Here is a 56,428-nt window from a genome sequence, read left to right on the forward strand (position 1 = left end):
GACCTCCACCTCGCCGGGTGCCAGCCCCTTCTCCACCGTCTCCGCCGCGGCCAGGAAGGCCAGCAGCCCGGTGAGGGTGGCCGAGGGGTTACGGGCGTACCCCGCCACGGCGTCCGCGAACGCGTCGAGGTGTTCGCGACCGGCCCCGCCGGCGCCGGACCAGCTCAGCCGGGCCTGCGCCTCGATGCCGATGCCGAGGACCCGCTCGACCTCCGAGACCAGCTCGGTGAGCGGCTGCCCGATCCGCTCACGCAGCGACGCCAGTTCCCCGGCGAGCGCGCCGATCCGGGCGTAGCCGCACTTCGAATAGCGTTGAGCGCCACCGGGGTCCGCGATCGCGTCGGCCAGACCCGCGGTCTCCGCCTGCTCCCCCGGCAGTGCCGCCTCGAGCGCCTGGTCCAGGCTTGCGGCGTCGGTGACCGTGCCGCCGGTGCCGCGGGAGGCGCCGATCGCCAGTTCGCGTGCCCGCCGCCAGAGGGCCGCGAGGTCGGCCGCACCGAGCTGCCAGCGCGCCCCGGTCAGGACCCGCATCGCGGCGCTGCCGGCCAGGGGGTCGGCCACCACCCGGAGCATCGCGATGACGTCGGCGACCTCCGGGGTGTGCAGCAGTCCGCCGAGTCCCACCACTTCGACGGGCAGGCCCCGTCTGCGCAGCGCGGCGGCCACCGGTGCCGCGTCGGCATTGCGGCGGATCAGCACCGCGGCGGTCGGCGGCGGCTCCCCCGCTGCGCGCGCGGCCGCGTACTCCCCCGCGATCCGCTCGGCGACCCAGTCTCGTTCGCGGTCGACGTCCTCGGCGAGCAGCAACCGGATGTCACCGGCCACGGCCCCGGGACGGGGGCGCAGCTGCTGCACGGGGACACCCCGTTCCCGCAACGGGGCCGAGGCCGCGTTGGCCAGGGTGAGCGCCTCCGGCGGGTTGCGCCAGCTGGTGAGCAGCTCGAGCCGCGGCGCGGGTCGACCGTCGGGCAGCGGGAAGTCGGTGGCGAACCGCGGCAGGTTGGCGGCCGACGCGCCCCGCCAGCCGTAGATGGACTGCATCGGGTCGCCGACCGCGGTCAGCGCGAGTCCGCCGTCCTCGCCCCCGCCGAACAGCGACGACAGCAGCACTCGCTGCGCGTGCCCGGTGTCCTGGTACTCGTCGAGGAGCACCACCCGGAACCGGTGCCGCTCGGCGCGGCCGACCTCGGGATGCTCCGCCGCGACGCGTGCGGCGAGCGACATCTGACTGCCGAAGTCCAGGGCGCCCTCCCGGCGGAGCGCCTCGGCCACCCGCCGCACCAACGGCAGCAGCGCGACCCGCTCGTGCTGGGTGTCGAGCAGCGCCAGCAACTCCTTCTTCGGGCCGCCGCGTTGACGGGGGCCGGCGGGCAGCGTGTGCACCAGCTTGTCCAGCTCGGTGTGCGCCTCGCGCAGGTCCTCCGGCTCCACCAGGTGCTCGGCCAGCTGACCCGACAGGGCGAGCACCGCCTCGGTCAACGAGGTGGGGTTGCGGTCGGTGTCGAGGTCACCGTCCCAGGAGCTGACCACGCGGTGCGCGAGCTGCCACAGCGCCGTCTCCGAGAGCAGCTCGGCGGACGGTTCCATCGGCAGCAGCAGTCCGTGCTCGGTGAGCAGCCGGCCCGCGTACGAGTGGTAGGTGCTCACCTCCGGTTCGCCGGCGAGGATCCGGCCGCGCAGGCCGCCGCTGGGGTCGAGCGAACGCAGCAGGTCCGAACCGGCCAGCCGCGCGAGGCGCTGCCGGATTCGGCTGGTGAGTTGCTGGGCGGCCTTGCGGGTGAAGGTGAGTCCGAGGACCTGCTCGGGGTCGACCATGCCGTTCGCGACGAGCCAGACCACCCGGGCGGCCATCGTCTCGGTCTTGCCGGCGCCCGCGCCGGCGACCACCAACGTCGGGCCGATCGGCGCCGCGATCACCGCCGCCTGCTCCTCGGTGGGCGGGTGCTGGCCGAGGGCGAGTGCGAGCTGGGCGGGGCTGACCCGGGGTCCGCCCGGATACCGGGCGGTCATTCTTCGGTCACCTGTCGTCCGGTCTCCTGGGCGGGGCAGCTCGAGAACACCGGGCAGTGCCGGCAGCCCTCGTTGGGGCGGGCCCAGAAGTGCGGGCCCTGGGTGGCGGCCGCGGCGCCGTGCACGACGTCCAGCCACTGCGCCTGCGACTCCTCGTCGAGCGGCGGTTGCAGCCGCTGCGCCGCACCCTCCTTCTGGTGCGGTGCGGCCACGAACACCAACCGGCCACCGCCCGGCGCGGTCGCCGGCTCGCCGTCGATCGCGCCCGCCAGCACCGCCAGCTGGTAGGTCGCGAGCTGCGCGTGCTGCTGCGCGGCCTCCCTGCTCACCGGGGCTCGCGCCGTCTTGACGTCGACGATGACGGGCCGGCCGTCGGCGTCACGCTCGAGCCGGTCGATCCGGCCGCGCAGGTGGATCGACGGCTCGCCCTCGGCGCGCGGCTCGAGCACCCCGTCGACCGCGACCTCGACGCCGATCTCGGTGAGTTCACGACGCGAGAGCCGCAGCCACTCGGAGAAGGAGTCGAGCATCTGGCCGGTGCGGTCCATCTCGCGCCGCGAGTACCACTGCGACCCGAGATCCACCGCGTCCCACGCGGTCGCCAGCGCCCGGCGCACCTGGTCCGGAGGCAGGTTGCCGGCCAACGCCTGCACCAGGGTGTGCACCAGGGTGCCCGCCACCGCAGTGGTGTTCTCCCCGTCGGTGCCGCCGTGCCGCTCGAGGACCCATCGCAGCGGGCAGGCGTCGAGCTGTTCGATGGTCGAGGGCGAGAGGGGAACCGGGCCGTCCTCGACGTCCCAGAGGGCGGCCTCGGTACTGACGCCGGCCACGCCGTACCAGTGGTCCGGGTGCGCGCCGCGGACCCCGGCACGGGCCAGTCGGGCCAGCTGCCGGGCGGCCCTGGCCTGCATCTGCGGGTCGCTCTCGGCCAGTTCGGGGTCACACACCACGCGCCGCAACTCGGCGACTAGCGCGGGCAGCGCCAGCACCCGTCCGGCCGGCAGCGGTGCGGGCAGCAACGTGGAGTCGGCGGGCTCGCCGTCGACCACCCCGCCGCCGAGGAGTTCGTCGACGAAGCGGGAGGGCACCAGGTCGGTGTCGCCGGTGGCGGAGTTCACCGCGGTGACCAGGAGCGAGCGCCGGGCCCGACTGCAGGCCAACAGGAACAGCCGTCGCTCCTCGGCCAGCAGCGGCGCGGTGCGCGAGAGCCGAGCCTCACTGCCCGGCGTGGCATCGCCGACACCGGCGGTGAGGTCGACGAGCGCCTCGGTGCCGAGGAGGGTCCCGCGGGACCGCAGGCCCGGCCACAAACCCTCCTGCACGCCGGCGACCACCACGACGTCCCACTCCCGGCCGACCGCCGAGTGCGCGCTGAGCACCGACACCGACTCCCCCGGCACCGCCGCCGCGGAGCGTGGGTCGCTCGGGATCTCCTGTTCGGAAAGGTATTCCACGAAACCGGTGAGGCTCGCCCGCGGCAACCGGTCCACGTAGTTGGCGGCCCGGTCGAACAGCGCCACCACCGCGTCGAGGTCCCGGTCCGCCTGCGCGCCGATCGGGCCGCCGCGGGCCGACGCCGCCGCCCACCGCTTCTCCAGCCCGGTGGCGCGCCAGCAGGTCCACAGCACGGTCTCCACCCCACGGCCCTGCCGGTGCGCGGCCCGAGCCTGGCCGAGGATCTTGAGCACCCGTCGCAGCGCGGCGAACTCGACGTCGGTGAGGGCGGCGGTCAGGTCGCGGTGTTCGTCCTCCCCGTCCACGATCAGCTGCCGCAGCAGTTCGGCGGAGTCGCGTTCGCCGCCCGCGGCCAGCTCGACGCGGCGCAGTCCGCGGCGCAGCCGCCGCAGCGTCACCGGATCCGCGCCGCCGACGGGGCCGGACACCAGTGCCAGCGCGTCCTCTCCCGTGAACTCGCCGCCCGCCACGGCCCGCATCGCGAGGAGCAGACCGCCGACCGCGTGCTGGCGGGCGAGCGGCAGTTCGGACGCCGCGGTGGTCACCGGCACCCCGGCCGCCAGCAGCGCGCGGCGCAGCGGGGCCAGTGCCCGCGGCACCGACCGGACGACGACCGCCATCTTCGACCACGGCACCTCGTCGTGCAGGTGCGCCCGGCGCAGGGTGTCCGCGATCAACGCGGACTCCTTGCCCTGGGTGGCGAGCACCTCCACGTGTACCCGGCCCGGATCCGCGCCGGGGACGGTGGAAGCGCCGCGGTGCGGGGGCAGTCCGGGCAGCCGGCCTGCGACCGAACCCACCAGTTCCCCGATCCGTGCGGCGTTGCGGTACGCGGTGTCGAGCACCACCTGCCGGTCCGACCCGTTCTCGGCGAGGTCCATCAGGAACCGCGAGTCCGCGCCACGGAAGCCGAACACCGCCTGGTCCGGGTCCCCGGCGACCACGGCCGACTCGGCACCGGTGCCGAGCAGCCGGACCAGTTCGGCCGCCTGCGGGTCGAGGTGCTGGGCGTCGTCCACGTACAGGTGCCGGATGCGGTGGCGCTCCCGCTGGAGCAGGTCCGGGTCGGTGGCGAAGGCCGTCAGCGCGGCGCCGACCAGTTCGGCGGCGTCGAGCGCGGGCGCGGTCGCCTCCGGCGCCTCCACCCCGACGGCACCGCGCAGCAGCATCACCTGCTCGTACCGGGTGGCGAACTGCCCGGCCGCCACCCACTCCGGCCGCGAGTGGGCGTGGCCCAGCTCGATCAGGTCCTCGGGCCCGAGGCCGCGTTCACCGGCCCGCAGCATCAGGTCCCGCAACTCGACCGCGAAGCCGGTCATCGGCAGCGCGGGCCGGAGCCGCTCCGGCCAGTACTCGGCGCCGTCGGTGACGTCGCCACGCAGCATCTCCCGCAGCACCGCGTCCTGCTCGGCGCCGGTGATCAGCCGCGGCGGCGGGTTGGCGTGCGCCGCGGCCTGCAGCCGCAGCACCGCGAAGGCGTAGGAGTGCACCGTCCGCACCAGCGGTTCGCGGGTGGCGCGGGCAGGTCCCGCACCGAACAGCCCCGCGGTGATCGCCTCGCGCACCGCGGTGGCGGCCTTGCGCGAATGTGTCAGCACCAGAACCGATTCCGGGCTCCCGCCGGGGCCGCTGATCCGGGCCGCCGCGAGGTCAACCAGCAGTGAGGTCTTCCCGGTGCCCGGTCCGCCGAGCACCTGCCACGGCCGCCAGCCGTAGCCGTGCTCACGCGGGCCGGGCCCGTCCTGGGCCAGCAGCCGCTGGACCTGCGGACCCCACTCCCGCGTCGGGGCTGCGTCGGGGGCACGGCGGACCAGCGTCGCGAGCGAACGCTCCGCCCTGTCCCGTCCACCCCTGCTCGTCATGACAGGAATTCCATCACGGGCCACCGACAGCCCCGCCGCCCGCTCGGGAACGTCGGTGGGATCCGGCAGGATGGCACCCGTGAGCGATCTCGAGATCCACCGGTACGGGCCCGCGGACGGCCCGGTCGTACTCGGCCTGCACGGGATGACCGGGCATGGGCAACGCTGGCAGCACCTGGCCGAGCGGTACCTCCCGCAGGCCCGGGTGATCGCGCCCGACCTCCGGGGGCACGGCCGCTCCACCTGGGCGCCGCCGTGGGGCATCGCGGATCAGGTCGACAGCCTCGTCGCCCTGCTCGAGACGGAAGCGAGCGGGCCCGTGGTGGTGGCCGGGCACTCGTACGGCGGCGCGATCGCCATACATCTCGCGTGCCGGGTACCGGAGCGGGTGCGGGCGCTCGTCCTGCTCGATCCCGCGCTCGGCATGAACCCCGCCCAGATGCTCGAGATCGCGGACCTGACGGTGCGCTACCCCGACTACACGGACGCGGCGGAGGCCCGCTCGGAGAAGGTGCACGGAGCCTGGGCGGGCGTCGACACCGAGGTGCTCGACGCGGAGATGGACGAGCACCTCGTCGAACTCGAGGGCGGCCGCGTCGGCTGGCGCTACTCCGTACCCGCCGTGGTGGCGTCGTGGGGTGAACTGGCCCGCCCCGCCGTGTTGCCTCCCGCGGACCTGCCGACGGTGCTGGTGCCCGCGATGCGGGTGCAGCCGCCGTACCTGTCACCCGACTACCGTGCGGAACTCGCCGCCCACCTCGGCGACCGACTGACCGTCGTGGAGATGGATGTCGACCACATGGTGGCCCAGTCCCGGCCGGGCGAGGTTGCCGCCCTGATCGAGAAGCTGCTCTAGCCGTGGCGGCCACCACCGAGGAACAGATCGAGCGGGTCCGCGCCCTCGTCGCCGCGATCCCGTCGGGCAAGGTGGCGACCTACGGCGACATCGCGGCCGCGGCCGGGTTGTCGAGCGCCCGCACAGTGGGCTGGATCATGCGGACCGACGCCGCCGACCTGCCGTGGCACCGGGTGCTCGGCGCCTCCGGCCGGCCGGCCGCACACCTCGTGCACCGGCAGATCTCCAAACTGGCACTGGAAGGTGTCCCGATCAACGACGGCCGGGTTGACCTGCGCACGGCCCGGCACCACTTCTGATCGGATTCACTCGCCGACGTCCTCCGCTCACGTCGATGCCGTGAGCCCGTCGACGCCGTGAGCAGGTTGTGCGCCAACGAGACTCGTGGGGGGGGGGGGGGGGGGCGCCTCGGGTACGGCGCAGCGAGCGGGAACCCAGAGGTCCGCCGACACCCCGGCCCGGTCCGCGACGCCCTCGACCTCGAGGGCGCCACTGGGCACGTCGGCGCGGATCGCAGTCAGCTCGCCGGGGACCGCGCGCGGGTAGGCCCGGCTCAGGATGGCGCGGATGGGGCTGTCCGCCGGGAAACTCTCGAACTCGCCGAACTCTCCGGCCTGGCACCAGTCCGGACGGTTCTCGCGATGCTGCACGTTGTGCGGGTCACCGCACGCCTGCTTCCACTGCCACCAGGTGCCACCGACCAGGTACGCGTCCTCCTGCGCGGCGTACCGGGCGACCTTCTCCGGGTTGCTCGCGTCGTCACCGAAGTAGCCCCACTCGCCCGAGAAGAACGGTGTTCCGCCGTAGCCTTCCGCCGCCTTCGCGGCAGCGGCAAAGCCCGACTCGATACTGCCGACCGCGAGCGGCAGCGACTCGTTGTAGATGTGCGGCGCGTAGACCAGGTTGGGATCCGAGGTGAACCTGGGTTCGCCCGACGAACCGGCCGAGCCCGTCGCCGGACCCGGTGTCGGGAGCAGGCTGGAGGCCACCGACGGCTCGAAGTACGCGGTGTGGCTGAAACCGCCCGGCACCGATGCCTCGGCGGCCCGGATGGCCGGAATCAGGCGGTCGTACATCGCGCCGAGTCGCAGGTAGTCGTTGATGCCCACCGACAGGCCGGGGCTGGGCTCGTTGAGCAGGTCGTATCCGACCACGGTCGGGTCCGCGGCGAAGCGCCGGACCACGAACTCCCACGACTTGACGAACTCGCCCTGGATGCCGTTGACGTCGTTGTAGAAGTTCTCGAACGACTGCTGCACCACCACCGACACCTCGCGCGAGTCAGGGAGTCGGCAGGTCGCCAGACCGCCCATCGTCGCGGTGGCCCACGCCGGGGCACCGTCCCAGCCGACCGAGGTCGCCAGCGGCGCAGGGCAGCTCACGCCGTCCGGCGTGGCGACCGCGGGACCCCAGGCGTCCTGGTGCATGTCCAGGATGACGCCGATGTCGTGCGCCTTCGCCCATTCCGTCGCCTGCGCGATCTTGTCGAGGTACGAGTGGTCGAAGACGCCCCGCTGCGGCTCGATCAGCGACCAGCTCATGATCAGCCGGACGACGTTGAAGCCCTGGGTCGCGATGCCCGCGAAGTCCGCCTCGGTGAGCGGCATCGTCGGGTCGAGGTCGGGGAACTCCTGGTAGTACTCGCCGAGTCCGTTGACGTTGATCCCGCGTAGGAGGACCGTCCGACCGAGGTCGTCGACGATGCGCGGTGCCCCGGAGGTGCTGGTCGACAACCGGCCGTCGCCCGGTTCGGCCGGCGCCGCGACCGCTGTCGCCCCGCCCGCTGCCATCGTCGCCGCACACAGCAGCGCCGTCACAGCCGTCGTCAATCGGAATTTGGACCACATACGTCGGGCACTCACCTTCTTCTCGAGGCATCGCGCGGCCAGACACACCACGCCTGCCGGAACATTATTGGTCACTTGTTCAGTTCGCGTTCACATTTCGCCCAAATCGCCCCGCGCACAGCACTGATGGCAGGCTCGAGCCATGACCGGCGAACGCAACCTCGACGTCCTGCTCGCCACCGTGGATCCGGTCGGCCGCGAGGGCACCTTCGTGTTCGTCTTCCTCGCAGACCCGAGCGGGGCCGACGGCGTGACGGCGGCCGCCACGGTCGCCGAGGAGAACGGACTCTCGCTGGTCGTCACCAAGCGCGACGCCGACATCCGCGGCTGGACCTACGACTTCGAGGCCGGCTGGATCACCCTGCGGGTGCACTCCGCACTCGGCGCGGTGGGGTTGACCGCCGCGGCGAGTGGGCGGCTCGCCGACATCGGGATCAGCTGCAACGTGATCGCCGGCCGTCACCACGACCATCTGCTGGTACCCGTCGGTGACGTGCCGCGGGCGCTCGACGCGCTGAGGGCGCTCGCGATCGAGCACCGGGACCGCCACGACGACGTCCCGGACGCGACCGACGATGCCGCCGCCACCGAGGACCCACCGGCCCGGTGACTCGACCTGGAGACCACGGCGGCAAGCGGCGATGCGCTGGCATCACATCGGGTGAGAACAGTAATGTTGCTGGCATGCAACAGTTTCCAAAACGTTCTGTCGTACTTGGCGCGGGCGGTGTCGTCGGTACCGCCTGGATGGCCGGCATGGCTAGCGGATTGCGACGTCTTGGAGTGGACCTGGCGGACTCCGATCTGATCGTCGGAACGTCGGCAGGCGCGATCGTGGCCGCTGTGCTCGCCACCGGGCGAGACCCAGCCGAGCTGGCCCAACCCCCACGACCGGCTCCTGCCGACGTGCAACTGCCACCTGTCGACCCCCGTTTGACGGGCAGAGTCTTCGCGGTATTCGGGGACAAGGAACTTGAACCGGACGTCGCGCGACGACGTGTGGGACAGATCGCGCTCGAGATGAGCGCAGAGCATGAGCCGGTGCATGTCGAGCGGATGCACAGGATGATCGGATCATCGCAATGGCCAGACACATCGCTCCTGGTTGTGGCCGTCGATGCTCTCTCGGGCAAGCGTGAAGTCTTCGACAGACTCGGAGAGGCTTCCCTGGCCGACGCCGTCGTCGCAAGCCGTGCCACGCCAGGCTTCTATCCACCGATGACCATCGGCGGTCGCCGCTTCATGGATGGTGGGATGCACTCGTCGACCAATGCCGACTTGGCAGCCGGAGCGCAGCTTCTGGTTGCCGTACACCCGCTCGCTCACCTCTTTCCAGCGACGGAACTCGAGTCCGAACTCCGGGTGGCACAGCCGGGAAGATCGGTTCTGATTTGCCCCGACGAGCTGTCGATCGGGGCGTTCGGCGGCGATCTGGCCAGCCGTGCGAATTGGATACCGGCCTTTGAAGCAGGAACGCTGCAGGCGAGAGCTGAGGCCGAACGGCTCAAGCAGGCCTGGGAGGCCGCGGCGTGCTGAACAGTTGACGACAGTTGACGACAGTTGACGACAGTTGACGACAGTTGACGACAGTTGACGCTCGATAAATCCAGTGCACGAGCAGCAGGTACGTGCTCTGTCGCTCCAGGCATCGCGACAGGGTCAGGTGCTCAAACCCGGACATGCCCGCAATGATCGCCTTGGCATCCGCAAAGGCAGCCTCGAAGGCGGCTTCCTCACCAGGCCTGACTGTGGCGATTTTTGTCGGCGCCGGCAGCCTCGACGGGGCGGTGCTGGCGGCGTAGGCAGCTTCACGGGAACGTGCAGGAACATTTTCGATTCGCACACCTTTGACCAGCATTAATACACTAGAAATCGAATGCACGTGCGAGTAGAATTCAATGTATGAAACTCGACGCCATGCTCGCCGACCCCGCCGGGGTCGTGGCATGGCGACTCGACGAAACCGAGATCCTCGCCGCGGTGCCGGAGCTGGTTCAGGACATGCGTAGGCGGGAGGCGCTACTGGTCCGGTTGGTCCGCGAGGCCGACCAAAGATGCCTGCCCGAACACGCCGGTGCCGCGGACACCGCCGCCTGGCTCGCCGGCGCCACCCGGATGCACCCCGCCCACGCCTCGCAGATCGTCCGCCTCTCCCGCGAGCTGCCGTTGCACCCGCAGATGGCCGGGGCGTTGGACGAAGGACGGATCGAACTGGGCCACGTGCAGGTGATCGTCAACTTCCTCGGCCGCCTCGCCAAGCTCACCCGCGACTTCGACATCGACCCGGCACCCGACGGGACCGACTGGGAGCACCCCGACCCCGACAGCGGACGGGCCGACGACTGCGAGGCCTACCTGCTCATCGCCGCCCGCGCCGAGGACCCCGCACAGCTGCGCAAGCGGGCCCGCGAGATGGAGATCTATTTCGAACGCGACAGCGATCTCCCCTCCGACGGCGAGAACCCCGAACTGAACGAATTCTTCGCCTCCAGCACCCTGGGTGGGCGGGTGCTCGTGAAGGGCAGCTTCGACGCCGAAACCGGCGAGGCCCTGCAGACCGCGTTGTCAGGCCTGTCGAAGCCGCACCCGACCACCGACGACGACGGTCACCCGATCCGCGACCCTCGCACCGCCTCCAAACGCCGCGCCGACGCCCTCGGACAGATCATCCGCGGCCACCTCGACAACGCACGCGGACCGATGGAAGGAGGGGAACGACCACACGTCACCGTCACCATCGACGTCGACGCACTACGGGATGCGGTCGCCGCGACCGCGCCGATACCCGCGACCGGGGCATGGGTCGGAACAGGCTGGGACTACCACTCCGACAATGCAACCGGACCCGTCGGCGAGCACGAGGGTTGCACCAGCCCCGCCGGTTTCAGGCCACCCCGCCGGTACCGCCGCGGCCGGCACGCCAGCATGCCCTGGGCTGGCCCGATCTCCGCCGCCATCGCCGCCCGCATCTCCTGCGACGCCCAGGTCACCGCGATCTTCGTGGACCGCAATGGCAACCCACTCGACGTGGGCCGCACCACCCGCGTCATCTCCCCGAAACTCCGCAAAGCCCTGGTGGCCAGGGACTGCGGCTGCGCATTCCCCGGGTGCGGACGTCCCGCCGCCTGGACCGACGCCCACCATATTCGGCACTGGTCCAGCGGCGGTCCGACCGCGCTGGCGAACCTGGTGCTGCTCTGCAAGAAGCACCACACGATCATCCACAGGAACCACTGGGCAGTGCAGATCGAACCGGACGGGTTCCCGTGGTTCATCCCACCCGCCTGGGTGGACCCGGCGCGAAGACCACGGCCGGCTCACAACCGGCGCGAGATCCACGGAGTCTGACCAGACACAGGCCTGAACACTCACCCACAACCGGACCGGTTGCGGCCGAGACACACTCGGCCGCAGCCGGCTGCATCAAGGGTGGAGCCTGTCGGCATGCCTGGCCGCAATCCTCGGCTTACCCGAAATCAGAGTTCCAGCCCCGACGCGGTGGCAATTTCCTGCAACTGGTCCAGTGTCAATACCGTCGCCGGCGCCGCGTCGTCGAGGCTGACCTGGACCCGAGTCCCGGACGGCCGGGTGACGGTGACGATGCCGGGCTCGGTTCGGGTGAGCACCGAGCCGTCCGGCAGGGCGGTGAAGGCGGTGCGGCGCCGGTCACTCGGCTCCCCCTGCGGCTCGACGGGAAGCTGGTGACCACCAGTGATCGAGACCAGGAGTCGGCCGGATCCATCCGGGCCGCTCACACCCAATTCCTCGCAGACGCTGGACCGGTCGTAGGTGGACAGCTGCAGCGACCCGAGCCGGCGGTCGAGGCTCACCCCCGTCGGAGCGTGCTCCCGCCACACCTCGTCGAGCGCGGCGTTCAGTCGCTGCACGGTCTCTCGGCTCAGTGGCGTGCCGCCGTCGATACCAACGCGGCACTCCGTGGGCGGCTGCGCCGTGCCGACCGGGACGGCCGTGGTGACCCGCAGTCCAGGCGTAGTGGCGAGGGCGGTGAGCTCGTCGACGGTCAGCGGCACAGTTCCGCTGTTCCGCCTGGCCTGCACCGGCTCCGCCCAGTTCTCGTCGCTGGCCGACGCCTCGACAAATGTGCCGTCGGGCAGGTGCGCGGTCACCCGGCGGACCAGGTTCCGGTTGCCTCCGTACTCGTTCCAGGTGTCCTGTGAGTCCACCACGGCGCCGTCCGGAAACGTGGTCCGGCGGTCAAGTTGGCCGGCAACGCATTCCGGTATCTCCCGAGTCGACTGGCGCACCCGGACATCGAGCATCCCGGCGGCGGCGCCACGGGTGAGCCGTCCCTGCGCCGACGTCGAGCCGCCGATGTCCTCCGCTCTCACTCCCTCGGGCAGTTCGGAGGTGAACACCGGGATCGGCTGGAACCACAACGACTCGCTCGGGCCCGCAAACTCGAGTCGGACGGTGTCGGGCAGCGCGGACCGCAGGGCGTCGGACATGGCGGTGGCCTTCGGCCCGTTGAACCACGGGTAGCTCGGGTTGTCGTAGCTCTGCTCGCCCGCGTACCCCACCATGAAGCCCTTGCCGTCCGACGGCGGCTCCACCCGCTCGCAGCCCGGAATCTCGACGGGATAGACGACGGTCGGGGTCACCCTCGACCCCGGCGACGCCTCGTCCTCCGCCGAGGACGACGCACCCGGATCGTGCAGCAGACCGGCGACGGTCACGCCGACTGCCACCACCCCGACCACCACCAGCCCGTCCGCCCAGCCGACCCGCCTAGCATTGCCGTCCAGCTCACCCATCAGTCCCCCGCTCCTCGCGCCCCCGGCCCGTGAGCCCTGGCGTCAGAGTCCCTTTCGCCGGATTCTCGAGCGGCGTTACGCGTAACACGCCCCGACCCGGCGCCGACACACCCCACGAGGGCCGCTCGCGGTTCGCGACAGGCCCGTTCGCCCGCGAACCCGCCATCGCTACTACCTCCCGAGGGGCGTGCATGAGAACACCGACAGTGACTGCCGTTGTCTGCGCGGCGCTGATCGCCGCGGCAGCCACCGCCTGCGGAGGCGACACCGAGCCACCCACGCCGACCGCCCAAACCTCGGCGGCGCAGGCCCCAGCACAACCGTCCGAGACACAGTCGTCCGCGACACAGGCGATCGAGTCGGAGCCCTCGACAACACAATCCACCCCCACAACCGAGAACACCGAAACCGAGGACACCGACGCCGCCACGACGAACCAGCCCACCGCCGACACCATCAGTGGACAGGGCCGCTGCCTGGACCCGAACTCGACGGGGGTACATGACGCCGTCGCCGGCCTGGACCAGACGCCTTACGGCTGGATCGTCGGCGCCGCGTCCGAGGACCCGCTGGGCTCCTGCCCCGACCTGTTGTGGGCGGTGGCGGACGTGGAGGCCGGCACCGCCAGCTCACCCCGCCACGTCCTGTTCTTCCACGCCGGCCGCTACCTCGGCACAGCGACCGCCGAGCCGTACGCCTTCACCCACGTCGCGGGCACGGCCGGCGACACCGTCACGGTCGAGTACCGGTGGCTTGCCGAGGACGAACCGAACTGCTGTCCCGCCGGTGGGCCGGCCGCCATCGACTACACCTGGGACGGGTCCCGGGTGGTGATGGAGCAGCCGCTGCCGCAGGCGATGCTCGACTCCTACCACCGCTGAGCCTCCCCAGGCGCTCCCGCAGTCGAGCGGACCTCCGGCGCACCCGGCTTCCTACACTCGTCCCATGCCGACGCCGTCGCCCCACACCGATGCAGCCATCCAGATCCGGTGGGTCCAGGGCCCGAGTGCCTTGCGGTCCGCGCCGCCGACCACTGCCGAGGAGGCCGTCGCGCTGCTCGAACGGGGCAGCGCGGCCTTTTCCCGGGTGGGCGCGGAATCGATCGAACTTCACGTCGACCGAGAGGCTTTCGGCATCGCGCACGACGACATGGACGGCATCCTGACCCAGCGTCCGTTCGCTGCCGTGCTGAGCTGCTCGGACGCCCGGGTGCCGATCGAGCTGACCCTCGGTCGCGCGGCCAACGACCTGTTCGTGGTGCGGGTCGCGGGCAACGTCCCCGGGTCCGACAGCCGGGGCAGCCTGCACTACGCGGCCGAACACCTGCCGAGCGTGCAACTGTTCACGGTCATCGGGCACTCGCAGTGCGGGGCCGTGCCGGCGGCGGTCGACGCGATGCTCGAGCCGCATCGGTACCTGCAGATCGCCTCGGACGCGCCCCTGCGCGGGATCATCGACTCCCTGCTCGCCGGCGTGCATTTCGCCGACCGTGCGCTCACCCACGTGCACGGCACCCGGGTCCGGGACTCCGAGCACTACCGCACCCGGATGATCACCCTGGCCACCCTCGCCAACACCGCCCTCACCGCGGCCGTCCTGCGACAGGACCTGAGCCGACCGACCGCCTTCGGCGTCTACAAGCTCGCCACCCGCAACGTCGGGGTCCGCCGCGCCGAGGGCTGGGTGCCCACGCTCGCGATGGCGCCGCAGGACGACAGCGAGCTCACCGCGATCGTGGAGAACGCGGCCCGGTCCCTGACGGTGTGATCCGCCCCGACGTCCTACCGGGTGTCCGCACTCCCCGCGTGCGAGCATGGACCGATGACCGACGGCCAGGCGAGATTTGACGCGATCGTCCTAGCGGGCGGCTCCGGCACCCGGATGGGCGGCGTCGACAAGCCCTCGATCGAGGTCGCCGGGCGGTCCATGCTCGACACCGCCCTGGCCGCCGTGGCCGCCGCGAGCGCCGTGGTGGTGGTCGGCCCGCACCGCGCCGGCCTCGCCCCCACCGTCCGGCAGACGCAGGAGTCGCCGCCGGGGTCCGGCCCGGTCGCGGCGGTCGCCGCGGGCCTGGCCGAACTCGGTGATGCCGAGCTGGTGGTCGTCCTGGCCGCCGACCTCCCTTTCATCACCCCCGCGGCGATCGCCACCCTCGCCGCCGCCCTGGTCTCGGACCCCGCCACGGACGCCGCGTTCGCCGTGGACGAGTCCGGCCGGGTGCAGTTCCTGCTGGGGCTCTGGCGCGTGGACGCGCTGGCCGCCCGACTGCGTGCCCTCGGCGCCGACGGGCCCGCCAACCAGCCGATGAAGGTATTGGTCCCCAAAAACCATGTGACGGTGCTCATGTCGGGCATCTCCGACTGCGACACCGACGCGGACCTGGCCCGGGCGCGGGCTCGCAGCGCCGGCCCCCAGGCGAGCGGTTCCGCCACCGCGCTGAGCCTCGACGAGGCCCGCGCTCGCGTGCACCGCGGGGTCGACACGCTGACCGTGCGCATGCTCGCTCCGGTACGGGCGCTGGGCGGCGCGCTCGCCCGACCCCTGACCGCGGCCGCTCCGCTCCCCCGCCTCGGCCTCTCCGCCATGGACGGTTACGCCGTATCCGGTTCCGGGCCTTGGCAACTCGACCCGATGATCCGGTTCGCCGGATCCGAGGACGAGCTCGAGCTGCCGGACGGACACGCGGTACGCATCGCCACCGGCGCCCACCTGCCGACCGGCGCCGACGCGGTGCTGCGCGACGAGCACGCCGACGCCACCGGCACCACCTTGCGCCGCAGGCCCGGCGCCCCGGTCCGCGACGACACCCGCCGAAGGGGCGAGGACTGGCACGAGGGTGACGAGCTGGCCCCGGCCGGCACGCCGGTCACCCCCGCGCTGGCCTCGGTGGCCCTGAGCGCCGAGGTCGGCGAGCTCGCGGTTCGCGGTCCGGTGCGGGCACGAATTGTGGTCAGCGGGGACGAGATCCGCCGCGACGGCCCGCTGCATCCAGGGCAGACCCGGGACTCGCTCGGCCCGCTGATGCCGCACTTCCTGTCCTGGTGCGGGGTACACACCGCCACCGAGGCCCACCTGCGTGACACCGCCGGCGGCTTCGACGAACTGCTGGCCCCGCCGACCGGGCCCGACACCGCCGAGCACCTGGTGGTGATCGTCGGCGCGACCGGGGGCGGCGCCGCCGACCACCTGCGTCTGGCCCTGGACCGACGGGGCGCCCGCACGCTGGTGGGCCGGGTGCGCTGCCGTCCCGGTGGGTCGCAGGTGGTGGCGACGCTGCCCGACGGCCGGGTGGTGCTGGGCCTGCCCGGCAACCCCTACGCGGCCGTCGTGACGCTGCTGGCAATGACGCCGACCCTGGTCGCCGCGCTGACCGGCGTGCCGCGTCCGCCCGTGGTCACCGGGGCGGTGGTCAACGCGACGGAGGTCGGCGCGGACGTCGCCCGCCTGGTGCCGGTCACCCGGCTGGCGGACGGCCGCTGGCGAGCCGTCGCCGGCGTCCGGACCGCGCACCTCGCCGGCCTGATCGGGGCCGACGCCCTCGCGGTCATCGAACCGGGAACACCCGACGCCGGTCACGCCGAACTGCTGCCGCTGCCCCGCTGAACCGGCCTTCGTCCGTCGACTGCGCGGCCCCGCGGTAGCGGTCGACGAGCAGGCGCACCAGGTCCGGGTGCACCCCGAGCGGCTGCGCCACGCCGTCGGCGCCGGCGTCACCCAGCCGCCGGTGAAAGAGCCCGTCCGCCAACAGGTACGACGCCACGAACACCCGCCGATGGCCGCCGGCCCGCAGCCGCCGCACCACCTCCGGTACCCGCGGCTGCGCCGTCGCGACGTAGCCGATGTGTACGCGGTCCTCGATCAGCTCGGCCAGCAGCGCGGCGCCGCGGCGCACGTCCGCGAGCGCGCGCGGGTCCGAGGAGCCCGCGGCGGCAAGCACCACCGCGTCGCCCGGCCGCCAGCCCGCCTCGCGGAGCCGTTGGCGGAGCACCCGCGCCAGCACCGGGTCGGGACCCAGCGCGGCGGTGACCCGGACGTCGGGGTGCCCGGAGTCCGCTACCTCGCGCGGCACGTCGGTGTGCACGTGGTAGCCGGACGCCAGGAACGCCGGCACCACGACGGCGGGCCCGTCGAGGCCCCGCAGCACCTCCGCGGGCGACGGGCCGAGCACGTCCACGAACGCGACGCGGGTGGTCCCCACCGCGGACGACACCTCGTCCGCGAGCGCGGCGACCATGTCGACACCGCGGGTACTGCGGGTGCCGTGCGCCACCAGCACGAGCGACGGCGCGCTCACGCCTGCGGCCCGTCGTCGTTCCCGCCCGCCTCGTCGCAGGGGTCCGCGTGGGCACAGTCGGTGGTGTCCAGCGCCAGCCGGTAGCCGCGTTTGACTATGGTCTGCACCATCTTCGGGGCACCGAGCCCGGCCCGCAGTCGCGCGATCGCCGTCTCCACCGCGTGGGTGTCCTCGCCGCCACCGGGCAGCACGGACAGCAGTTCCTCCCGGGTGACCACCCGACCGGGGACCCGGGTCAGGGTGCGGGTCAGGGCCATCGCCGCGGGCGGCAGCGGCCGGACCTCGCCGTCGACCAGGACGCAGCCGCCGCGCACCGCCAACGAGTGACCTGCCGCCTGGAGCGTCACCGACCGACGCGGCAGTTCCTCGGCGATGTGCCGGGCCAGCGACCCCAGTCGGGCCCGGCTCGGCATCGTCGTGGAGACACCGAGGGCCTCGAGCGGCGCCGCCGTGACCGGTCCGACGCAGACCGCCAGCACCGGACCGCCGAACGCCTGGAGCAACGGGTTGATCAGGCCGATCTCCTTGGCGCGCATCAGCATCGACGCCACCGCGGGTGCGCTGGTGAAGCTGACCGCGTCGAGTCCCCCGGCCGCCGTCAGCTCGATCAGCCGGTCCATCGCGGTCTGGTCGTCGGGCGGGGTCCACCGGTACACCGGCACCGGCACCACGTGGGCGCCGGCGATCCGGAGCACCTCGCACAGGTCCGGCAGCGGCTCCCACTCGGTGGCGGCGCCGTGCATCTGCACCGCGATCCGACGGCCCTCGATTCCCTCCGCGAGCAGGTGGTCGATGACCTCGGCCGAGGACTCGGAGGCCGGCGACCACTCCTCCCGCAGGCCGGCGGCCCGGATCGCGCCCGTCGCCTTCGGCCCCCTGGCCAGCAGCCGCGACGAGGACAGCGCGCCGCGCAGGTCCTCCGCGCTGCCCCAGCCCTCCGCTGCCTCCATCCATCCGCGGAACCCGATCCCGGTGGTGGCGATCGCGATTTCCGGCGGGTTGTCGATCAGGTCCTGCGTGACGCGCTCGAGTTCCGCGTCGTCGACGAGCGGGATGATCCGGATCGCGGGGGCGAGCACCACGTTCGCCCCGCGTCGGGTCAACAGGGTGGTGAACTCCTCGGAACGCCGGGCTGCGGTCACCCCGATCGTGAACCCGCGCAGCGGATCACCGGTGTTCGCAACGCTCACGCCGGGCCCGCCCCGGACACCAGGACGCCGGGTGCATGTAGGGAGCCGTCTGCGTGCAGCGAGCTGTGCACCTGCACCACCCCTGCCCAGACCCGCACGTCGTAGACCGGCAACCGCACCGACGGCTCGTCCAGGCAGCGGCCGTCCACCAGCGAGAACGCCTGCTTGAGCAGCGGCGAGACCACGATCGGTTCGCCGGCCCGGTCCCCGACCAGGCCTCGCGACATCACCGCGGCCCGGCCGTACGGATCGATGTTCCCCACCGCGTGCAGGCTGCCGTCCTCGAGCAGGAACAGCGCCACCTGCTCGCGGCCGCGCAGCAGCACGGCGACCCCGAGTCCGGGGATCAGCCGACTCAACGGACAGGCCGAGGTCCACTCGAGCCGGCCGTCGCGCACGCTCTCGCGTCCGGCGCCGGTCATGCGGTGGGTGTTGATGTCGATCTCGGTCATGACGGTCCTCCCTTGTCCCGGCCCTATTTCTAGTTGGGGGGTGTTTCCTCGGCGTTAAGTCGGCATTCCCGCTCCGTAAGGAGTGCCCGGCACCACTTCGTTGGGGTGCCGGACACAGCTGAGGGGCCTACAGCTCGACGGGCACGGCCGGCGCAGGCGCCGGGACCGCGGGCATCCCGATCAGCACCGGGACCTTCCGGGCGCCGGAGTCGTCGAACGCGACCGTGGGGTCCGCCTCGTCCGGCGCGTTGACGAAGGACACGAACCGGGAGAGCTTCTCCGGGTCGTCGAGCACCCCCGCCCACTCGTCCCGGTAGCCGTCGACGTGCTTGGCCATGGCCGCCTCGAGCTCCGCGGCGATCCCGAGGCTGTCCTCGCACACGACGGCCTTGAGGTGGTCGAGGCCGCCGTCGAGGGCCTCGACCCACGGCGCGGTGCGCTGGAGCCGGTCGGCGGTTCGGATGTAGAACATGAGGTACCGGTCGATGTAGCGGACCAGGGTCTCGTCGTCGAGCCCGCCGGCGAGCAACTGGGCGTGCTTCGGGGACTGGCCGCCGTTGCCGCCGACGTAGAGGTTCCAGCCGTTCTCGGTGGCGATGACGCCGACGTCCTTGCCCCGCGCCTCAGCGCACTCGCGGGCACAGCCCGACACCCCGAACTTCAGCTTGTGCGGCGACCGCAGACCGCGGTAGCGGTTCTCCAGGTTCACCGCCATCCCGACCGAGTCCTGCACGCCGTACCGGCACCAGGTGGACCCGACGCAGCTCTTCACGGTGCGCAGCGACTTGCCGTACGCCTGACCGGACTCCATGCCGGCGTCCACCAAGCGCTTCCAGATCGCCGGCAGCTGCTCGACGCGGGCGCCGAACAGGTCGATCCGCTGGCCGCCGGTGACCTTGGTGTACAGCCCGAAGTCACGGGCCACCTCGCCGATCACGATCAGCTGCTCCGGCGTGCACTCGCCGCCCGGCATCCGCGGCACCACCGAGTAGGTGCCGTTGCGCTGGATGTTGGCCAGGAAGTGGTCGTTGGTGTCCTGCAACGACGCCTGACTACGGTGCAGGATGTGGTCGGAGTCGGTGGAGGCAAGGATCGACGCCACCACCGGCTTGCAGATGTCGCAGCCGGACCCCTTGCCGTACTTGGCGATCAACGCGGAGAAGGTGCGGGTTCCGGTGGCCTGGACGATCTGGAACAGCTCGGCCCGGGACTGCTCGAAGTGCTCGCAGAGTGCCTTCGACATCACCACCCCGGACGACGCCAGCAGTGCCTTCACCGTCGGCAGGCAGCCGCCGCAGGTGGTGCCGGCGTTGGTGCAGGCCTTCACCGCCGCGATGTCGCAGGCGCCGTCGGCGATCGCACCGCAGATCGTGCCCTTCGCGACGCCGTTGCACGAGCACACCTCGGCGTCGTCGGGAAGCGCTCCGGCACCGGGCTTCTCGCCGGCCGGCGAGATCAGGGCGGCCGGATCGCCGGGCAGTTCCCGGCCGACCAGTGGCCGCAGCGACGAGTACGCGGACGCGTCGCCGACCAGGATGCCGCCGAGCAGTGTCTTGGCGTCGTCGGAGACCACCAGCTTGGCGTAGGTCCCCTTGGCCGCGTCGCTGAGCACCACCGCGAGCGCGCCGGGCGTCTGCCCGTGCGCATCACCGAAGCTGGCGACGTCGACGCCCATCAGCTTGAGCTTGGTGGACAGGTCCGCCCCCGGGAACTCGGCCGCGCCGCCGAGCAGGCGGTCGGCGACGATCTCGGCGGTGGTGTAGCCCGGCGCCACCAGCCCGTAGCAGCGTCCCTCGACAGCGGCGCACTCACCGATCGCGTACACGTCCGGGTCGGAGGTGCGGCAGCCGAGGTCGGCGAGGATGCCGCCGCGTTCGGCGACGTCCAGTCCGGCCTCGCGGGCCAGCTGGTCGCGGGGGCGGACCCCCGCCGAGAACACCAGCACGGCCGCCTCGAGTACCGAGCCGTCGGACAGTTCGACCGAGATCCCCTCGGGCCCTTCGGTGATCGACGAGGTCGACACGCCGGTGTGCACGACCAGGCCGAGGGCGGTGACCAGCCGTTCGAGCAGCGCGCCGCCGCCCTCGTCCACCTGGGCCGGCATCAGTCGCGGGTTGTACTCGACCACGTGCGGGGTCATCCCCATCAGCTTGAGCGCATTGGCGGCCTCCAGCCCCAGCAGGCCACCGCCGACCACGACTCCCACCGCGCCCGGGCCGCCCTGCTCGGCCCGCTCCCGGATGCCGTCGAGGTCGTCCAGGGTGCGGTAGACGAAGCAGCCGTCCAGATCGTGTCCGGGGACCGGCGGCACGAAGGGGTAGGAGCCGGTGGCCATCACCAGCGAGTCGTAGGCGAGCACCTCGCCCGCCGTGGTGGTGACCGTGCGCGCGGCCCTGTCGATCGATGCCGCGGACTCGCCGACCCGCAGGTCGACCAGGGCGTCGCCCGGGTAGTCGTTGCCGGCGAGCGCGAGTTCCTTTGCGTCCCAGGACCCGACGTAGGACGAGAGCCCCACCCGGTCGTAGGCGGGCAGGCGCTCCTCGCACAGGACGGTCACCCGCCACTGCCCCGCGTCGTCCCGAGCACGGAGCGCCTCGACGAACCGGTGCCCCACCATTCCGTGCCCGACCACCACTACCGACTTGCTGTTCATGCCGCGTCCTCCCGGTCGATCGAATGCTGTGCTGTGTGCCCGGTGCCCGCCGGGTCTGCCATGGTCACGGCCGCTCCTGCTCAGACCAGGACCGCGGCGCGGTCGTCCTCGGCGGCGTCCGCGGCCCGACTCTGGCGGCGCAGGAACACCGCCCAGGTGACGGCCAGGCACACCACGTAGAAGCCGAGGAACACCCAGAACGCCATGGTCGCGGACTTCGCCGGGCTGTTGTAGGACGCCCGCAGCACCAGGTTGATGCCGACGCCGCCGAGTCCGCCGATCGCGCCGGCGAAGCCGATCAGCGCGCCGGACATGGTGCGCGACCAGGCCGCCCGGCCCGCCTTGTCGAGGTCGCCGCGCGACTGCGCCTTGGCCTCGAAGATCGAGGGGATCATCTTGTACACCGAGCCGTTGCCCAGCCCCGACAGCAGGAACAGGGCGATGAAACCGAGCACCAGCGTCACCATCACCGGCCCGCTGGCTGCACCGGCGGTCGCGTCGTCGACGGTGCCCGCCGCGACCAGTACCGAGGCCGCCAGTGCCATCGCACCGAAGGTGTAGAGGGTGATCTTGCCTCCGCCGATGCGGTCGGCGAGGGCGCCGCCGAGGGGCCGGGCGATCGAACCGAGCAGCGGGCCGATGAACGCGATCTGCGCGGCGTGCAGGGCGGCCTGCGCCGGGGTGTCCCCGCCGGCGAGGAAGTTGATCTGCAGCACCTGGCCGAAGGCGAAGGAGAACCCGATGAACGACCCGAACGTGCCGATGTAGAGGAACGAGATGATCCACGAGTCCCGGAACTTCAGGGCCCGTCCCATGGCCCGCAGGTCCGCTGTCTGACCGCCGAGGTTGTCCATGTACAGCGCGGCACCGACGGCCGCGACACCGCAGAACACCAGGTAGATGGCGCACACGATCCACGGGGCGGTGTTGCCGACGGTCGCGATGACGAGCAGACCGATCAGCTGGATCACCGGCACCCCGATGTTGCCGCCGCCCGCGTTGAGCCCGAGTGCCCAGCCCTTGAGCCGCTGCGGGTAGAAGGCGTTGATGTTGGTCATCGAGGAGGCGAAGTTACCGCCGCCGACCCCCGCCAGCGCCGCGACCAGCAGGAACACGGTGTATGAGTAGCCCGGGTTGAGCATCAGGTAGAGGGTGGCGAGCAGCGGGACGAGGAGCACCAGCGCACTGAAGACCGTCCAGTTGCGACCACCGAACCGAGCCGTCGCGACGGTGTACGGGATCCGCATCAGCGAACCGACCAGGGTCGGGACGGCCACCAGGAAGAATTTCCCGGCGGGGTCGATGCCGTACACGTCGGCGGGCATGAAGAGCACCATCACCGACCAGATGGACCAGACCGAGAAACCGACGTGCTCGGCGATCACCGACCAGATCAGGTTGCGGCGGGCGATCTCCTTCCCGCCGGACTCCCAGGCTTCGGTGTCCTCGGCGTCCCAGTGCGGGATGTAGTGGTTGCGGGAGAGCAGGTTCTCGGCGGTCACAGGGCCTCCTCGATGGCGTGGGAGACCCGACACTACGAGCGAGATGTTGCCCCGGTGCTGCCGACCGTGACTCGGCAGTGAACTTGCGCTCACCCGGCTCCGACGCCTGCGGTGAGAACAAACCCGCAGGTAAACGGGGTGTTACCGGATGTGAACCGGTGTTACCGGGCCGTGGCCGGACCCCAGGAATCCTCCAGGTAGCGCGGCTTGCACGCCACATACCCCGACACCAGGATCACCGCGACGGCACCGAGCAACAGGCCGAACGGCCACGCCCAGCCACCGGTGACGTCGTGCAGCACTCCGAACAGCAGCGGCCCCAGGCAGGCGACGGCATAACCGAGGCCTTGGGTGAAACCGGACAGCGCGGCGGAGCCGGCGCCGGTACGGGTGCGCAGGTTGATCAGGGTCAGCGACATCGGGAAGGTGCTCGGCCCCAGGCCGACCAAGAGGATCCACAGCACCGGCGCCCCCATCGGGGCGAAGAGCAGCCCGGCGAAGCCGATCAGGTAGAACACCGCGCAGCCCACCACGACGGGGTACGGGTTCGCGATCCGCGCGCACAGCGCGGGCGCACCGATTGCGGAGATGAACCCGACCGCGGCGAACAGTCCGACCATGGTGCCGCCGAAACCGGCGCTCGCCCCGGCCTCGGTGAGGATCTTCGGCACCCAGGTGAACAGGGAGTACGTGATCAGCGAGGTCATGCCGAACATGCCGGCCATCCCCCAGGCCACCGGCGAACGCCAGGCCTGCCCGTGCGGCTCGGCCGGGTTCGCGACGTACTCGGAGCTGGTGTCGAGGCGGTCGTGGCCGCGGCGCGAGAGGACGATCGAGATCCAGGGGACGACGGCCGCGAAGGCGATCAGCGACCACATGCCGAGCGAGAACCGCCAGCCCTGCGCTTCGGCGACCGGCACCGCGACCAGCGCGGGCAGCACGGTCCCGACCTGCACGCAGGTGATGTAGATGGTGCTCATCATCGCGACCCGGTCGGAGAAGTACCGCTTGACCAGCGGCGGGATCACCACGTTGCCGATGCCCATGCCGCCGAGCGCCAACGCCGAGAGAGCCAGCAGCGACCACGTGTCGGACATCGCGGACCTGGTGGCGATTCCCACGCCGGTCATCACCACCGATGCCAGGGCCACCCGCTCGAGCCCGAATCGCAGCGCCAGCCGGGGCGTGCACAGGCCCGCGACCGCGAACAGCGCGGTGGGCAGCATGCCGAAGACGCCGACGACGGTGGAGCCGAATCCGATCTCGGCGCTGATCTGGTCGAGCAGCGGGGTGAGCGAGGTGACCGCGGTGCGCAGGGTGAGCGCGGAGAGCACGATGGCGACGAGGACGGTCAGCCGTCCGGCGACCAGCGCCCGCTTCGGAATCGTCCGCCGCTGCTCGGTCGCCACCGTCATCACACACCCACTCTTCTCTGTCTCGGACGTCGTCCAAAATCATAGGATGACCCGATGATGCCGTGCAACCGGGTTAAGATGCGGCCACCACCACCCGACGGAGAGGGAACCGTGCAACCCGTTCGCCGAACCAGCCTCATCGCTCAGGTCACCGACCAGTTGCGCGACGAGATCACCGCCGGCGCCTGGCCGGTCGGGTCCCGGATCCCGACCGAACCGGAACTGGCCGAGCTGACCGGGACCGGGCGCAACACCGTCCGCGAGGCCGTCCAGGCACTGGTGCACGCGGGGATGCTCGAGCGCCGGCAGGGCTCGGGAACCTACGTCATCGGCACCAGCGACCTCGGCGGCACGCTGGCGAAGTACTTCGCGTCGGCGCACGAACGGGACGTACTCGAGCTGCGCCAGGCCCTCGACGTGACGGCGGCCGCGCTGGCCGCCCGGCGCCGCGACGACGCCGACGTCGCGAACCTGCGCGAGCTGCTGGCGACCCGAAACGAGTTGTGGCGCAATCCCGAGGCGGCCACCGGCGACGCCGGCCGCGACGCGGTCGCGGCCGACCTGGCCCTGCACCGGGCGATCGTGGCCGCCAGCCACAACGAGGTCTACCTCGAGTTCTACGACTCGCTGCTGCCCGCCATCGAGCACACCATCAACCTCGGTCCGGTGGCGGCGTCACACTCCTACGAGGCCGAACACGACGAGCTGGTGCGGGCCGTGGTCGACGGGGACGTCGAGGGGGCCGCGACCGCGGCGCGGCGGTTCCTCACCGAGTTGATCGCCAAGGCCACTCCCCCCGCCGCCCCTGACGACGCCGCAACACCGACGACGCCGCAACACCGATGATCGCGGCTACGCCCAGGCCAGGACGTCGTCGTTGGCCAGCCGCGGAAGCCGGTCGAACCAGGGGTCGACACCGGGGTGGCCGATGTTCACCACCAGCACGGACTTGAAACGGCTGTCCGGGAAGAACTCCGCGTCGACGCCGGCCTTGTCGAAACCGCCCATCGGGCCCGCCGCCAGGCCCTGCGCGCGAACGGCAAGGGTGAAGTACGCGGACTGCAGGGCCGCGTTGAACTCGGCGGCGGAGGTCCGGGCGCCGTCGTTGGCGGCGTAGACGTCCTTGAGTTCCGGCCGGAACGGCAGCAAGGCCGGGATGTGCTCGTGGAACTCGGTGTCCATCGCCAGCACCGCGACGACCGGTGCCGACTGCGCCTTGGCGCGGTTGCCCTCGGCCAGGTTCGGGACCAGCCGGGCCTTGCCCTCCTCGGTGCGCACGAACACCACCCGCAGCGGCTGAGTGTTGGCGGCCGTGGGGGCCCACTTGGCCAGTTCCCAGATGCCGGCGAGTTCCGCGTCCGTGACCGGTTCGGCGGAGAAGGTGTTGGCGGTGCGCGCCTGCGTGAAGAGCAGTTCCCGGCCGGCCTCGTCGAGCGGCGCGGTGGCGTACGGGGTGAGGTCGTCGATCAGCTCGGACATGATGCTTCTTTCTCCGTGGTCGCTATGAAAAAACTAGTCACTACACAGACGGTAGCACTCGACTAGGATGGCGGCATGGCGAGCGAGGCAGCGACAACACACGAGCCCCGGGTCTGTGACGCGGCCCTGGCGCGGGCGTTCACCTTCCTCGGCAAGCGCTGGAACGGCGTGCTGCTGGGCACCCTGATCAACGGCCCGGCCGGGTTCTCCGAACTCAAGCGGGCGGTTACGGGCATCAGTGACTCGATGCTCTCCGAGCGCCTCACCGAACTCACCGGCGCCGGCCTGGTCCAGCGCACGGTCGAGCCGGGTCCCCCGGTCGCGGTCGACTACCGGCTCACGCCCGCCGGGCACGCGCTGCTGCCCGCACTCAGCGCGCTCACCACCTGGGCCGCGGAGAACCTGCCCGAGTAGGACCCCGCCGCGTCGGCCGGGAACCCTGTCGGACGGATCGACGGACGGACTAGAGCATCAGCCGGATCAGGTCGCCGGTGCGCAGCAGTCCGGGGAACGCCTCCGACGTCGACCGCGGGTGCAGGGCATGCACGGCAAGCCGGAAGATCAAGGCACGCAACAGCATCTGCGGCCACTCCGGGAGGTCTTCCCAGCGGCCGATCAGTTCCTCGTCGGCCCCGCCCCAGGACAGCGCATCGACCACGACCACGCCCGCGGCCCAGGCCGCGGGCCGCCAGTACGGGGTGATGTCGGTGATGCCCGGCGCATCCGCACCCGAGAACAGCACCGTGCCGAACAGGTCGCCGTGCACCAACTGGTCCGGGCTGCGCACCGGCTTGCGTAGTGTCGCAAGCTGGCTGATCAGCTCGATGCTGGTGCGTCCGTCCGCTGACGACGGCTCGAACTGGCCCTTGACCCCACGCAGCGGCACCTGCTCCCAGGCCGCCCGGTCGGCCGCGACGAAGACGTCGACGTCCTCCCACGGCGCCACCGGGGGCTGCACCAGGAACCGCGGTCGCTCCAGCGCCGCGGTCGCCGCATGCAGGCGCACCGACAGCGAGACCACCTCGTCGTGCCGCGGCTCCGGCGACCCTGGAATGAATGTGTCTGCGCGCCAACCCGACACGACGTACCTGCCGTCGGTGGCCCGTACCGGACGCGCCAGCCGGACCCCGTCCGCCTCGAGCGTCTCCCGCACCTTCGCCGACCAGGCGGCGCGGGCGTGATCGGCCACCGCCGAGAGCACCACGTCGTCGCAGAGCCAGCCGCCGTCCCAGTCACTGCCCAGCGGAATCGGGTCCACTTCTCGAAGCCCGAACGTGGATCGGACGTGCGCGGGGGGTTCGACGGAGCTCACGGGGACCACGCTACCGTTGCCAGCCCGCGCCACCGAGTAGACGCGCCCTGCCGGGACCGTTCCCGGGGCCGGGTCAGTACACCGGCAGCGAACTGTCCACCTGACTCACCCAGGCCATCACGCCGCCCTGCAGGTGGGTCGCGTCGGCGAAACCTGCCTTCTTCAGCGCGGCCAACGCCTCGGCCGACCGAATTCCGGTCTTGCAGTGCAGCACGATGGGACGGTCCTGCGGCAGCTCGGCGAGCGCCTCCCCCGACAGGATCCGGTCCTTGGGGATCAACGTCGCACCCGGCAGGTGCACGATGTCCCACTCGACCGGCTCGCGCACGTCGATCAGCTCGATCTCGCGGCCGGCCGCCAGCATCGCCGCCAGTTCCGGCGCGGTGACCGTCGACCCGGTCGCGGCGGCGGCCGCGTCCTCGGAGACGACCCCGCAGAAGGCGTCGTAGTCGATGAGTTCGGTGATCGGCTCACGCGCCGGGTCGCGGCGCAGCCGCACGGTTCGGTAGCTCATCTCGAGCGCGTCGTAGATCATCAGCCGGCCGAGCAGCGACTCGCCGATGCCGGTGATCAGCTTGATCGCCTCGGTCGCCATGATGGAACCGACGGACGCGCACAGCACGCCGAGTACGCCGCCCTCGGCGCACGACGGCACCATCCCCGGCGGCGGCGCCTCCGGGTAGAGGTCGCGATAGTTCAGCCCGCGCCCGTCCGGAGCGGCATCCCAGAACACCGACGCCTGCCCCTCGAACCGGTAGATCGAGCCCCACACGTACGGCCGGCCCGCGAGCACGGCCGCGTCGTTGACCAGGTACCGGGTCGCGAAGTTGTCGGTGCCGTCGAGGATCAGGTCGTACTGGGAGAACAGCGCGACGGCGTTGTCGGGTTCGAGCCGGAACTGGTGCAGCCGCACCTCGACGTTCGAGTTGATCCCCAGGATCGACTCGCGCGCGCTCTCGGCCTTGGGCCGACCGACGTCGGACTGCCCGTGGATGACCTGGCGCTGCAGATTCGACTCGTCCACCTCGTCGAACTCGACGATGCCGATCGTGCCCACGCCGGCCGCCGCCAGGTACAGCAGGGCCGGCGAACCGAGCCCGCCCGCGCCGATCACCAGCACGCGCGCGTTCTTGAGCCGTTTCTGCCCGACCATCCCGACGTCGGGGATGATCAGGTGACGGCTGTAGCGGGCGACCTCCTCCCGGCTCAGCTCGGCGGCCGGCTCGACCAGCGGCGGCAGCGGCCGACGCGTGGGCTGCGACTTGGGGGACGGGGTGGACGACACTTTCGGCTCCTCGGTACTGCGCGCTCTCCGGCGGAGCGCATTCGGCGGCGGCACTGACTGAGGTCGGCGTGCACCCCTGCAGGTGCAACGCCTCGCACGATCCCACTCTTCCACGGAACGCGGCGTCCGCGGCTACCGTCTAGCCGCACCCGAAGTCCGCCCCCGTACAAACCATGAGGAGCACGATGACCGCCGGCCACACCCCGACCAGCTACACCGCCGAGGTCCCGGTGCGGTGGTCCGACATGGACGTCTTCCAGCACGTCAACCACGCCCGCATGGTGACCCTGCTCGAGGAGTCGCGAATCGACTGGCTGCGCGGCGTGGACCCGGAGGTCGCGGCGATGCTGCAGAACTCCGTCGTCGCGCACCTCGACGTGCGCTACCGCACCCCGCTGACCCACCACGACAGCCCGCTGTCGGTGACGATGTGGCTCGAACGGGTGCGCACCGTGGACCTGACCATCCGGTACGAGGTGCGTGCGGCCGGCGCGGCCGCCGACTCGCGGCCCGCGGTCCTGGCCACCACCCAGCTCGCGCTGGGCGACCCGCACACCCAGAGCCTGCGCCGGCTCACCGCCGAGGAGCGCGAGCAGCTGGCACCGTGGGTGCACGAGGCCGGCAGCTGACCGCTAGCCCCTCGGATACGGCCAGGGGTTGAAGCGGCAGGTCTTGCCGTCCATCGGGACGACGCCCTCCGGGTCCAGCTTCGCGATGTCGTTGTTGGAGGTGCCGAAGGTCTGCTGCATCATCACCGGCGCGAGGCCCCCGTCCGCCTCGCACGGCTGGTGCTGCTGGTAGCCGACGGCGTGCCCGACCTCGTGGTTGATCTGGTACTGGCGGTACGAGCCGATGTCGCCCTGGAAGCCCACGGCGCCACGCACCCAGCGCGGCTCGTTGAGCACCACCCGGTTGATGCCCGGGTTGTAGCAGGACACCTCGAGCTGGATGTCGTACCCACAGGCCTCCCGGATCGACATCTGCGAGGTCAGCGAGATCCGGAAGGTGGGTTCCCCGCTGTCGATGCGACGGAAGGCGAACCGCTGGTCGTGGGTCCAGCTCTTCGGGTTGGAAAGGGTCTCGTCGACCATCCGTCCGAAGGACTCGTCACCACCGAAACCGGCGGTGTCGACGCCGTCCTCGACCTCGACCGTGTAGGTGAAGACCTCTTCCGCACCGTGGCCGACCTGGTCTCGGGTGCCCGGCACCACGTGCCAGGTGCCCGCGCCGGTCACCGTGAACGGGCCGCCCTCGGGCAGCGAACCGGACGGGATCGACTCCGCGAAGTTGCCGTCGGCCTTCGGCGGCACCCCGATCACGTCGGTGCCGTCGGTGCTGGTGCTGCGCGCGCCGAAGCCGGGGTCGACGGCCGCGGTCTGGTCGGTGACGACGCCGCCGCGGACGGCGTCGACGAGCACCAGCACCGTGACCACCAGCAGGATCGGGATCGCGTAGGCACGCCACCCGTACACGGCGACGAACTTCCCGAGCTTGCTCTGCTTGCGTGCCTGGCGTTCCGGACGGGGGGTCCGGGGCCGTCCGACGTCGCGGCTGGTGGGGTCCCACTTGGCCCGCAACGGCTGGTGCGAGCCCACCCGCCGGGCGTCGGCGTCGTCCGGATTCCAGCCCTCGTCGCGGTCCTCGTCCGGGTCGCCACCGTCGCCTGGACCAAGCGGGATGCTGCCCCGCAGCCGCGGTCCACCTCGATCAGTCACCCAGCCAGAATCTCACAGACCGCCGCCGGCGCCATCCGGCGCGCCGGATCCGGCCCGCTCCGCGGCACCGCGGAGCAGGTCCGCAATGGCAGCCGCGGACTCGACCGGCGCCTCCCGTTGAGCCATGTGCCCGACCCCCTCCAGCACCCGCAATCGGCCGCCGGGGATCGCCTCGGCGACCCGGCGCGCGAGCCCCACCCCGACCAGTCGATCGGCCTCGCCCCAGATCACCAGGGTCGGTGCGAGCACCGCCCGGGCCGCGCCCCAGTGGCGGCCACGACCTGCCGTCCAGCTGTGCAGCAACGAGGTGAAGGTGCGGGCGACCGCCACCGCCGACCACGACATGGCGGCCCGGTCCTCGGCCAACGTCACGTCCTGACCGAGCCGCACCGGGTCGATGCCGGACGGGTCGCCGCCCCACACCGCGGCGATCTCGGCCCGCACCTGCTGTTCCGCCGGCACGCGCGCCATCAGCCCCGCAGCCCAGCCGCCGAGGACCGGAACGGCGGGCAGCGACAGCGGCAGGTAGGCCAGCCGTCGCGGCTGCGGCCGCAGGTCCGGGAAGGCGGGCGAGATCAGTGTCAGCGTGCGTACGAGATCCGGCCGACGACCGGCGACCCGGACCGCGACCGCCCCGCCCAACGAGTTCCCCACCAGGTGCGCCGGGCCGATCCGTTCGAGGTACTCGATCGTCAGCAGCACCAGCCGGTCCACCGAGTAGTCGTCGTCGGCGGCCGGCCCGGAGTAGCCGTGCCCCGGAAAGTCGAGCGCGTGCCCGTCGACGAGCGGACTCAACAACGCCGCGAGGTCGGTCCAGGCGAGCGAGGATCCGCCGAGACCGTGCAGGTACAGGCCCGGCTCGGCACCCGCGCCGCCGGGAGTGCGGCGCACGTTCACCCGGTTCCCACCGAGCTCGATCTCGGTGGCCGGCCAGGGCGGCGAGCACTGGTCGAGGTCGCCGAGTCCGGGACCTGGAATACTCATCCGTACAGCATGCGCCATTGCGCCGTTGTCCCGGAGACCGTCCGGGTAGTCTTCGATAACTTTGTGCACCCGGTGCAGGGAGCAAGTTCACCACGGCACCAGCTGCGACGGTGACAAAGCAAGATGGGAACCACCATGACAGAACTCGCCGATCGGGCCACGTCCGATCGCTCCACCGCGCCTGCCGCCCCTGCCAAGCGCAGCACCCGGCTGCCGCGTGACGCCCGCCGACTGCAGCTGCTGCAGGCGGCCAGCGAGGTGTTCGTGGCCCGCGGCTACCACTCGGCAGGCATGGACGAGATCGCCGAGTGTGCGGGCGTCAGCAAGCCGGTCCTGTACCAGCACTTCCCCGGCAAGCTCGAGCTCTACCTCGCGGTGCTGCAGAGCTACGTCGACAGCCTGATCTCCGGCGTGCGACAGGCCCTGCGCTCGACCACCGACAACCGGCAGCGCGTGCGCGCGGCGGTGCAGGCCTTCTTCGACTTCGTCGACAACGACAGCCAGGGCTACCGACTGGTGTTCGAGTCCGACCTGATGGGCGACCCGCAGGTGCTCGCCCGCGTCGACCAGGCCACCGAGGCCTGCGTGGACGCCGTCTTCGACCTGGTCAGCCACGACTCGGGGCTGGACCCCTACCGGGCCCGGATCCTGGCCGTCGGCCTCGTCGGCACCAGCCAGTTCACCGCCCGGTACTGGCTGCAGGCCAACCGGCCCATCCCCAAGGAGGAGGCGGTGGACACCACCGTCGTGCTCGCCTGGGGCGGCCTGTCCCACGTGCCCCTGCACTCCTAGGCACCCGAGCACTCCTAGGCACTCGAGACACCGAAGGACACGAAGACGGGGCCCGGAATTGTCCGCGCCCCGTCTTCGTGTCCGGATCCTTCTCGTTCCGGTGCGACTAGCTGGTCGAGGCGAACCCGACCTTGCGGATGTCGGACGGGCCGATCTCCACGTATGCCACCTTGCTGGCCTGGACCAGGAACTTGCGTCCCTTGTCGTCGGTGAGCGCGAGCATCCCGGCCGAGTCGCCACTGAACGCGGCGGCCACCAGCGCCTCGACCTCTTCCGAGGTCTGGCTGCTGTTCACGTTGAGCTCACGCGGGCTGTCAGAAACGCCGATCTTGACCTCCACGGCCAACCTCCGAAATCTCGTGCCATCACTACCGCTGCCCAGGCTAGTGCAGCGACCGGGCCCGACGCGGCGTCCACGCTGTGCCGAGAGCGAACAGCGCGCGGCCGTGCGGGTCAGACCAGTCCGAGGACCGCCATCCGTTCGGCGTGCCGTTCCTGCATGCGGTCGAACAGCGCCGCGATGCCGTTGAGGTCGCCGCTGGCGGTGATCACCAGTTCCGTCAACGCCTCGCGCTGCGCCATCACGTACTGTGCCTGGGTGATCGCCTCGCCGAGCAGGCGCCGGCCCCAGAGCATCAGCCGGTCCTTGTCCTGGGTGCTCGACGCGACGGCCGCGCTCACCTCCTGCACCACGAACTCCGAGTGCCCGGTCTCGGCCAGCACCTCCCGCACCACGTCGGCCACCGACGGGTCCAGCGAGTCCGCGATCTCGCGGTAGAAGTCGGCGGCGATCCCGTCACCGACATGCGCCTTGACCAGGGCTTCGAGCCAGGTCGACGGGTGGGTGGCGGCGTGGAAGTCGTCGAGCGGCGTGACGAACGGCGCCATCGCCTCGTACACGTCGTGGCCGCGGGCGGTGATCGTCGTCTCGAGTGTCACGAAGTGCCGCATCTCCGCGCCCGCCATCCGGGCGAGCGCGACCCGGCCCTGCAGCGTCGGGGACATCCGCGCGTCCTCCGCGAGGCGGTAGAAGGCGGAGATCTCGCCGTACGCGAGAACGGCGAACAGTTCGCCCACTCCCGGGTGATCGGCGGCTATGGCTGGCGTCAACGAATCCGAGGAATTGGCTCCCATGCGGACAGCCTAGACGTACGGTTGCCCGCCGATTCCGCGGCGCGGCCACCCGACGCGCGGGTGACATTCGCCATGCATGCACCCGATCCGGCAGTGGCGCAAGTTACCATGGACGCGGGCAGCCGCCCGTTGCCCGCCACAACAGGGCCGACGAGTTCTCACCGGCGGCCCACAGATAATGTGCGCGCACCTGATCTCGAGGTCCCTTCCCGCGCCGCGCCGAGATCCCCGTGATCTCCCCGCTGGCAGCAGGAAGCGCGACTCACGGACGAGGGCACCGACATCGGCCGACACCCGGCCTGGCCCCCAAGCTCGTGCGCGCGTGCCAACGAGGAAGGCCAGACCCCTGAGCAAGATCACTATCGACCACGAAGACGACGCGACCGAAACAACGTTGTCCGCCCAGCTCGACGAGACGCACATTGCCCCCACCTTCGCCGAACTCGGCGTCCGCGACGAGATCGTCCGGGCCCTCGCCGAGATCGGCATCGACCGCACCTTCGCCATCCAGGAACTGACGCTGCCGCTCGCGCTGGCCGGCGACGACCTGATCGGCCAGGCCCGCACCGGCATGGGCAAGACCTTCGGCTTCGGCGTGCCGCTGCTGCACCGCATCGCGACCGGCGACACCGGGACCGCGACGCTCGACGGCACCCCCCGCGCGCTGATCATCGTGCCGACCCGCGAGCTGTGCGTCCAGGTCACCGAGGACCTGGTCAACGCGAGCAAGTACCTCGCGGCCGGTGACCGCAAGCTCGAGGTGCTCTCGATCTACGGCGGACGCCCGTACGAGACCCAGATCGCCGCACTCCAGAAGGGCGTCGACGTCGTCGTCGGCACCCCGGGCCGCCTGCTCGACCTGGCCAAGCAGGGCCACCTGATCCTGGGCAAGGTCGGCGTCCTGGTGCTCGACGAGGCCGACGAGATGCTCGACCTCGGCTTCCTGCCGGACATCGAGCGGATCCTCGGCATGGTCCCCACCAAGCGTCAGACGATGCTGTTCTCGGCCACCATGCCGGGCCCGATCATCACCCTCGCGCGCACCTTCCTGACGCAGCCGACGCACATCCGCGCCGAGGAGCCCGAGTCCTCCGCCGTGCACGACCGCACCACCCAGCACGTCTACCGCGCGCACGCGCTGGACAAGGCCGAGATGGTCGCCCGCGTGCTGCAGGCCGAGGGCCGCGGCGCCACCATGATCTTCACCCGCACCAAGCGGACCGCGCAGAAGGTCGCCGACGACCTCGCGGAGCGCGGCTTCTCGGTCGGCGCCGTGCACGGCGACCTCGGCCAGGTCGCCCGCGAGAAGGCGCTCAAAGGCTTCCGGACCGGCAAGGTCGACGTCCTGGTCGCCACCGACGTGGCCGCCCGCGGCATCGACATCGACGACGTCACGCACGTCATCAACTATCAGTGCCCCGAGGACGAGAAGACCTACGTGCACCGGATCGGCCGCACCGGCCGCGCGGGCCGCACCGGCATCGCGGTCACCCTGGTCGACTGGGACGACATCCCCCGCTGGCAGCTGATCGACAAGGCCCTCAACCTGGGCATGCCGGACCCCGTCGAGACGTACTCCAGCTCCGAGCACCTGTACACGGACCTGGCCATCCCGGCAGGCGCGAAGGGCACGGTCCGCCGGCAGAAGGCCGAGCGCGCCGAGTCCGAGTCCACCGACGAGACCAGCTCGACCGCGACGCGTTCCGCCGAGACGGCCGAGAAGTCGGAGCGGCCGCGTCGCGCCCACCCCCGCAAGCGCACCCGCGGCGGACGCAGCACCGACGAGACCAACGCTGCCGCAGCGGTTTCCGACGCTCCGGCCACGGACACCACCGCGCCGTCCGGCGACGGCACCGCCCCCGCTCGGCGTCGGCGTCGTCGCCGCAAGCCCGCCGCGGCGGCGGGCGCGGCCACCGCAGTCGCAGCCTCGGAGTAACCGACTGCCGATGCTCGCACCCGAGCGGCGCACCCGCGTCGACCTGTTGGCCGCCGGCGCGATCGCGCTCGTTGTGCTGCTCGCGGCCGGGGTGATCTGGCTCCGTAGCGATGCCCGGGGTACCACCTCGGTCACCGCGCGGACGCCGGCCACCCCGGCCGACTCGGCACTGTCCGTGCCCGAGTCCCTGACCGAGGCCTGGCGCGCCGCCAGCGGCGCCACCACCGCCCCGATCGTCGCGGGCGGTGCCGTCGTCACCGCCGACGACGGCACCGTCACCGGGCGCGACCGCGCGACCGGCGACGAGATCTGGCACTACCGGCGGGACATGCCGCTGTGCGGCGCGATCGGGGCCTGGAACACCGCCGTCGCGGTGTACCGGGACCGGTCCGGCTGCGGCCAGGTCACCCAGCTCGACGGCTCGACCGGAACCCGTGAGGCCCAGCGCAACAGCGAAGCCGACGACGTGGTGACGCTCTCCGAGGACGGCACCTACGCAACGGCCCGCGGCTCCACCCGGCTGGAGGTGTGGCGTTCCGACCTGGTCCGCACCCTCGAGTACGGGCGGGTGGCCGCGCCGGTGAACCCGAAGGCGCAGCCGCGCACCGGGTGCGAACTCCTCTCCTCCGGCTCGAGCAGCGGCCGCCTCGCGGTGGTCGAGCGGTGCCCGGACGAGGCGGCGGCCCGGCTGAGCGTGCAGAACCCGGCCCCCAAGGACAACACCGAGCCCGAGGAGTACGGCACCACCCTGCTCGACGACGCCGGCGAGGGCGTCCGGGTGATCGCGGTCTCCGGCGACCGCACCGCGCTGTACCTGCCCCCGGGGCCGGCCTCGGCTCCCGGCAGCGGCGGACGGATCGGGGTCTACGACGGCACCGGCGCGATCGTGGACCAGTTCCCGGTTGCCGGCGAGGTGTCCCCCACCGCTGTGGCCGTCAAGGTCGGATCCACCTTCACATGGTGGACCGGTTCACGCGTGATTGCTTTGCGCACAACAGATTTGACGCCGACCTGGACGTTCGACGGAGCGCTCGGCCCCGGCACCGCGATGGCCGGCCAGATCCTGGTGCCGGTTGCCGACGCCGTCGCCGTGCTCGACTCCGCCACCGGCGCCCAGATCCACCGCATCCCGGTGGACCGCTCGCCCGCACCGACCGGCGCGGGCGAACCGATCAGGTCCGCCGCGCTCGGGTCGCTGCTCCTCGAGCAGCGCGGCGACGAGGTCGTCGCGCTGCACTGAGCCGAGCCAAGCCCGAGCCAAGCCCGAGCCAAGCCCGAGCCGAGCCGCGAGCGCCGGCTAGCCCGCCGGGTTGAACGTCTCGAGCGCCGCGCCCGTGTCCCAGTGCGCCGTCAACTGCCGGGCCAACTCGCGATAAGCCTGCGCTCCCTTGGACTTTCGGCCGGCCAGTACCGTCGCTCCGGAGGCCGTCGCCTCCGCGAACTTCACGGTCCGTGGGATCGGCGGCGCCAGGACCGGCAGATCGTAGCGGTCCGCGACGTCGGAGAGCACGTCCCGGCTGTGGGTGGTGCGCGCGTCGTACAGGGTCGGCAGGGCACCGAGCAGCTGCAGGTTCGGGTTGGTGATCTGCTGGACCTCGCTGACCGTCCGCAGCAGCTGTCCGACGCCGCGGTGCGCCAGCGTCTCGCACTGCAACGGCACCAGCACGGCGTCCGCCGCGGTCAGGCCGTTGAGGGTGAGCACGCCGAGGGACGGCGGGCAGTCGATCAGCACGGTGTCGAAATCGCCGTCCAGCGTCGCGATGGCGCGCTTGAGCGCGAACTCACGCCCCGGGCGCATCAGCAGCACCGCCTCCGCGCCGGCCAGGTCGATGGTCGCGGGCGCCAGCGACAGCCCTTCGGAGGTCGGCAGGATCACCTCACGCAGGGACACCTCGCCGGTCAGCACGTCGTGCACCGACGACTCCAACCGGTCGGGGTTGTGCCCCAACGAGAAGGTCAGGCAGCCCTGCGGGTCGAGGTCGACCACCAACACCTTGCGTCCGAGCGCGGCCAAAGCCGCCCCCAGAGACGCCACCGTGGTCGTCTTGGCGACCCCACCCTTTTGATTCGCCACAGCGAGCACAGTTGTCACGGCTGTGATCTTTGCGCAATTCACGCCGGGTGGCGAGCGCTGGCACCTCACGGCCCTGGCATCATCGAGTCCATGACCGTCGCCGACCCCCGCATCGTCCTGCTCCGGCACGGCGAGACGGAGTGGTCGCGCACCGGCCGCCACACCGGCCGCACCGACGTCCCGATGACCACCGCCGGCCAGGAGCAGGCCCGGCGAGCGGGGGCGCGGGTGGCCGCGCTCGGCCTGCGTGACCCGCTGGTGCTCTCCAGCCCCCGGCAGCGGTCCGTACGGACGGCGGAACTCGCCGGTCTCGACGCCCGCGAGTGGGACGCGCTGGCCGAGTGGGACTACGGGCAGTACGAGGGCCTGACGACGCCGCAGATCCGCGAGCAGGTCCCGCAGTGGACCGTCTGGACCCACCCGTGCCCGGGCGGCGAGCCCGCCGACACCGTGGCTGCCCGGGCCGACATGGTGCTGGCCATCGCGCTCTCACGACTCGACGACCGGGACGTGGTCCTGGTCGGGCACGGCCACTTCTCCCGCGCCCTGCTGGCGCGCTGGGCGGGCCTGCCCGTCGCGGCCGGCAGCCGGTTCGGCATGTTCCCCGGCGCGGTCTCCGTGCTCGGTTTCGAACACGGCGTCCAGCAGGTCGTCTCCCACAACCTCACCTGACCCGGCGACCGAACAGCAGCCGGCACCCGAGCAGAAAGCAGGCAAGACATGATCCGGCGGGCCACCCCCGACGACGTCACGGCCGTCACCGGCCTGATCTACGACCTCGCCGAGTACGAGAAGGCCCGGCACGAGTGCACGGTCACCGAGGAGCAGATCGCCACGGCTCTGTTCGGCGACGCACCCGCGGCGTTCTGCCACGTCGCCGAGGATTCCGGCAAGGTGGTCGGGCTGGCCCTGTGGTTCCTGAACTTCTCCACCTGGGACGGCGTGCACGGGATCTACCTCGAGGACCTGTTCGTGCTGCCCGAGTTCCGCGGTGCCGGGCACGGCAAGGCGCTGCTGACGGCACTGGCCCGCGAGTGCGTGGACCGCGGCTACTCGCGGATGAGCTGGGCGGTGCTGAAGTGGAACACGCCGTCGATCGAGTTCTACGACTCGCTCGGCGCGCAGCCGCAGGACGAGTGGACCACCTACCGGCTCTCCGGCGCCCCGCTCGCGGCGCTCGGCGGACGCTAGTCGGCGTCCTTCTCTCCGAACTCCTCGTCGACCCCGTACGCCGCGGCCATCCAGCGGCTGGTCGGGCCGCTGAACAACAGCAGCAGCGCGGGCACCACCACAAGGCCCAACAAGGTGCCGTAGACCGGCTGGTCGGAGCCGGTCATCAACGACCACACCACCGGCAGCAGCAGCAGCTGGGCAAGCACGGCGAGGGAGCGACCCCAGCGGCGCCCCCGCAGCAGCGCGATGCCGCCGGCGAGCACACCACCGCCGAGGATGCCCGCCCAGGCGGCGGTGCCGTAGCTGCTGGCAATGCTCTGGTCGTGTCCCAGCAGGCCGCGCACGACCAGGATCGCGGCCAGTACCAGCGCGACGACCCCCTCCAGGGTCACCAGCACACCCGCCCAACGGACGGTGTTCGGCAGGACGGGTGAGACGGACGACGGTTGCTCGGACACGCGGCCAGCCTAGCCGGGCTAGGGTTGCTACCCGTGCGTGCGCTGCTGATCGTCAACCCCAATGCGACTTCCACCACTCCCGCGGCCCGCGACCTGCTCGCGCATGCGCTGTCGAGCCGGGTCGAGGTCCGGGTGGTGACGACCACACATCGCGGTCACGCCGCGGAGCTCGCGCGGCGGGCATCCCTCGAGGGCGTCCGGCTGATCATCGTGCACGGCGGCGACGGGACCGTGAACGAGGTGATCAACGGCCTTCTCGGCGTACCGGAACCCGACACCATGAGCGCGGTGACCTTCGGGCCGACGCCGCTGGTCGCCGTCGTGCCTGGCGGGTCCGCGAATGTGTTCGCCCGTTCCCTCGGCATCGACGCCGACCCGGTGGTCGCGACGAACCAGCTGATCGAACTGCTCGAACTGCGGGAGCGTCGACGCGTCGGGCTCGGCCACTGTGACGGCCGCTGGTTCACCTTCAATGCCGGAATGGGATTCGACGCCCAGGTGTGCGAGGCCATCGACGCGAGCCGCGCCAATGGGCACGCGGCGACGCCGGGCCGGTATGTCCGCACCGCCCTCCGCGCCTTCCTGCGCAACCGCCGCGTCGCGCCGACGCTGACGGTGCACACCCCGGGGCACGAACCGGTCGACGGCGTGCACTACGCCTTCGTGTCCAATTCGAGCCCGTGGACGTACCTGAATGCGCGGCCGGTCCGGGTCAACCCGGAGACCACGTTCGAGACCGGCCTCGGCGTCTTCGCGATGCGGACGACGAGCGTCACGACCACCCTGCGACTGATCCGGCAGATGCTGACCCCGGGCTCACAACCGAAGTCCCGCAAGCTTTTTCGGACCGACGATGTGTCCCGGGTGCGAATCGTCGCGACCGCGCCGATCGGCCTGCAGATGGACGGCGACTACATCGGGATGCGCAGCGAAGTGGAGTTCGTCTCGGTGCCGGACGCCCTGACGGTCATTGCCCCCAGCCGAGCGTGACGAGATTGCCCCCAGCCGGGCCTGACGGACTGTCCGACCGGACAAAGTTCAAAGGAAATTCTACGCTACTAGTGCATTACCGCCTCGCGCGGGGTAGAAAGTAACGCACACCACAGCTGCGGCAAACGTAGAGTGAGTTACCCCACGGAGTGGTCAAATTCTATTGACTTCCAGCGTGTTCGTGAAAGCATTCACAAGCAACAGCGTGGAAACAATGTCCACCGAGCGCATGAACGATGCGATACGAAACGAAGCGGTGCCGAACGCACCCGTGTAAAGGAGCAGAGCCATGGACTGGCGCCACAATGCAATCTGTCGCGACGAGGACCCGGAACTGTTCTTCCCCGTGGGAAACAGTGGCCCGGCCATCGCGCAGATCGCGGACGCCAAGCTGGTGTGCAACCGCTGCCCCGTGACCGCCGACTGCCTGTCCTGGGCCCTCGAGTCCGGCCAGGACGCGGGCGTCTGGGGCGGCATGGGCGAGGACGAGCGTCGCGCTCTCAAGCGTCGCAACGCGCGCACCCGGGCACGCAGCGCGGTCTGACCAGCAGTATACGAATGGGCCCGGCACCTGGTGGTGCCGGGCCTAAGTCGTCTCCGGGGCCCTGCCGTCTTGGTGGCTCAAACCGCCGGCGTTCCTCAGCCGGGGCCGCTCCTCATGACCGGCCGGCGCGTCGACCCAACGGCACCCGGAGCGACGCGTCGGTGCCGCTGCCCTCGGCCGGCTCCAGGCCCACCGATCCACCCAGTTCCGCCGAGACCAGGGTGCGGACGATCTGCAGCCCCAGCCGGTCGGAGCCTTCCAGGCTGAACCCCGGCGGCAGCCCCTTCCCGTCGTCGTGGATGACCACGTCCAGCCAGCGGGCCGAGCGCCGCACGATCATCGTCACGGTCCCCGGCACTCCCGGGTCGAAGGCGTGCTCGATGGCGTTCTGGACCAGTTCCGTCAGCACCATCACCAGCGGGGTGGCCCGTTCGGCCGGGAAGACGCCGAAGCTGCCCTCCCGTCGGATCTGCACGGGGCTCCCCACCACCGCGACGTCGGCCATGATCGGGGTGAGCCGGTCGACGACCTCGTCGAGGTTGACCTCCTCGTCGACCGACATCGACAGCGTGTCGTGCACCAGCGCGATCGAACTGACCCTGCGGACCGACTCGCTCAGTGCCTGACGGGCCTCTTCGTTGTTGGTGCGCCTGGCCTGCAGCCGCAGCAGCGCCGCCACCGTCTGCAGGTTGTTCTTCACCCGGTGGTGGATCTCCCGGATGGTGGCATCCTTGCTCAGCAACGCCCGGTCCCGGCGCTTGACCTCCGTGACGTCGCGGATCAGCACCACCGCACCCGACGGCTGCCCGCCCGGGCGCAGCACCAGGGTGCGCAGCAACACGGTGGCGCCCCGCGCCTCCACCTCCATCCGCTTGCCGGCCTTGCCCTCGAGCGCGCCGCGGATGTCGTCGGCGATGTACTGGGCGTCGAACGGGTCGGTGATCAGGGTCCTCATCACCGCCGGCAGGTCGCGGCTCTTCAGACTCGTCGTGGTCAGCCCCATCCGGTGGTACGCGGACAGCGCGTTCGGGCTGGCGTAGATGACCGTCCCGTCGGTGTCGAGCCGGATGAACCCGTCACCCGCCCGCGGACTCGACAGGATCTCGCTGTGCTCCTCGGGCGTCGGGAACGTGCCCTCGCTGATCATCTGGCACAGTTCCCCCGCGCAGTCGAGGTAGGCGACCTCGAGCGGGCTGGACTGCCGCTTCTGAGTGGGGTTGGTGTCGCGGCTCAGGACGGCGATGACCTCGCCGGCGCAGCGGACCGGCACGGCCTCGCGGCGAACCGGGGTCCCCTCCGCGGCGGGGTCGTCGTCGACGCGGACGATCCGCCACTCCTCGAAGGCCTGGCGCACGTGTGGGTGCTCGTCGTCCGAGACCACCGAACCGACGGCGTCCTCCGCGAAGGCGGTCGGCGCGGTGGTCGGCCGGCACTGCGCGACGCACACCACCTCACCCACGCCGGGCGCGTCCGGGTCGTCGCGGTCGGTGGCGACCCAGAGCAGTACGTCGGCAAAGGACAGGTCGGCCAGCAGCTGCCACTCCCCTACCACCCGCTGCAGGTGGTCCACCGCCTCGCCGGGCAGGTCGGTGTGCTCGGCCAGCAGGTCACTGAGAGTAGACATCGTCGAGTGCGTCGGGTCAGGAGATGACGGCGATCAGGTCGCCCTGCTGGATCACGTCGCCCACCGTCACGCCGAGCGAGGTGACCGTGCCCGGCACCTCCGCGAGCACCGGAATCTCCATCTTCATCGACTCCAGGATCACGAGGGTGTCACCCTCCTTGACCTCGTCGCCTTCGGCGACAACGACCTGGTAGACGGTGGAAACCATCTCCGCACGCACATCTTCCGCCATCGAGCACCTCGCTTGTATCGACCGTCAGTGAAGTACAGCCAACCACACGTGGGAGAATGTCCCGGAGCGAGATCTGAGGGAAGGAGACAACCATGGGTAAGCGTGGTCGCAAGAAGCGCAGCCGTAAGGGCAACAAGGCCAACCACGGCAAGCGTCCCAACGCCTGACGCGTCGTAGGTAGCAACACCCAGAAGGCCGGGGCACCGTAAGGTCGCGTCACCTGCCCTCGATTGGAGGCCCGTGCCCCTCTCGTCAACAACTATGGTCCGCCCCCGCCTGCGCCGCCTCACCGCGGCGGTGGCCACCGCCGCGGTGCTCGCCGGTGGACTCGCAGCCGGCGCCGGCACCTCGGGGGCCACCGGGTCGGCGATCCTTCTCGGCGAGGCCACCGGATCTGCCGACCTCACCGCCGGATCCTCCGGCCTGACGACCGGATCCACCGACCTGGTGGCTGCCACCGGGTCCTCGAGCAACAATCCCGACCTTCCTCGCGCCGCCACCCGCACGGTCGAGAACGTCTCCGCCACCCGGGAAGTGATCGGCGACAACACGGGCCTGCCCGGCGACACCGTGACCTACCGCACCACCGTCGCCGCGACGGCGGCACCGGACCGTCTGGTCACCCGGATAGCCGATCTGCCCAGCCACGTCCAGGTCTACGTACCCGGCAGCGCGAAGATCACCTACACCGCCGCCGACGGCACCCGGACGACCGAGGCCGTCACACCCGCCAGGACCACCTCGGCAGACGGCTTCGACTCCCTGGCGGCCTCGGGCCCCGGCTGGCCGATCTCCGCCGAGTCCGGCGCCACACTGGTCTACGAGATCACCTACCGGTGGACCGACAACAACGTCGTCAACCTCACGATGTTCCCCACCACGCGACTCGACACCGGCGTCGCCCTCGACGTCACCGGGCTCGGCACCGTCGGCTGGACCACGATGGGCGCCCTCGCCGGTTGCGAGCAGTACTGCGTGTGGAGGCTGTTCGACGCATTCGAGTTCATCGGCCAACGGTCCGGCAGCTGAACCACTGGGCATCGAAATGCCGTGATCCACAACGAGATTGAATGTCAGGGCACTACCTCATTTATCCAGGGCGGACCGCCTCGCGCAACTGCTCCACCGCCTTGCCGCGGGCGGACGAAGTGTCCCGAGGATGCGATACACGAGGGCCGGGGCACCGCTGCATGCCCCGGCCCTCGTCGTGTCTGCCGAACGGGCGGTTTCCTGACCAACGGTCGAGAGCGCACCAGACAACCGCCCGGTCGTGCGGCCGCGCGATTCCGACTCGAACCCCTCGCCCTTCCGCTGCCGAACGGAGATCCGATGCCCCGCCCGTCCCTGCTCACCCGCCCGACGGCCCGCCGCCTCGTCACAGCCTTGGCCGCCACTGGTCTGCTCGCCTCCGGCCTGGTCGCCGGCGCCGGTACCGCGGGCGCCATCGGCTCCTCGGACTTCGGCATCGGCGCCCCGAATCATCCCGAGCTGATCCCCACCGCGACACGCACCGCGGAGAACGTATCGGTCACCCGGGAGGTCATCGGCCCCAACTCGGGCTACGCGGGCGACAAGATCACTTTCAGGACGACGATCTCCGCTACGGCAGGGCCGGCCCGGCAGGGCAGGTCACCAGAATCATCGAACGCGAGCAACTCATGTTCTACGTCCCGAGCACGGCGAAGCTCACCTACACCGACGCGGACGGCACCCGGACCACCGAGGCGGTCACTCCGATTCATGTGGGCGCGACATACGACGGCGTCAGGCGAACCGACCCAAGGGGAATGGAGGTGTCGAGCGCCGGCTGGCCGATCTCCGCCGACTCCGGCGCCACTGTCGTCTTCGAGATCACCTACCAGTGGATGGATTTCAGCGGCAGGCCCTCCATGGGGGACGGGGTGACCTACACCGGCGTCGGTATCGACGTCACCGGGCTGGGCACCCTGGACTGGCCCCTGATGACCACCTCCCTCGGCAGCCTCCACAGGGGCCCGTTCGAGAGCTGACCCAGCCAGCTCCGGCTTCTGTCGTCTAAATACCGTTAGACACAACAGTTTTCACAATTTCCGGCCAGGCAGGACGGTCATCCATACGATGGCCACAGCATGGCCGGGGGATCAATCTCCCACCCCGGCTTGCGCCCCGAACTCACCCCAGAACGGAGACCCATGTCCTCACCGACCCGCCCCGCGGTCCGACGTCTCGCGTCGGTCCTCGCGGCCACCGCACTGCTCACCGGCGGCATCGTCGCAGGAACCGGCACCGCCGCAGCCAGCCTGCCCGTCACGGACGTGTGCGGCGGCTGCGGACAGCCGCCCGGATCCGCGGAAATTGCAATGCGGGAGGCCACTACAGCCGTTCTCAACCCGGTGCTGGTGCCGTTGCTGTCTGCCTACAAATCCATTTTCAACAACACAGGCTCACTAGCTGAATGACGAACGAGGGCCGCCCGAGACAGCTTCCCGGGCGGCCCTCGCCGTCGATGCGGAGCAAGGCGCCCGGATCGGTCGCGACCATGACGATGATAGTCATGGTTCACGGTCCATGCCGCCCGCCCTGTACCCGGCCCTTGATCGGTGAAATATCATTAGAAACAACAGTTTTCATATTCTACGGTGAGGCAGGCCAGCCATCCATACGATGGCCACAACGTGGGCGGGGGATCAATCTCCCCGCCCTGCCCCGCGTCCCGAGCTCACCCTAGAACGGAGACCCATGTCCTCACCGACCCGCCCCGCGGTCCGACGTCTCGCGTCGGTCCTCGCGGCCACCGCACTGCTCACCGGCGGCATCGTCGCAGGAGCCGGCACCGCCGCAGCCAGCCTGCCCGTCACCGACGATTGCGAGGGTCAGTACTACCCCTGCCACGGCCCACAAGGATCCGCGGAAATTGCATTGCGGGAGGCCACTGCAGCCATTCTCAACCCAGTGCTGGTGCCGTTGCTGTCTGCCTACAAATCCATTTTCAACAACACAGGCTCGCTAGCCGAATGACGAACGAGGGCCGCCCGAGACAGCTTCCCGGGCGGCCCTCGCCGTCGATGCGGAGCAAGGCGCCCGGATCGGTCGCAACCATGACGATGATAGTCATGGTTCTCAGTCGACGCCCCGCCCTGCATCCGGCTCTTGATAGGCGAAATATCACTAGACACAACAGTTTTCACATTTACCGACAGGGCAGGCCGGCCATCCATACGATGGCCACAACGTGGGCGATCACCCTCCCCGCCCCGGCCCGCATCCCGAATTCGCCTGAGAACGGAGACCCATGTCCTCACCGACCCGCCCCGCGGTCCGACGTCTCGCGTCGGTCCTCGCGGCCACCGCACTGCTCACCGGCGGCATCGTCGCAGGAACCGGCACCGCCGCAGCCAGCCTGCCCGTCACGGACGTATGCGGTGGTGATCTGTGCCCGCCGTCCGGATCCACGGCAGACGAAACGGAAGCCCTCAAAGCCGTTGTGACCCCACTGGCCCCGGCCTTGATGTACATCCTCGACCTACTCGAAAGTGTGGGCTCATAGCCGAATGACGAACCGAGGGCCGCCCGAGACAACTTCCCGGGCGGCCCTCGTCATGCGTTCCCCTACTGGTCGGGGTCGATCCTGGTGATGATCGTGGTGGTGCACAGCTGGATCCGCGAGCGCCCGCGCAGTCCGTCCGGGCGTAGCCGCATCACACCGACCACTTGGCGCCGCGGCACTACGCACGGCGAATAACCGTTTAACAGAACAATTTCCACGTTTCGTCACCGATCGGTCGCCGCTCCCATACGCTGATCCGCGCACAGTCGCGGACCAGCCGGAACGATTCGCCTCAGACATCGTGCTCCGTAGGGAAGTACTGGCCGCCCGCGCTCGACCACGGCACTCAACCCGAATCGGAGAACGCTGCATGCCCCTCGTCACCCTCACCCGCCTCGCCGCCGCCGCGGCGACGGCCACCGTCCTGCTTCTCACCGGCACCGGCGTCGCCGGTGCCGCCGGATCGGCAGACCTGCTCAACGGCCTCGGCTCCACGGTGAACAACCCCGACCTCACCACGACCGCCACCAAGGCGCACGGCAACCTCTCGGTTACCCGCGAGATCGTCGGCAAGAACACCGGGCACGCCGGCGAGACCCTCACCTTCCGCACCACGGTCTCCGCTGTCGACGGCCCCGCGCGCACCGTCACGCGCATCAAGGAGCTCATCGAGAAGCCGCACACCGGCACGCTTCTCACCGAGGTCTCGGGAAAGCTCACCTACACCGACGCGACGGGTGCACGGGTCACCGACGCCCTGGCTCCGTCCGGCATCGGCACCGTCACCGGGTCGTGGCCGGTCGACGCCGGCACGGGCGCCACCGTCGTCCACGAGACCACCTACACGTGGACCAACCCGACCGTGGGCCTCGGTCCCACGACGCCCTGCCCCGGCCCGTGCGTCGACCTGGAGGCCGTGAACAGCTCGGTGACCGTCGACGCCACCGGCCTGGGCACCCTCGACTGGAACCCGACCGGGGTACAGGCCGCCTGCATCCTCGACTGCTCGGGCCTCTGGCCGCTCGCCCCGATCCTCGTCCCCTTCGAAGCGCTCACCTCGCAGAGCTGACCCCCGCTGCCAGACGAGGCGAGGCGCCCGGATTCGTCCGGGCGCCTCGTCTCGCCGGTGACACCCGACCGACGGGTGACGCCCAGCCGTCCGGGGTCGATSCKGGTGAYGATCGTGGTCTGACGCAGCTGGATCCGCAGCCGGGCACGGGTGGCGTGGTCACACTCGTTGTCGAGCATCAGCCACACCTCCGCGAGACAGCCTCGACCCCCTCACCTGGGCCACGGCGAATCCGTCAATTCGCCCGCCCGACCATCGCAAACGGGCTAGCGTTCCACGCCGGAGCCGGGAGACCAATCGGTATGTTTCTGTGTCCCCGGCACCCAGCTCCCGACAGTCCACGGACAACCACTCACCCAGGAGAACCAGTGCCCCACACCCGCCGACGCACCGTCGCCCGCCTCGCCGTCACCGCCGCGGCCACCGCACTGCTCGCCGCCGGCGTCACCGGCATCGCCGCCGCCCAATCGGCCGACGCAGGGTCGGCCGCGGACACCATGCGCGCGACCACAACCCACGACAATCTCACCGTCACCCACGAAATCATCGGCAGCGACGTCGGATTCATCGGCGATCAGGTCCACTACCGCACCACAGTCTCCGCAACCGACGGCCCGGCACGCCAGGTTACCGGGATCGACGAATCCATCTGGGATCTGAAGGGCTGCTACAACACGTGGACGACGGCCAAGTCCGGAACCGTGACGTACACGAACGATTCGGGTGAGCGGGTGACCGAGTCAATGCCATATGACGACGGCGAGTACCCGGCGGCCGGGTCATGGACCGTCGACCCTGCAGCAGGAACAACCGTCATGTACGACACCGTCCGTGAATTCAGGAACGCAAGCGGAGGATTCGCCGTGGGCTGCGACTGGGCTGGTAACGCATCCCCGTCGAACATCAAGGCCTCGCTGTGGGTCCAAGCCGACGGCCTCGAGCCCCTCAAATGGTCCCCGACGGGCGTCACCGTGACCTGCGCACTCGCCTGCCAGCTCCCCGGTAGCCCCGCGGGCTCCGCCGAACTGTTCTTCGGGAGCTGAGCCCACCCACCCCGGGGGGGGGGGGGGGGGGGGGGGGGGGGGGGGGCGCAGCCCGTCCGGGGCGTGGTCGCCGCCGCACTTGCGGTTGACCAGCGACTTCACCTTCTCCTCGATGCCGTAGGCGGCCAGGCAGGACCCGCAGTCCTCGATGTGCCGTTGCAGCCGGGCGCGGGTGGCGTGGTCACACTCGTTGTCGAGCATCAGCCACACGTCCGCGATCACCGCGGAGCAGTCCAACTGCTCGAATTCGTCCTGCTCGCTCACCGGGACGCCTCCTGCTCCTGGTCTGTGGCCGACGCCGCGGCGCCGCTCCGGTTGAATCCACGTTCGCGCGCCACGTCGGCGAGCAGTCCGCGCAGTTGCTTGCGCCCCCGATGCAGGCGCGACATCACGGTGCCGATCGGCGTGCCCATGATCTCGGCGATCTCCTTGTACGGGAAGCCCTCGACGTCGGCGTAGTACACCGCCATCCGGAACTCCTCCGGCAGCTCCTGCAACGCGGCCTTGATGTCGTCGTCGGGCAGCAGGTCGAGCGCCTCCACCTCCGCGGACCGCAGCCCGGTCGAGGTGTGCTCGGCCGTCGCGGCGAGCTGCCAGTCGGTGATCTCGTCGGTCGGGTACTGCGCCGGCTGCCGCTGCTTCTTGCGGTAGGAGTTGATGTAGGTGTTGGTGAGGATGCGGTACAGCCAGGCCTTGAGGTTCGTGCCCGCCTTGAACGAGCGGAACGCGGAGTAGGCCTTGATGAAGGTCTCCTGGACCAGGTCCTCGGCGTCCGCCGGGTTACGCGTCATCCGGAGCGCCGCACCGTAGAGCTGGTCCAGCAGCGGCAGCGCGTCGCGCTCGAAGCGCGCGGTCAGCTGCTCACTCGACTCGTCCTCCGGACTGGCGTCGAGAACTGGTTCTGGCCGGTCGTCAGGCACGCTGATCCCTTCCATCGAGGTAGAGATCAAGGCTACCGCGGCGACCCGTAGGTCCGTGGGCCGCTCCTCGCACAACACCGGCACGTGCACTCCTTCGTTCGGTGACATCCCGTCGTGGTGACCTCGCCAGCTCGGTGACGCCACTTGCCGGGTGCAACGCCTCCCCCGCATCCCGTGTTCCCGGCGAACCTAAGCTGGCGCCATGGCAGGCTCCTCAACCCCCGCAACGCAGGCACTGACGAAGGCGAAGGTCGACTTCCGGGTGCACAGCTACCAGCACGACCCGTCCGGCGCCTCGTACGGCACCGAGGCGGTGGACGCGCTGGCCGGCCAGCTCGGCCTGCAGCCCGGCCAGATCTTCAAGACGCTGGTGGTGAAGACCTCCGACGGCGCGCTGGCCGTCGCGGTGCTGCCGGTCCCCGCGAAGCTCTCGCTCAAGGCCGCCGCGGCCGCGCTGGGCGCCGGCAAGGCGGTCATGGCCGACCACGCGGACGCGCAGCGGTCCACCGGCTACGTGCTCGGCGGCATCTCCCCGCTCGGTCAGCGCAAGCGGCTGGCGACGGTCGTCGACTCCTCGGCCGCCGACTGGGACCGGGTGCTCTGCAGCGCCGGCCGGCGCGGACTCGAGATCGACCTGGACCCGGCCGACCTGGTCCGCCTCACCGGGGCGGTGCTGGCACCGATCACCGCGGGCTGAGCCGGAATACCCGCCGCGCCCGCCACCGTTGCACTACTCAACGAACAGCACCGCAACGAACATCTCCACAACGAAAGTCGGTACCCACGTGAGTGTCCCCCTCTCCATCCTCGATCTGGCGCACATCGACGAGGGCGAGACCGCAGGCGAGAGCTTCCGCCACAGCGTGCAGCTGGCGCAGCACGCGGAGCGCTGGGGCTACAACCGGATCTGGTACGCCGAGCACCACAACATGCGGTCCATCGCCTCCTCGGCGACCAGCGTGCTGATCGCGCACGTCGCCGCGAACACCGAACGGATCCGGCTGGGCGCCGGCGGCATCATGCTGCCCAACCACGCCCCGCTGACCATCGCCGAGCAGTTCGGCACGCTCGAGTCGCTGCACCCCGGACGGATCGACCTGGGCCTCGGACGCGCCCCGGGCAGCGACCAGCAGACCATGCGGGCGCTGCGCCGCGACCCCAGCTCCGCCGAGTCGTTCCCGCAGGACGTGCTCGAACTGCAGGGCTACCTCACCGGACCGTCCCGGATCCCGGGCATCGAGGCGACGCCGGGCAAGGGCACGAACGTGCCGCTGTACATCCTCGGGTCGTCACTGTTCGGGGCCAAGCTGGCCGCGGCGCTGGGCCTGCCGTACGCGTTTGCCTCACACTTCGCGCCCAATGCCCTGCGCGACGCGGTGGCGATCTACCGGCGCGAGTTCCAGCCGTCGGCGCAACTGGCCGAGCCGCACGTGATCGCCGGGGTCAACGTGATCGCAGCCGACGACGAGGAGCAGGCCCAGTCGCTGTTCCTCGACGCCAAGCGCAAGCGCGTGAGCCTGCTGCTGGGCCGCGGCCGCCGGTTCACCCCGGAGGAGGCCGACATGATCCTGGAGGCGCCCGCCGGTCAGCAGGTGCTTCAGATGGCCCGGTACTCCGCGGTCGGGACACCCGACCAGGTTCGGGACTACCTCGACCGGTTCACCGAGACGGCCGACGCCGACGAACTGATGGTGGTGTCCTCGGCGCCCGACCGCGACGCCTGGTTGCGCTCCCTGGAGCTGCTGGCCGAGGTCAGCGGGCTCACCGCCGCCAAGGTCACAGCGGGCTGATCTGCTCCGAGGTCACAGCAGGCTGATCTGCTCGCCCACCGCCGGTCCCACCGGTCCTGCGGGGGCGATCAGGTCCGGTCCGTCGTTGGCGACGCTGTTCACCCGCTGCGAGACGCGCCGGATCTCGATGCCGGCCACCTCGGCGGCGGACGGCCCCGCGAGCAGCTCCGCGTCCGGCTCCGAGTCCGGGTCGAGCCAGCGGTCCCACTGCCCGGCGCCGAGCACCAGCGGCATCCGGTCGTGCACGCGCTGCAACTCCCCCACCGAATCGGTGGTCAGGATCGTGCAGCTGAGCAGCGGAGGTTCGTCCCCGCCGCCGGGTCCGGGGGGATGCCAGACGGACCACAGCCCGGCCGCGAGCAGCCGGGACCCGTCGACCGGGGTCATGAAGTACGGGACCTTCGTGACCTTCCCCGACCGCCCAGGACCCGACGGCCCGGCTCCAGCCGGCTCGGTGATCCACTCGTACCAGCCGTCCATCGGCACCAGGCAGCGTGTGCTCCGCAGCGCGGCCCGGAACGCCGGCTTGCTCGCCGCGGTGTCCGCGCGGGCGTTGATCAGCGGCGCCGACCGCGCCGGGCGCCGCCCCGGGGCACCGCCGGTGCCCGGCTCCTCGGCCTTGGTCCACGGCGGCACCAGCCCCCAGCGCATCCGCCGGATCCGCCGGGTCGGGGCGTCGTGCGGGTGCTCGTGCGAGTGCCTGCTCACCACCGCGAGGACGGGGTCCGTCGGCGCCACGTTGTAGTTCGCCGCGTTGTAGGTCTCGGTGGGCTCACGGCCCCCGCTCACGGTCTCGTCGATCGCATCCAACTCGACCGCCAGCAGGGCCGGGTCCACCGTCGTTGCATACCTACCGCACATGCCCACGCTCCCTCGCCCGCGACTGTTCCCACCCCATTGTGTGCCCGACCACCGACAGGTGCCGCACCACCGACACGTCCCGGGCGGCGATGCGGGAAGATGGAGCGCGTGAGCCTGTGGAGAGCACCCGTCGCCGAATCGCCCGTGCACGCGTCCGTGACGCTGCCGGGCTCGAAGTCGATCACCAACCGCGCGCTGATCCTGGCCGCGCTCGCCGACGGCCCGTCCACCGTCACCGGCGCGCTGCGCAGCCGTGACACCGACCTGATGATCGACGCGCTGCGCGCCCTCGGCGTGGGCATCGAGGAGTCCGGCGACGCCACCACGCTGCGGGTGACGCCCGGACCGATGGGTGCGGCCACCGTCGACTGCGGGCTCGCGGGCACGGTGATGCGGTTCCTGCCCCCGGTCGCGGCGCTGGCCGACGGCGTGGTGGCCTTCGACGGCGACGAGCAGGCGCGCAGCCGGCCGTTGAGCACCATCCTCGACGGCCTGCGCGGCCTGGGCGTCGAGATCGACGGCGACGCACTCCCGTTCACGGTCCGCGGCCGCGGCGCGGTGGCCGGCGGCGCGGTCACCATCGACGCGTCCGGCTCCTCGCAGTTCGTCTCCGGCCTGCTGCTCGGCGCGGCGCGGTTCGAGCAGGGCGTCACCGTGCACCACGACGGCGAGTCGGTCCCCTCGATGCCGCACATCGACATGACCGTGGAGATGCTCCGGCAGGCCGGCGTGCGGGTGCAGACCCCCGCCGACGGCGAGGCGAACACCTGGCGGGTCGCGCCCGGCCCCGTCACGGCCGTGGACTGGGTCGTCGAGCCCGACCTGTCCAATGCCACCCCGTTCCTCGCCGCGGCCGCCGTCACGGGCGGCGCGGTGAGCGTGCCGCTGTGGCCCGCCACCACCACCCAGCCGGGTGACGCCATCCGCGACATCCTCACCGCGATGGGCGCCGAGGTGTCCCTCCGCGAGGGCACTCTCACCGTCCGCGGACCGCGGCGCCTGCGCGGCCTCGACGTGGACCTGCACGACGTCGGCGAGCTGACGCCGACGGTGGCCGCGCTGGCCGCGCTGGCCGACGGCCCCTCCACCCTGCGTGGCATCGCACACCTCCGCGGCCATGAAACCGACCGTCTTGCAGCGCTTTCCGCCGAAATCAACGGACTCGGTGGCACCGTCACCGAGACCGCCGACGGCCTCCGGATCGAGCCGCGGGCGCTGCGCTCCGGCACCTGGCGTTCCTACGCCGACCACCGGATGGCCACCGCCGGCGCGATCCTGGGACTGGTGGTGCCGGGCGTCGACGTCGAGGACGTGGGCACCACCGCGAAGACCCTGCCCGGGTTCGAGAACCTGTGGGCGACGATGCTGACGCCGATCGGGGCACCGTCCTGAGCACCCGACGGTACGACGAGTCCGATGTCCGGGTGCGCCCGGGCAAGGGGACCCGTCCCCGCACCAAGACCCGGCCCGAGCACAAGTCGGCGGAGAGCGCGATGGTGGTCGCGGTCGACCGCGGCAGGTGGGGGTGCGTGCTCGACGGTGACCCGACCCGCCCGGTGGTGGCAATGCGGGCACGCGAACTCGGCCGGACCCCGATCGTCGTCGGGGACCGGGTCGGCATCGTCGGCGACACTTCGGGCCGCACCGACACCCTCGCGCGGATCGTGCGCGTCGAGGAGCGGGCCACCGTGCTGCGGCGCACCGCCGACGACACCGACCCCTACGAGCGGGTCGTCGTCGCGAACGCCGCCCAGCTGCTGATCGTCGTCGCACTGGCGGACCCGCCGCCGCGCACCGGATTCGTCGAACGCGCACTGGTCGCGGCCTACGTCGGCGGACTGTCCCCCATCCTCTGCCTGACCAAGGGCGACCTCGCCGACCACGCCGAGTTCGCCGCGGCCTTCGCGGACCTGGACGTACCGGTGGTGCTCGCGGGCCAGGACGACCCGCTCGAGCCCGTCCGTGAGGTGCTGGACGGCCAGCTCACCGCTCTGATCGGCCACTCCGGGGTCGGCAAGTCCACACTGGTCAATCGCCTTGTCCCAGACGCATTTCGGGCCACCGGCGTGGTCTCCGGGGTGGGCAAGGGCCGGCACACCTCCACCCAGTCCGTGGCGCTGCCGCTGCCTGCTCCCGACGGGGAGCAGGGCAACCGCGGCTGGGTCGTCGACACCCCCGGCATCCGGTCGTTCGGCCTCGCGCACATCTCGCCGGACGACGTGATGGGCGCGTTCACGGACCTGGCCGCGGCCATCGAGGACTGCCCCCGTGGGTGCACGCACCTCGGCCCGCCGGCCGACCCCGAGTGCGCGCTGGACCGGCTCGGCGGCGAGGCCGCACGCCGGGTCGGCGCTGTGCGCCTGCTGTTGGTGGCCCTCAGCACCAACGAGGCGTGGTAGCCGGGCCGCAAGATCACGGTCCGGCCACGTCCGGCTGAACGCCGACATCCGTTCGCGACCCTGTGCTTACACTGTACGAGCGCAAAATCTGATTCGAATCAGCTCACAGGTCAAGACATCTCGAGATCACCATCTCACCGTCAAGACACAAGGAGTTCAGATGAGTTCAGACATCATTCAGAACGGTTCCGACGCCGGATCGTCCATCCTCGGCGACATCAAGAGCATCCTCGGCACACTCTTCGACTTCGGATCGTCGGTCATCGGCTCCTGACACTGACGATCCCAAGCAACGAAAGCGCCCCGTCTCCACTGGGGACGGGGCGCTTTCGTGACCGACGTTCGTCACACCGACTGGTGGCTACACCAACTGCTTGCGCCGGAGTGCGCCCCGCAGGCCGCGACGCTTCTTGGCCTCGCGGATCGCGGTCCGCAACCCGCGGCTGCGACCGGTCTCCGGATCCACGGTCAGCACCGTCTCCTTGCCCTCCCACTTGCGCTCCGACGCCGTCTCCGGCGCGTCGTCCGTGGTACCGACCAGGTACTTGTTCGGCAGCGAGAGCTTCGCGATGGTCCGCCACGACTTCCCGTACTGCACCAGCAGCGGACCGGTGGTGTACGGCAGGTCGTACTTGTCGCACAGTTCCCGCACCTTCACCGCGATCTCGCGGTACCGGTTCGAGGGCAGGTCGGGGAAGATGTGGTGCTCGATCTGGTAGCTCAGGTTGCCGGTCATGAAGTCCATGACGCGGCCGCCGCTGATGTTCGCGCTGCCCAGCATCTGCCGCAGGTACCACTGCTCGTGCGTCTCGTTGTCGATGTCCGCCTTGGTGAACTTCTCCGCGCCGTCCGGGAAGTGCCCGCAGAAGATCACCGCGTTGGTCCAGACGTTTCGAATGACGTTCGCGGTGAAGTTCGCGGTGAGCGTGCTCTTCCACGCCTTGCCGGTCAGCGCCGGGAACACCACGTAGTCCTTGAGCGCCTGCTTGCCGATCTTCTCGAGCACCTCGTCGCGCTTCTGCTTGAACTCGACCATGTCCACCCGGCCCTTGGCGACCTTGCCGAGTTCGAGGTGCTGCGCGGCGATGCCCCACTCGAAGAACAGCGCGAGCAGCGCGTTCAACGGCACGTTCGCCATGTTGAACGGCTTCCAGCGCTGGTCGCGCGTCACCCGCAGCAGGCCGTATCCCACGTCGTCGTCCATGCCGAGGACGTTGGTGTACTTGTGGTGGATGTAGTTGTGGGTCTGCTTCCAGTGCGCGGACGGGCCGTTGACGTCCCACTCCCAGGTGCTCGAGTGCACCTCGGGGTCGTTCATCCAGTCCCACTGCCCGTGCATGACGTTGTGGCCGAGTTCCATGTTCTCGATGATCTTGGCGACGCCGAGCATGCCGGCGCCCGCCAACCACAACGGACGCTTGCGGCTGCCGATCAGCAGCGCACGGGCGCCGACCTCGAGACCACGCTGCAGCCGGATCGTGTTGCGGAGGTACTTGGCGTCCCGCTCGCCGCGCGAGGCCTCGATGTCGCGGCGGATCGCGTCCAACTCCCGGCCAAGGGCTTCCACGTCCGCCTCGGTGAGGTGCGCGTACTCCTTGATGTCCGCAATAGCCATCGCTGTTCTCCCGGCCGATAGACGTTGTAGTTAACGCCACTTACCGTACCGTAAGTTACGGCGCCGTAGGTTACGGTCGCCGAGAGTGTGACGTGGCTAACACCGCTCCGGGCGCGGGCCCCGCTCGGGGCGCCTACCGCCGACGCTCGCGCAGTTGACGCAGGGCGGTCCGCAGCCCCACCCGACGACCCGTGACCTCGGTCCGGAGCCGGTCGAGCGCCGCCCTGGCGTCGTCGAACTTGCGCTCGGACGACGTCTCCGGGGCGTTGTCGGAGGTGGCCTTGAGGAACCGGTCCGGCAGCGCCAGCTTGTGGATGGTCCGCAGCGCCAACAGGTACTGCTTGGCAAACGATCCCGTCGTGTACGGCAGGTCGTACTTGTCGCACAGCGCCTGCACCCGCAGCGAGACCTCGCGCAGCCGGTTGCTGGGCAGGTCCGGGAACAGGTGGTGCTCGATCTGGTAGCTCAGGTTCCCGCTCATGAAGGCCATCACCCGGCCCGACTTGAAGTTCGCGCTGCCGAGCATCTGCCGCAGGTACCACTCGGCCTTGGTCTCGTGGCGGTACTGCTCGACGGTGAACTTCTCGGCGCCGTCCGGGAAGTGCCCGCAGAAGATCACCGCATAGGCCCACAGGTTCCGGGCGAAGTTCGCGGTCGCATTGGCGGCCAGCGTGTGCTTCCACGCCGGTCCCGTCAGCACGGGGAAGAGCACGTAGTCCTTGACCACCTGCTTGGCGGCCTTCCCCCAGAACTCGCGGTTGATGTCGTCGACGTTGGCGCCGCCCCGCTTACGGTCCTCCTCCAGCGCGATCGACCAGTCGTGCATGGCGATGCCCCACTCGAAGGCGCTCGCGAGCACCACGTTCGCGACGGGCTGGAGCAGGTTGATCGGGCGCCACGGCACGTCCCGGGTCATCCGGATGATCCCGAACTGCACGTCGTTGTCCATGCCGACGACGTTGGTGTACGTGTGGTGCGAGTAGTTGTGCGCGCGCTTCCACTGCGAGGACGACGCGGTCATGTCCCACTCCCAGGTGGTGGAGTGGATCTCCGGGTCGTTCATCCAGTCCCACTGGCCGTGCACGACGTTGTGGCCGAGCTCCATGTTCTCGATGATCTTGGCCAGCGTCAGCATCGTGGTGCCGACCGCCCAGACCGGACGCCG

Annotated in this window: 55 protein-coding genes and 1 pseudogene (2 of these 56 cut by a window edge); 29 read left to right on the forward strand and 27 right to left on the reverse strand. The window is 70.8% G+C overall.

Annotated elements, in window-relative coordinates; translation table 11 throughout:
• Nucleotides 1–2,010, reverse strand: the 5' portion of a protein-coding gene (locus AC1DWC_RS16590; protein ID WP_477909735.1) for an ATP-dependent helicase. It extends 1,437 nt beyond the left edge of the window; only the first 2,010 of its 3,447 coding nucleotides appear in the window; its start codon is at nt 2,008–2,010; the stop codon falls past the left edge of the window.
• Nucleotides 2,007–5,327, reverse strand: a complete 3,321-nt coding sequence (locus AC1DWC_RS16595; protein ID WP_477909737.1) for an ATP-dependent helicase — start codon at nt 5,325–5,327, stop codon at nt 2,007–2,009. The genes AC1DWC_RS16590 and AC1DWC_RS16595 overlap by 4 nt, the downstream gene beginning before the upstream one ends.
• Nucleotides 5,328–5,397: 70 nt before the next feature.
• Here AC1DWC_RS16595 and AC1DWC_RS16600 point away from each other — a divergent pair, with 70 nt between their 5' ends.
• Both AC1DWC_RS16600 and AC1DWC_RS16605 read left to right on the forward strand, forming a co-directional pair.
• Nucleotides 5,398–6,183, forward strand: coding sequence for an alpha/beta fold hydrolase (locus tag AC1DWC_RS16600; RefSeq protein WP_477909739.1), 786 nt, complete (start codon nt 5,398–5,400; stop codon nt 6,181–6,183).
• 2 nt (nt 6,184–6,185) lie between these two features.
• On the forward strand, nt 6,186–6,482 hold the full coding sequence (locus tag AC1DWC_RS16605) for an MGMT family protein (RefSeq protein ID WP_477909741.1): 297 nt from the start codon (nt 6,186–6,188) through the stop codon (nt 6,480–6,482).
• A 27-nt stretch (nt 6,483–6,509) separates the two neighbouring features.
• Here AC1DWC_RS16605 and AC1DWC_RS16610 read toward each other — a convergent pair whose 3' ends face one another.
• Nucleotides 6,510–8,012 (reverse strand): glycoside hydrolase family 5 protein, encoded by a 1,503-nt coding sequence (locus tag AC1DWC_RS16610; RefSeq protein ID WP_477909743.1) that lies wholly within the window; start codon nt 8,010–8,012, stop codon nt 6,510–6,512.
• Nucleotides 8,013–8,172: 160 nt separating this feature from the next.
• Between AC1DWC_RS16610 and AC1DWC_RS16615 the strand changes: the two genes are divergently transcribed.
• Together AC1DWC_RS16615 and AC1DWC_RS16620 are read left to right on the forward strand one after the other, a co-directional pair.
• Nucleotides 8,173–8,640: an ACT domain-containing protein gene (locus tag AC1DWC_RS16615; RefSeq protein ID WP_477909745.1), complete on the forward strand. Its 468-nt coding sequence runs from the start codon at nt 8,173–8,175 to the stop codon at nt 8,638–8,640.
• Nucleotides 8,641–8,714: 74 nt separating this feature from the next.
• Nucleotides 8,715–9,566 (forward strand): patatin-like phospholipase family protein, encoded by an 852-nt coding sequence (locus AC1DWC_RS16620; RefSeq protein ID WP_477909747.1) that lies wholly within the window; start codon nt 8,715–8,717, stop codon nt 9,564–9,566.
• Here the strand turns inward: AC1DWC_RS16620 and AC1DWC_RS16625 are convergent.
• Nucleotides 9,535–9,888, reverse strand: a complete 354-nt coding sequence (locus AC1DWC_RS16625) for an antibiotic biosynthesis monooxygenase (protein WP_477909749.1) — start codon at nt 9,886–9,888, stop codon at nt 9,535–9,537. The genes AC1DWC_RS16620 and AC1DWC_RS16625 overlap by 32 nt on opposite strands.
• 44 nt (nt 9,889–9,932) lie before the next feature.
• On the opposite strand from AC1DWC_RS16625, the gene AC1DWC_RS16630 reads away from it, so the two are divergent.
• Nucleotides 9,933–11,378 (forward strand): HNH endonuclease signature motif containing protein, encoded by a 1,446-nt coding sequence (locus AC1DWC_RS16630; RefSeq protein WP_477909750.1) that lies wholly within the window; start codon nt 9,933–9,935, stop codon nt 11,376–11,378.
• Between the two features lie 128 nt (nt 11,379–11,506).
• On the opposite strand, the gene AC1DWC_RS16635 is transcribed toward AC1DWC_RS16630, so the two are convergent.
• Nucleotides 11,507–12,802, reverse strand: a complete 1,296-nt coding sequence (locus AC1DWC_RS16635) for a hypothetical protein (RefSeq protein WP_477909752.1) — start codon at nt 12,800–12,802, stop codon at nt 11,507–11,509.
• A 206-nt stretch (nt 12,803–13,008) separates the two neighbouring features.
• On the opposite strand from AC1DWC_RS16635, the gene AC1DWC_RS16640 reads away from it, so the two are divergent.
• The 3 genes from AC1DWC_RS16640 (at nt 13,009) to AC1DWC_RS16650 (ending at nt 16,405) form a co-directional block, all read left to right on the forward strand.
• Entirely contained in the window at nt 13,009–13,683 is a 675-nt protein-coding gene (locus AC1DWC_RS16640; protein WP_477909754.1) for an LppP/LprE family lipoprotein, read from the forward strand.
• A 64-nt stretch (nt 13,684–13,747) separates the two neighbouring features.
• Nucleotides 13,748–14,569, forward strand: a complete 822-nt coding sequence (locus tag AC1DWC_RS16645; RefSeq protein ID WP_477909756.1) for a carbonic anhydrase — start codon at nt 13,748–13,750, stop codon at nt 14,567–14,569.
• A gap of 54 nt (nt 14,570–14,623) precedes the next feature.
• A complete protein-coding gene (locus AC1DWC_RS16650) occupies nt 14,624–16,405 on the forward strand; it encodes an NTP transferase domain-containing protein (protein ID WP_477909758.1) in 1,782 nt (593 codons plus the stop codon).
• Here AC1DWC_RS16650 and AC1DWC_RS16655 read toward each other — a convergent pair.
• From AC1DWC_RS16655 to AC1DWC_RS16680, 6 genes are all read right to left on the reverse strand, one after another.
• Entirely contained in the window at nt 16,347–17,096 is a 750-nt protein-coding gene (locus tag AC1DWC_RS16655) for a sirohydrochlorin chelatase (RefSeq protein ID WP_477909760.1), read from the reverse strand. The genes AC1DWC_RS16650 and AC1DWC_RS16655 overlap by 59 nt on opposite strands.
• Nucleotides 17,093–18,286, reverse strand: a complete 1,194-nt coding sequence (locus AC1DWC_RS16660; RefSeq protein ID WP_477909762.1) for a uroporphyrinogen-III synthase — start codon at nt 18,284–18,286, stop codon at nt 17,093–17,095. The genes AC1DWC_RS16655 and AC1DWC_RS16660 overlap by 4 nt, the downstream gene beginning before the upstream one ends.
• The gene (nirD, locus tag AC1DWC_RS16665) at nt 18,283–18,738 is read right to left on the reverse strand and encodes a nitrite reductase small subunit NirD (RefSeq protein ID WP_477909764.1); all 456 of its coding nucleotides are present in this window, start codon (nt 18,736–18,738) and stop codon (nt 18,283–18,285) included. Before nirD ends, AC1DWC_RS16660 begins: the two co-directional genes overlap by 4 nt.
• Before the next feature lie 127 nt (nt 18,739–18,865).
• A complete protein-coding gene (gene nirB, locus AC1DWC_RS16670) occupies nt 18,866–21,391 on the reverse strand; it encodes a nitrite reductase large subunit NirB (RefSeq protein ID WP_477909766.1) in 2,526 nt (841 codons plus the stop codon).
• Between the two features lie 80 nt (nt 21,392–21,471).
• Complete coding sequence (locus AC1DWC_RS16675) at nt 21,472–22,893, reverse strand: MFS transporter (RefSeq protein ID WP_477909768.1); 1,422 nt, start codon at nt 22,891–22,893, stop codon at nt 21,472–21,474.
• A 161-nt stretch (nt 22,894–23,054) separates the two neighbouring features.
• Complete coding sequence (locus AC1DWC_RS16680) at nt 23,055–24,308, reverse strand: MFS transporter (RefSeq protein WP_477909770.1); 1,254 nt, start codon at nt 24,306–24,308, stop codon at nt 23,055–23,057.
• A gap of 111 nt (nt 24,309–24,419) precedes the next feature.
• Here AC1DWC_RS16680 and AC1DWC_RS16685 point away from each other — a divergent pair, with 111 nt between their 5' ends.
• On the forward strand, nt 24,420–25,154 hold the full coding sequence (locus AC1DWC_RS16685; RefSeq protein ID WP_477909772.1) for a FadR/GntR family transcriptional regulator: 735 nt from the start codon (nt 24,420–24,422) through the stop codon (nt 25,152–25,154).
• 6 nt (nt 25,155–25,160) lie between these two features.
• Here the strand turns inward: AC1DWC_RS16685 and AC1DWC_RS16690 are convergent, their stop codons facing one another.
• Nucleotides 25,161–25,787 (reverse strand): malonic semialdehyde reductase, encoded by a 627-nt coding sequence (locus AC1DWC_RS16690; protein WP_477909774.1) that lies wholly within the window; start codon nt 25,785–25,787, stop codon nt 25,161–25,163.
• Between the two features lie 75 nt (nt 25,788–25,862).
• Between AC1DWC_RS16690 and AC1DWC_RS16695 the strand changes: the two genes are divergently transcribed.
• A complete protein-coding gene (locus AC1DWC_RS16695; protein WP_072843570.1) occupies nt 25,863–26,201 on the forward strand; it encodes a winged helix-turn-helix transcriptional regulator in 339 nt (112 codons plus the stop codon).
• A 49-nt stretch (nt 26,202–26,250) separates the two neighbouring features.
• On the opposite strand, the gene AC1DWC_RS16700 is transcribed toward AC1DWC_RS16695, so the two are convergent.
• Nucleotides 26,251–27,099 carry a TIGR02569 family protein gene (locus tag AC1DWC_RS16700; RefSeq protein ID WP_072843785.1) on the reverse strand — a complete coding sequence of 283 codons (849 nt, stop codon included), beginning with the start codon at nt 27,097–27,099 and terminating at the stop codon, nt 26,251–26,253.
• A gap of 73 nt (nt 27,100–27,172) precedes the next feature.
• Entirely contained in the window at nt 27,173–28,384 is a 1,212-nt protein-coding gene (moeZ, locus tag AC1DWC_RS16705) for an adenylyltransferase/sulfurtransferase MoeZ (protein ID WP_072843786.1), read from the reverse strand.
• A gap of 185 nt (nt 28,385–28,569) precedes the next feature.
• On the opposite strand from moeZ, the gene AC1DWC_RS16710 reads away from it, so the two are divergent.
• Nucleotides 28,570–29,013: an acyl-CoA thioesterase gene (locus tag AC1DWC_RS16710; RefSeq protein ID WP_477909776.1), complete on the forward strand. Its 444-nt coding sequence runs from the start codon at nt 28,570–28,572 to the stop codon at nt 29,011–29,013.
• A 3-nt stretch (nt 29,014–29,016) separates the two neighbouring features.
• Here the strand turns inward: AC1DWC_RS16710 and AC1DWC_RS16715 are convergent, their stop codons facing one another.
• Nucleotides 29,017–29,979, reverse strand: coding sequence for a DUF3152 domain-containing protein (locus tag AC1DWC_RS16715; protein ID WP_477909839.1), 963 nt, complete (start codon nt 29,977–29,979; stop codon nt 29,017–29,019).
• Between the two features lie 132 nt (nt 29,980–30,111).
• A complete protein-coding gene (locus tag AC1DWC_RS16720) occupies nt 30,112–31,083 on the reverse strand; it encodes an alpha/beta fold hydrolase (protein WP_477909778.1) in 972 nt (323 codons plus the stop codon).
• A 135-nt stretch (nt 31,084–31,218) separates the two neighbouring features.
• Between AC1DWC_RS16720 and AC1DWC_RS16725 the strand changes: the two genes are divergently transcribed.
• On the forward strand, nt 31,219–31,875 hold the full coding sequence (locus tag AC1DWC_RS16725; protein ID WP_072843788.1) for an HTH-type transcriptional activator FasR: 657 nt from the start codon (nt 31,219–31,221) through the stop codon (nt 31,873–31,875).
• A gap of 106 nt (nt 31,876–31,981) precedes the next feature.
• Here the strand turns inward: AC1DWC_RS16725 and AC1DWC_RS16730 are convergent, their stop codons facing one another.
• Together AC1DWC_RS16730 and AC1DWC_RS16735 are read right to left on the reverse strand one after the other, a co-directional pair.
• Complete coding sequence (locus AC1DWC_RS16730) at nt 31,982–32,215, reverse strand: DUF3107 domain-containing protein (protein ID WP_072843573.1); 234 nt, start codon at nt 32,213–32,215, stop codon at nt 31,982–31,984.
• A gap of 113 nt (nt 32,216–32,328) precedes the next feature.
• Nucleotides 32,329–33,009, reverse strand: a complete 681-nt coding sequence (locus tag AC1DWC_RS16735; protein ID WP_477909780.1) for a ferritin-like fold-containing protein — start codon at nt 33,007–33,009, stop codon at nt 32,329–32,331.
• 322 nt (nt 33,010–33,331) lie between these two features.
• Between AC1DWC_RS16735 and AC1DWC_RS16740 the strand changes: the two genes are divergently transcribed.
• Both AC1DWC_RS16740 and AC1DWC_RS16745 read left to right on the forward strand, forming a co-directional pair.
• Complete coding sequence (locus AC1DWC_RS16740; protein ID WP_477909782.1) at nt 33,332–34,945, forward strand: DEAD/DEAH box helicase; 1,614 nt, start codon at nt 33,332–33,334, stop codon at nt 34,943–34,945.
• A gap of 10 nt (nt 34,946–34,955) precedes the next feature.
• Nucleotides 34,956–36,185 carry an Rv3212 family protein gene (locus AC1DWC_RS16745; RefSeq protein WP_477909784.1) on the forward strand — a complete coding sequence of 410 codons (1,230 nt, stop codon included), beginning with the start codon at nt 34,956–34,958 and terminating at the stop codon, nt 36,183–36,185.
• Nucleotides 36,186–36,242: 57 nt separating this feature from the next.
• Here the strand turns inward: AC1DWC_RS16745 and AC1DWC_RS16750 are convergent, their stop codons facing one another.
• Complete coding sequence (locus AC1DWC_RS16750; protein WP_477909786.1) at nt 36,243–37,037, reverse strand: ParA family protein; 795 nt, start codon at nt 37,035–37,037, stop codon at nt 36,243–36,245.
• A 72-nt stretch (nt 37,038–37,109) separates the two neighbouring features.
• Here AC1DWC_RS16750 and AC1DWC_RS16755 point away from each other — a divergent pair, with 72 nt between their 5' ends.
• On the forward strand, nt 37,110–37,691 hold the full coding sequence (locus AC1DWC_RS16755; RefSeq protein ID WP_477909788.1) for an acid phosphatase: 582 nt from the start codon (nt 37,110–37,112) through the stop codon (nt 37,689–37,691).
• 48 nt (nt 37,692–37,739) lie between these two features.
• Nucleotides 37,740–38,210, forward strand: coding sequence for an N-acetyltransferase family protein (locus tag AC1DWC_RS16760; protein WP_477909790.1), 471 nt, complete (start codon nt 37,740–37,742; stop codon nt 38,208–38,210).
• On the opposite strand, the gene AC1DWC_RS16765 is transcribed toward AC1DWC_RS16760, so the two are convergent.
• A complete protein-coding gene (locus AC1DWC_RS16765; protein WP_477909792.1) occupies nt 38,207–38,650 on the reverse strand; it encodes a hypothetical protein in 444 nt (147 codons plus the stop codon). The two genes, AC1DWC_RS16760 and AC1DWC_RS16765, sit on opposite strands and share 4 nt — an antisense overlap.
• Before the next feature lie 33 nt (nt 38,651–38,683).
• Between AC1DWC_RS16765 and AC1DWC_RS16770 the strand changes: the two genes are divergently transcribed.
• Both AC1DWC_RS16770 and AC1DWC_RS16775 read left to right on the forward strand, forming a co-directional pair.
• Nucleotides 38,684–39,640, forward strand: a complete 957-nt coding sequence (locus AC1DWC_RS16770; protein WP_477909794.1) for a diacylglycerol/lipid kinase family protein — start codon at nt 38,684–38,686, stop codon at nt 39,638–39,640.
• A 289-nt stretch (nt 39,641–39,929) separates the two neighbouring features.
• Nucleotides 39,930–40,184: a WhiB family transcriptional regulator gene (locus tag AC1DWC_RS16775; protein WP_072843582.1), complete on the forward strand. Its 255-nt coding sequence runs from the start codon at nt 39,930–39,932 to the stop codon at nt 40,182–40,184.
• A 112-nt stretch (nt 40,185–40,296) separates the two neighbouring features.
• Here the strand turns inward: AC1DWC_RS16775 and AC1DWC_RS16780 are convergent, their stop codons facing one another.
• Both AC1DWC_RS16780 and AC1DWC_RS16785 read right to left on the reverse strand, forming a co-directional pair.
• The gene (locus tag AC1DWC_RS16780; RefSeq protein WP_477909796.1) at nt 40,297–41,808 is read right to left on the reverse strand and encodes a sensor histidine kinase; all 1,512 of its coding nucleotides are present in this window, start codon (nt 41,806–41,808) and stop codon (nt 40,297–40,299) included.
• A 16-nt stretch (nt 41,809–41,824) separates the two neighbouring features.
• Nucleotides 41,825–42,040, reverse strand: a complete 216-nt coding sequence (locus tag AC1DWC_RS16785) for a biotin/lipoyl-binding carrier protein (protein WP_477840800.1) — start codon at nt 42,038–42,040, stop codon at nt 41,825–41,827.
• A 92-nt stretch (nt 42,041–42,132) separates the two neighbouring features.
• Between AC1DWC_RS16785 and AC1DWC_RS16790 the strand changes: the two genes are divergently transcribed.
• The 7 genes from AC1DWC_RS16790 (at nt 42,133) to AC1DWC_RS16820 (ending at nt 47,678) form a co-directional block, all read left to right on the forward strand.
• Nucleotides 42,133–42,207 (forward strand): 50S ribosomal protein bL37, encoded by a 75-nt coding sequence (locus AC1DWC_RS16790; RefSeq protein ID WP_095413260.1) that lies wholly within the window; start codon nt 42,133–42,135, stop codon nt 42,205–42,207.
• Between the two features lie 94 nt (nt 42,208–42,301).
• Nucleotides 42,302–43,069, forward strand: a complete 768-nt coding sequence (locus tag AC1DWC_RS16795) for a hypothetical protein (protein WP_477909798.1) — start codon at nt 42,302–42,304, stop codon at nt 43,067–43,069.
• A 629-nt stretch (nt 43,070–43,698) separates the two neighbouring features.
• Nucleotides 43,699–44,049: a hypothetical protein gene (locus AC1DWC_RS16800; RefSeq protein ID WP_477909800.1), complete on the forward strand. Its 351-nt coding sequence runs from the start codon at nt 43,699–43,701 to the stop codon at nt 44,047–44,049.
• Between the two features lie 162 nt (nt 44,050–44,211).
• Complete coding sequence (locus AC1DWC_RS16805) at nt 44,212–44,478, forward strand: hypothetical protein (protein WP_477909802.1); 267 nt, start codon at nt 44,212–44,214, stop codon at nt 44,476–44,478.
• 280 nt (nt 44,479–44,758) lie between these two features.
• Nucleotides 44,759–45,037 carry a hypothetical protein gene (locus AC1DWC_RS16810; RefSeq protein ID WP_477909804.1) on the forward strand — a complete coding sequence of 93 codons (279 nt, stop codon included), beginning with the start codon at nt 44,759–44,761 and terminating at the stop codon, nt 45,035–45,037.
• An 899-nt stretch (nt 45,038–45,936) separates the two neighbouring features.
• Nucleotides 45,937–46,635, forward strand: a complete 699-nt coding sequence (locus AC1DWC_RS16815) for a hypothetical protein (protein ID WP_477909806.1) — start codon at nt 45,937–45,939, stop codon at nt 46,633–46,635.
• A 368-nt stretch (nt 46,636–47,003) separates the two neighbouring features.
• Entirely contained in the window at nt 47,004–47,678 is a 675-nt protein-coding gene (locus AC1DWC_RS16820; RefSeq protein WP_477909843.1) for a hypothetical protein, read from the forward strand.
• A gap of 45 nt (nt 47,679–47,723) precedes the next feature.
• Here the strand turns inward: AC1DWC_RS16820 and rsrA are convergent.
• Together rsrA and AC1DWC_RS16830 are read right to left on the reverse strand one after the other, a co-directional pair.
• A pseudogene (gene rsrA, locus AC1DWC_RS16825) lies at nt 47,724–47,942 on the reverse strand (mycothiol system anti-sigma-R factor); the annotation flags it as partial.
• The gene (locus AC1DWC_RS16830; protein WP_477909841.1) at nt 47,939–48,613 is read right to left on the reverse strand and encodes a sigma-70 family RNA polymerase sigma factor; all 675 of its coding nucleotides are present in this window, start codon (nt 48,611–48,613) and stop codon (nt 47,939–47,941) included. The gene AC1DWC_RS16830 and the pseudogene rsrA, both read right to left, overlap by 4 nt.
• A gap of 187 nt (nt 48,614–48,800) precedes the next feature.
• Between AC1DWC_RS16830 and ybaK the strand changes: the two genes are divergently transcribed.
• Both ybaK and AC1DWC_RS16840 read left to right on the forward strand, forming a co-directional pair.
• Entirely contained in the window at nt 48,801–49,295 is a 495-nt protein-coding gene (gene ybaK / locus AC1DWC_RS16835) for a Cys-tRNA(Pro) deacylase (protein WP_477909808.1), read from the forward strand.
• Nucleotides 49,296–49,383: 88 nt separating this feature from the next.
• Nucleotides 49,384–50,388, forward strand: coding sequence for an LLM class flavin-dependent oxidoreductase (locus AC1DWC_RS16840; protein WP_477909810.1), 1,005 nt, complete (start codon nt 49,384–49,386; stop codon nt 50,386–50,388).
• Between the two features lie 12 nt (nt 50,389–50,400).
• Here the strand turns inward: AC1DWC_RS16840 and AC1DWC_RS16845 are convergent, their stop codons facing one another.
• A complete protein-coding gene (locus AC1DWC_RS16845; protein ID WP_477909812.1) occupies nt 50,401–51,249 on the reverse strand; it encodes an SOS response-associated peptidase in 849 nt (282 codons plus the stop codon).
• A 99-nt stretch (nt 51,250–51,348) separates the two neighbouring features.
• Here AC1DWC_RS16845 and aroA point away from each other — a divergent pair, with 99 nt between their 5' ends.
• Together aroA and rsgA are read left to right on the forward strand one after the other, a co-directional pair.
• A complete protein-coding gene (gene aroA / locus AC1DWC_RS16850; protein WP_477909814.1) occupies nt 51,349–52,641 on the forward strand; it encodes a 3-phosphoshikimate 1-carboxyvinyltransferase in 1,293 nt (430 codons plus the stop codon).
• The gene (gene rsgA / locus AC1DWC_RS16855; protein WP_477840776.1) at nt 52,602–53,648 is read left to right on the forward strand and encodes a ribosome small subunit-dependent GTPase A; all 1,047 of its coding nucleotides are present in this window, start codon (nt 52,602–52,604) and stop codon (nt 53,646–53,648) included. Before aroA ends, rsgA begins: the two co-directional genes overlap by 40 nt.
• A gap of 361 nt (nt 53,649–54,009) precedes the next feature.
• Here the strand turns inward: rsgA and AC1DWC_RS16860 are convergent, their stop codons facing one another.
• On the reverse strand, nt 54,010–55,263 hold the full coding sequence (locus tag AC1DWC_RS16860) for a fatty acid desaturase family protein (RefSeq protein ID WP_477909816.1): 1,254 nt from the start codon (nt 55,261–55,263) through the stop codon (nt 54,010–54,012).
• Nucleotides 55,264–55,396: 133 nt separating this feature from the next.
• Nucleotides 55,397–56,428 carry the 3' portion of a fatty acid desaturase family protein gene (locus AC1DWC_RS16865; protein ID WP_477909818.1) on the reverse strand. The gene runs 195 nt beyond the window's last position, so the window shows 1,032 of its 1,227 coding nt (coding positions 196–1,227); its start codon lies beyond the right edge, outside the window; its stop codon occupies nt 55,397–55,399.

The sequence above is a fragment of the Rhodococcus sp. P4_C10 genome (assembly GCF_056402135.1).

Coding starts and splice junctions, on each gene's coding strand:
- AC1DWC_RS16595 (WP_477909737.1), bottom strand. CDS start 5,327: ATGACGAGCAGGGGTGGACGGGACAGGGCGGAGCGTTCGCTCGCGACG.
- AC1DWC_RS16600 (WP_477909739.1), top strand. CDS start 5,398: ATGGCACCCGTGAGCGATCTCGAGATCCACCGGTACGGGCCCGCGGAC.
- AC1DWC_RS16615 (WP_477909745.1), top strand. CDS start 8,173: ATGACCGGCGAACGCAACCTCGACGTCCTGCTCGCCACCGTGGATCCG.
- AC1DWC_RS16620 (WP_477909747.1), top strand. CDS start 8,715: ATGCAACAGTTTCCAAAACGTTCTGTCGTACTTGGCGCGGGCGGTGTC.
- AC1DWC_RS16625 (WP_477909749.1), bottom strand. CDS start 9,888: ATGCTGGTCAAAGGTGTGCGAATCGAAAATGTTCCTGCACGTTCCCGT.
- AC1DWC_RS16630 (WP_477909750.1), top strand. CDS start 9,933: ATGAAACTCGACGCCATGCTCGCCGACCCCGCCGGGGTCGTGGCATGG.
- AC1DWC_RS16635 (WP_477909752.1), bottom strand. CDS start 12,802: ATGGGTGAGCTGGACGGCAATGCTAGGCGGGTCGGCTGGGCGGACGGG.
- AC1DWC_RS16645 (WP_477909756.1), top strand. CDS start 13,748: ATGCCGACGCCGTCGCCCCACACCGATGCAGCCATCCAGATCCGGTGG.
- AC1DWC_RS16650 (WP_477909758.1), top strand. CDS start 14,624: ATGACCGACGGCCAGGCGAGATTTGACGCGATCGTCCTAGCGGGCGGC.
- nirD (WP_477909764.1), bottom strand. CDS start 18,738: ATGACCGAGATCGACATCAACACCCACCGCATGACCGGCGCCGGACGC.
- nirB (WP_477909766.1), bottom strand. CDS start 21,391: ATGAACAGCAAGTCGGTAGTGGTGGTCGGGCACGGAATGGTGGGGCAC.
- AC1DWC_RS16680 (WP_477909770.1), bottom strand. CDS start 24,308: ATGACGGTGGCGACCGAGCAGCGGCGGACGATTCCGAAGCGGGCGCTG.
- AC1DWC_RS16690 (WP_477909774.1), bottom strand. CDS start 25,787: ATGTCCGAGCTGATCGACGACCTCACCCCGTACGCCACCGCGCCGCTC.
- AC1DWC_RS16695 (WP_072843570.1), top strand. CDS start 25,863: ATGGCGAGCGAGGCAGCGACAACACACGAGCCCCGGGTCTGTGACGCG.
- AC1DWC_RS16710 (WP_477909776.1), top strand. CDS start 28,570: ATGACCGCCGGCCACACCCCGACCAGCTACACCGCCGAGGTCCCGGTG.
- AC1DWC_RS16720 (WP_477909778.1), bottom strand. CDS start 31,083: ATGAGTATTCCAGGTCCCGGACTCGGCGACCTCGACCAGTGCTCGCCG.
- AC1DWC_RS16725 (WP_072843788.1), top strand. CDS start 31,219: ATGACAGAACTCGCCGATCGGGCCACGTCCGATCGCTCCACCGCGCCT.
- AC1DWC_RS16735 (WP_477909780.1), bottom strand. CDS start 33,009: ATGGGAGCCAATTCCTCGGATTCGTTGACGCCAGCCATAGCCGCCGAT.
- AC1DWC_RS16745 (WP_477909784.1), top strand. CDS start 34,956: ATGCTCGCACCCGAGCGGCGCACCCGCGTCGACCTGTTGGCCGCCGGC.
- AC1DWC_RS16755 (WP_477909788.1), top strand. CDS start 37,110: ATGACCGTCGCCGACCCCCGCATCGTCCTGCTCCGGCACGGCGAGACG.
- AC1DWC_RS16760 (WP_477909790.1), top strand. CDS start 37,740: ATGATCCGGCGGGCCACCCCCGACGACGTCACGGCCGTCACCGGCCTG.
- AC1DWC_RS16775 (WP_072843582.1), top strand. CDS start 39,930: ATGGACTGGCGCCACAATGCAATCTGTCGCGACGAGGACCCGGAACTG.
- AC1DWC_RS16780 (WP_477909796.1), bottom strand. CDS start 41,808: ATGTCTACTCTCAGTGACCTGCTGGCCGAGCACACCGACCTGCCCGGC.
- AC1DWC_RS16785 (WP_477840800.1), bottom strand. CDS start 42,040: ATGGCGGAAGATGTGCGTGCGGAGATGGTTTCCACCGTCTACCAGGTC.
- AC1DWC_RS16795 (WP_477909798.1), top strand. CDS start 42,302: ATGGTCCGCCCCCGCCTGCGCCGCCTCACCGCGGCGGTGGCCACCGCC.
- AC1DWC_RS16800 (WP_477909800.1), top strand. CDS start 43,699: ATGTTCTACGTCCCGAGCACGGCGAAGCTCACCTACACCGACGCGGAC.
- AC1DWC_RS16805 (WP_477909802.1), top strand. CDS start 44,212: ATGTCCTCACCGACCCGCCCCGCGGTCCGACGTCTCGCGTCGGTCCTC.
- AC1DWC_RS16810 (WP_477909804.1), top strand. CDS start 44,759: ATGTCCTCACCGACCCGCCCCGCGGTCCGACGTCTCGCGTCGGTCCTC.
- AC1DWC_RS16815 (WP_477909806.1), top strand. CDS start 45,937: ATGCCCCTCGTCACCCTCACCCGCCTCGCCGCCGCCGCGGCGACGGCC.
- AC1DWC_RS16830 (WP_477909841.1), bottom strand. CDS start 48,613: ATGGAAGGGATCAGCGTGCCTGACGACCGGCCAGAACCAGTTCTCGAC.
- ybaK (WP_477909808.1), top strand. CDS start 48,801: ATGGCAGGCTCCTCAACCCCCGCAACGCAGGCACTGACGAAGGCGAAG.
- AC1DWC_RS16845 (WP_477909812.1), bottom strand. CDS start 51,249: ATGTGCGGTAGGTATGCAACGACGGTGGACCCGGCCCTGCTGGCGGTC.
- aroA (WP_477909814.1), top strand. CDS start 51,349: ATGGAGCGCGTGAGCCTGTGGAGAGCACCCGTCGCCGAATCGCCCGTG.
- AC1DWC_RS16860 (WP_477909816.1), bottom strand. CDS start 55,263: ATGGCTATTGCGGACATCAAGGAGTACGCGCACCTCACCGAGGCGGAC.